This window comes from Acetobacter pasteurianus, assembly GCF_009914215.2.
Lineage (GTDB): Bacteria > Pseudomonadota > Alphaproteobacteria > Acetobacterales > Acetobacteraceae > Acetobacter > Acetobacter pasteurianus.
This window is the reverse complement of the sequence record NZ_CP039845.2, coordinates 115,344-173,014: the sequence shown is the minus strand read 5'-3', so window position 1 is coordinate 173,014 and position 57,671 is coordinate 115,344. Positions and strand designations below refer to the sequence as shown.

The following is a 57,671-nucleotide window of genomic DNA, read 5'->3' as shown; positions in this document are numbered from 1 at the left end:
ATTAACGGACTTTACAAAACCGAACTCATCTATCGGCAGGGGCCATGGAAAAACAGGGAAGCTGTTGAACTGGCAACACTTAAATGGGTCGACTGGTTCAATAATCGGCGGCTCCTGTCCTCCATTGGAAACATCCCGCCAGCAGAAGCTGAGGCACGCTTTTATGCACAACAGAAATCACATGCATTAGCCGCTTAAATCAGATAAAAAACGTCTCCACAAAACCCGGGGCAATTCATGATGGTCTTTGCATAACCATCCAATACATCATGGCGACCACTTCCCTCTGGGATAACCACAGGCACGGTTTCAGCAACCCGAAGAGCTGGTTGCTGCGCAAGCTCAGACGCACGCGCGGCGATAAATTCCCTATGCTTTTCCCGGAAGGTTGCTACGTCTGAAGGCGTATCCGATGTGCAAGAAAACTCATCTACCCAAAGGCACGTGACTCCTGGCCATTCATCTCCGCACCTCCCATGGTTTTCGTCGTAACACCGCCTCCCGGTTCGGTATGCCTCATACATGCCTTCGACCATTGCCGGAGGAAGAGTGGCCGATGACAGAAGCACTCGCGCGCCTAGAAGGCCAGCAAGATGCACCATGCGCGTCAGGGCGGGCATATCATTGAGATCGTAATCATCCAATTCATCGAGCACTATATCGGAGGTCATCAATCGAAAGCTGGGAACGATGTGGCGACCTCCACGAAGGGATTCCGTAGCAGGGGCTATATGATCAACTGTGCAGACTACCACAGGGGTCGCCAGAAGTTTCTCGCTCTTCTTATCTCCTACAAGTCGCCTGGTGACCGGATGAGAGCCTTCAACGCCTCCTTCCACGACATAACCCTCATCCATGATGGATTGCATCGATTCAGATCCTGAGGCCGCTGCCTGATCAGCGTAATGCTCGAACAATGTCCTACTGGCTAAACCACCAACGAGAATGGCGATATCATTCGAAGAAATGCCAATATCTCTGCGATAAGCTTCACCCGTCTGCAACGTGAGCGATCGCAAACCAAGGGCATAGGTCAACCTGAACCCGTCATGCTCATTGGAAAGGGCATTCATAATTTTGCCGTTTGCTAATGTTTTGCCACAGCCAGTAGAAGCCATAGAGACAATGAACGCCCCGCCCTTTTCTGATCGGTCACGAACAGCGCGCGCTTCGTCCACTGCCGCATCCTGCCATCGGAACTGATCATGAGGGGAGCGTCGCAGGAGGGCGCGATGACGCTTGATGCTCGGTAGTAACTGTTTGACGGACTGTAAGGCATAAGCCACTTGGCCTGCCGCGCGTGCAACACCAAGCAAATGATCTGTGAGCGGCTCTTTCAACCTCCCCTTACTGTCTGTATTTGCAAATAAGATGTCTTTTGATGCCTTTGCTACCTTTCCAGTAGAGGGCAGACTGGAGTGATGATGATCTGCCAGCATAAGACTAAGCCGTGCGAGATGCAGCACATAAGGATCCTGTGACAGAGACGCATCGCTTCCAAAGGCTGAGCTATCACGATCCAGCATCTCTATTGCTTTAAGAGCGAGGCGCCTCGCATATACGCTCCATTTTTTATCGCGAACCGGATGTGCTTCTGACTTCCCGGCCATGCGCCAGCACGATTGTATGTCCTCCGGGTTATCGTCATCGTAGGACTGACTGTTCCATTGTGCCGTAATTTCGGAAAGTGGTTTGGTAAGGATATCCAGTGGAAATGATGGAGATTCCTTCCCCAGCCATTCCTGCTTCCCATCCTTCATTACCGGAACCAAAGGCATTCTGTGATGTGAAACCACAAGCCATGCCACAGCGGCTGCAAGCGGTGGAAGGTTCTGAAACGGCATGGATCGTCCGCTTCCATTGTCAACACCATCGCGTACGAGCAAGTCTAGATCAGTCCATCGTCCCGCATGAGACTGTGAATCCGCAAGCCGTTCGAGCCATATCCTGTCATTGTCCGCATCTCCGACAAATGCAGAGAACATGCGAACAGAGACCCACTCATGACGATATGGGCTCCTCTTGGGGATATGGGATCGCAGTTTCTCCTGAAATTCCTCACTCCCCTTTCCCAGATCATGAAACAATGCAGCCATCTGCGCCAAAAGAAGGACTATGCCCCTCGATCGCCACGTGGTTTCATCATCCGCCCTAAGGATATCGCGGACTGTGGAGTTCGTCGGGACATTGCCAGCCTCATCGAAGCGACTGCGATCACCCACAAACCAAAGAACATCTGCGCCGCTGGCTCCTGTCAAATTATGACAGGCTATCGCAGTATTGCGCCTTGCTTTCCTTCGAAGAAGGTCGCGGAGGGTCTCCAGCCCCTGCTCGGTGATCCGTGTCTGCCACGTTCGAGCCCCTTTCCTTTGGGCGAACTGATCAAGGATGCGGCGTGTTTCGGATAATGCACGCTTGTCGCATTGAGAAATCAAAAGCACGTTCATGGAACTTGATGTTTAACCTTCATATCCATGGAGACATCCTTGATCACATCGATCATGAAGTCGAGAGCATTACCCCCTACCAAGACATCTGTACAGGCTGCGCGGAATGCAGTCTGATCATCTCCGCGCATGGCCGAGATGAATGCCTGAGGCATGACCATAGCGTCCTTTACGAGGTCAGCCACATCGAACACCAGTCCGCCTCGCCTTGTCTTTCCATGCAGGACGGCGAAGCCGTGTGGTATGCCAAGAACCCATAAAGACGTTGCGCCAAGTCCGTAGGCCAAATAATTTCCATGGTCGAGAAATCTGTTTGCCGGGTCACTCGCCTCGCCATTGCGAGATCTAGTAAACTTCCCGTAGCTCACTGCAGATGCTGCCATACGAAAAAGGGCTTTAGTTATTCGCGCCTCCTCTGTAAGCAAGGCCTGAGTGTCTGGCGCCCCCTGTATTGCACTTTGACTTTCACGCAGAAGGCAATCAAGGGCCTCGAAATCTGGCTTGAAGCCGTTTTTTTGAAAGCGAGGCGATCTCCATGTCATGGCTATTTTTTCGCTCCGCATGATCTGAAATGCTTTCGCCGCTTTCAGGCGGCGGGAATCATCAAACCAGAAGGACATCCATGCCTGAACATACTCTGTGGGACGGTATTCACTTTGGGCAGAAACCCAGTAAAAATCAGCTACTCCTGACGTACCTGCAAAAAGAGGCGTTCCGCCGCCGGCGCTAAACCCGATCATTACACCCGCCTTCCCAAGTTCTCGAACGGCGGCTTGCGTTATCGAAGTTCCTGGGCCGAGGAGTAACGTTGTGGTATTGGCAATCGGCACATTCCAATACAACCTCTTCTTGCCCGCATCCGTCACATACTCAACGCGCCCTCCATTCACGAGTAAGCGGCAATATTCCAAATAATAGATGTTGGCGCGTTTGGAGTACATAATGGTCTTGAGAGATGAAGGAGAAATTTCGTCCATAAGAAATATTTCCAAACAACATGCTCTTAACGTGAAAGCTCAATCCTAGCATTTTTCCACTTGATAAGACCCTTTTTTTTCGTTACCCAGAAATCTCTTAAAAACCAATGAGTTGTAAAATGCCTCAAAAAAAGGGGTAAAGGCTTATTGGATGATCTTTTGGCGGATTTCCGCCGCACATTGTGAATATTGTTCTACCAGACCGCCGCATAGGCGGTTTAGAAAGCTGGCGCGTAAAGATCGACACCAACACTCAGCCAGACCGCCGCATAGGCGGTTTAGAAATCTGTCAAAAATCCAAACGGACAGAGCGCAGTCCAGACCGCCGCATAGGCGGTTTAGAAAGCCTCAATGCCTTGATTTTCTGCGATTTTTGGCCAGACCGCCGCATAGGCGGTTTAGAAACAGATTTTCGGAAGAAAATTGCTGAATTTCATCCAGACCGCCGCATAGGCGGTTTAGAAACGGAGCCGGGCCGCCGGGTTCTGCGCTTCTTGCCAGACCGCCGCATAGGCGGTTTAGAAAAGCTCCAAACGCTCTGACGCTGCGCCCATTTTCCAGACCGCCGCATAGGCGGTTTAGAAATAGTTTATGCAAGCTGGCTTGTATTCCGACACCCAGACCGCCGCATAGGCGGTTTAGAAATCTTGTCACAATTCCCGTCACTGGGCTTGTCGCCAGACCGCCGCATAGGCGGTTTAGAAAGGTCTGACTGTCTTGTGTACCGCCAGAAACGCCCAGACCGCCGCATAGGCGGTTTAGAAAAGATTGCGCGGGTTTTGTGTCTAGCGTTCTCGCCAGACCGCCGCATAGGCGGTTTAGAAACTCGTCCATGTGCCTGGACGAACCCCCTTGCGCCACACCGCCGCATAGGCGGTTTAGAAAGGAACCTGATTGCCAAGACCGAACGGGGTATCCCACACCGCCGCATAGGCGGTTTAGAAAGGGCTTCGCCCTCTGATCCGCTCATTTTTCTCCACACCGCCGCATAGGCGGTTTAGAAAACAGCGAACACAGAGACCGCCGCTTCCGCCAGCCACACCGCCGCATAGGCGGTTTAGAAATTGTTACCCGTTCGGATTTATCTTTTTTCTGTCCACACCGCCGCATAGGCGGTTTAGAAAAGTCCTGCGCCTCTTCTAAAAGCCTCTTACGACCACACCGCCGCATAGGCGGTTTAGAAAGCTCTGCGCTCGCTCCCGCACTGAAAAAAATTCCAGACCGCCGCATAGGCGGTTTAGAAAATGATTGGGAACGCTGGCATTTACCTGCGCAACCAGACCGCCGCACAGGCGGTTTAGAAAACACGAGGACGCTAATTCCGATTCAAAAAATTCCACACCGCCGCACAGGCGGTTTAGAAAGTGCGCGGATCGGGAATACAACACCAGTGGAGGCCACACCGCCGCACAGGCGGTTTAGAAATTTGCCTGATTAGGTTTTGCAAAGTCCTGGCACCACACCGCCGCACAGGCGGTTTAGAAAAAGGGATCATTGGAAGGGGTGAAGGCCGACTACCACACCGCCGCATAGGCGGTTTAGAAAGCATTCAGGCTGCACGGATTGTCTTGGACTACCCACACCGCCGCATAGGCGGTTTAGAAAACACCGGCTTCTCTCTCTAACCGCCTCAGCAGCCACACCGCCGCATAGGCGGTTTAGAAAGCTACAGCACGGCGACCCCGCGCCTGCCACAGTCACACCGCCGCATAGGCGGTTTAGAAACAACTTTGCAATCCCGACACCTCATCGGCTGGCTCAGCTCTTCAAGATAGCAGCACGGAATTTGTAAGTGGACTTGATGTAATTGAGAATGAGCCAGAAGGCGATAGTTTTACGCCATAGTTCCAAGGAGGGGTGAAGGCCAACTAGACAGCCACATCACCCCTCCTCTGTTCTCACTTGGAAAATATGCCTTATTGCCTTTCCCATAAGTAGACGCACTTTCGAGTTTCTGAACGACCGTGAGCCTTCATCTGTTGAGAACTATTGCCTTTTCCTACAGGTAGAACCCATATCTTGAGACACTTGAAGCCAAGTTTTTCGGCCATGCTTGAGAGGATGCAATCCACTGGAATAGTAATTCCATTGTAACGGACGTTGTCATTTACCATATAAACTTTTCCGTGGCGCTTCATAACTAATGCTAATTGATAAATATGAACTGCCATTTCAAAGAAATAGCATTCAATCATCCCTATAACCGCATTGTTATTGAGGCGGTGTTCCTCCTTTTCTGCCCTCAAGAAGTTCAGAATAGCTGTTAGTGCTTTACTCTCACTAACCAGTTTTCTGATTTTTTCTAAACTCATAGGATCAATGATATTCTGAAAATCTTTGGGCCTATTCTCGACAGTGCAGGATAAAAGAGACTGCCTCATCTCCTTAATTTGCATGTCGGTGAGGTTAAGGTAGGCAAGTTCAAGGGCATATGTTCTTGTGTAATCGTATCTATTGCAATACGGAGGAGAGGTAACTACCAGATCTATTGATCTTTTTCTAATATTATTCAGATGAAAAAAATTACTTCCTTCATATAGGGTAAGCGGAGACTTGATTTTGTTATGTCTGCTATCAATCGATGTCAGTATTTGGTCATGGGCAAGGCTAGACAAATCACTTTCAATTATTCTGCATTTATCCAGAAGTGCATCAGAAAAAGTCGGTATATTCCCCTTAGAAAAACTACTTTTCCGAGATCCTTTTTGGGCACGATAGTCCCACCTTAAAAATTGTCCATCCTTCCTTGTGTAGCTAATATCTTCCAATATACCAAACGCAACAAATTTGCAGAATACTCGCATGTCATGAGGTAGGCTATCACTCCAAAATAGATAGTTCATTAGTTCCTTTTCTGAATTAAGTGGAAAAGCCCCTCTTGTAATATTTAAATGAGAGAATGTTTTATTTATTTCAGTAGGGATCTGCCATGGCTTCTTATCGTAAATATCATGCAACCATTCTTGAACTGTATTCATGCCAACTCTGTGCAGCAACTCCCGGACTCTAATAAAGTGGCATCCCACGGGGAGAAGTTCTACACCGATAGAGTATAGGCCTCGCTCATTTGCAGCAAAACATGTCGATCCCGACCCTGCAAATGGATCAAGCACCACACCTCCGGTTTTTATATTCGAATGTTCAAAGACATAATCTAGAAAAGGTTTCGAAAAACCTTCCTTGTACTTGAACCACCGGTAAATCGGCTTTTTTTTATTCGCCTGAAAGCTGACGAGAAGCCGATTAAGATCCCTATTGACCTCGGTTACACTTTGATACTGGCCCTCAATATCTGCGATAAGATGCTCAGCCCGTAACCGTGATTCAACATTGATCATGAGTATCAGTACTCGCAGCACGACATAAATTACAAAGATACTTTAATAAGGCTATTGAGCGAAAATAATGGATGCAAGGCTTATCGCCGCATGTCTTTCTAAGCTTTGTCATATGCATAAGCCTTCGTTAATGAAAGCTAGATCAGGGCGATGCGAGGATCACATCACTTTGGCATCGTTATAATTTGCGCCTAACACCGCCTTTGAACAAGATTTAAAGGTATTGAGGCATAAGAAAGGTATTGGATATGACCAGGCTTGCCGAAGGCTCCGAAAGACAATTTGTCCTCAATGAGGATCTTGTAGCTGGGATGGAGCATAAAGGGCGTTTGGATTTATCAAAAAGCTATCTGCTCACAGAAACGCCGGAAAATATGCGCGTTTCAGGTGCCCTCGTGATGAAAGATTGCGTTGGGCTCCAGAAAATGGGATCTGGCCTTCGTGTAAAAGGCGACATTATATTGGACGGATGCACAGGCCTTCGCGAATATCCTGAAAATGCAAAAGTAGGTGGAAAAGTGCATCTACAAGGTTGCACGGGACTTACCAAAATCCCATCAAACACCAAATTTAAATCTTTGTCTGTGGCTTTATGCTCTGCTCTAAACGAACTGCCGACCATGGACATTAAAGGCGATCTATTTGCGACCCAATGCTATGTCTTGAATAAAATAGGGCCGGGCTCAAAAATTGGTGGCGATCTTTACTTATTTGATTGCGTAAGCCTTCGTGAACTTCCTAACGATCTTGAATTCAGCGGCGCTTTAAATATCGGGGGATGCCGTTGGTTGAACGCTATCCCAGACAACATTCGTCATATAAAAAGTTTGGAGGCAACACAGTGCAAGAGCTTATCGAAACTTCCTGATAGCTTCACAGTTGATGGATTTTGCAACCTGTCAGATTGTGACTCTTTGGAAATCTTGCCTTCTGAGATGTTTGTTGGTGGTAGTTTAAGCTTGCAAGGTTGCAGCAATCTTAAAGAATTACCTAGAGATTTGAAGGTCAATAACACAATATCATTGCTTAGATGTAATGGTATTCGGATACCTCAGGAGGTGATAGACAATCATCCTGATCAAATTTATTTCCCTGCAGAATATGAGGTGATCCCTCCTGCTGCGGAAAATACGGCCAAACCATCTTGCGGCTAAGGCCAAGATGCAACCCAAAGTAAGGAAGGTATTCAAATGTCGGATTTTCCAGACAAATGGAAGGGATCTCTTCTACTTGCGGCTGACAGCATTGACAAGTTGAGGGCATCTGACGTTGAGAGGGTCTTGCTGGATGTACCAGAAAACGACCGAGAGGAACTCGGAAGGGATATATCAAGATGCCGTCCTGATCTCTCTGATGAGATCGCGGATATCCTGGAAGAGTCCTGCCCTTCCCCTTAAAACCTGACCTTGTGGAGTTATAGAAGATGGGATCCTTCGAGATCCCCCTCCCTTAGGCTTCGATAATCAGGTGTTCCCACCCCTGCGGCCTTTTGGCATCCGAGTTGCGTAGGATAGTATAAAAAATACGTTCGCTTTTATCGTTGTCGTTTGGAAATAAGGTGGTGGCGTGGGGAATAACGATCATCACGTCTGGATCAAGGTCGCAGAGGTATGCAATTCTCCAGCCATTTGATAACTGGATAATCAATGGATCAATTTCTATGGGATCGTCTGGATTGAGATGTTTCATCATATAAGAAATTCTGGAAACGAGGCGCATTTCTGCAGTTTCTGTGCCAGATTCCTTTGTGCTCACTTCACGAAAAGATGGATTATTGGAGTGAGAGCATAATCTAAACCTGGAGAGGATTTTTGATGGCATATGCTTCAGGGCTATCTCACCTGCCAGGTTCGGATTGCAGCGCGCCAACCTTAAAAAATCAATCTTTGCTAGTGACACTGAATGTCCCTTTTGCGACTATTTAATTGACCAAAAAAGAATAACAAATAGCAGGAAGAGCCCTACTAATCCGGCACGAACTGATCATCATTGATAGATCAGAATACATCTCTGCGTATAAGTATCGTATAAGTAAAATCAGCGTTTAAGGGGTATATGGAAGATATTCATACATCGCTTCCGCATGGGCCTCCTCTATCTATATGATGACGGGGCGTGCCTTACTTTGTAAGTAAAATGTTATGTGTCTGTGTGCAAAGGGATGTACTTAGCAAACCAAGAATCCAATCTTTCATCACTTGTAAGGGATAATCTGGCTTCATCCAATGCATCTTCACACGCCCTCAATTCATCCCAACGGATCGCATTTGCCCAAATCTGAGATAATTGAAATGTGGTGGCCAAACGTTCCGGCCCGCCATTTCCGCATGATAACTCCTTAAGACCCAACTTATACCAGCCCCACAAGTTTTGCGGAATAACAATACGCGCTTCCCCACAGCTTGAAAGCTGGTCATTCATTATAAGCCGAGAGACCCGACCATTCCCATCCATAAATGGGTGCACTTCAGTAATCAGGAATGAAAGGTAAATAGCCCTCGAAAATGGACTGGTGAGCGATACCCCTATTTCATACCCAATCCTCAATGTCTCACGAACCGCTTGTGGGGAAACGAATACATATTCTCCTGCCATATTTGGTCTAGATTTATATCTTCCAGGTTCTTTTTTTGTTCTGCGACTGAATACTTTCGCGTGTATATTTAAAAGCCTATTCTCGAAACTTCTGAAATTCGCCTTTGGCATTCCATCATTATCATCAAGAATCAATCGGAACGTGCCAAGAAAATCCGATTTATCATTATCCTGAAGATCATATTTCGTGTTTGCATAAGAAAAAGCTTCGGCCAGGCTTAAATGCACACCCTCCATTCTATTGGACAGCCAGGCTTCCACGAAAGCCTTATTCTTTACCGCTAAATAAGACATGGATTGTTGGGCAATAGAATGGTTGTATTCTGGAGTAGACTTAAGGATCGATGCGAGTTTATGAAATGCATCTACCCTATATGAATCGATGTGCACGGCAAATTGTCGACATTAAGTTTCAAAACAAGATTGATGTAGCATCTCTAGAGAAAGTTTCCACTCTTTATAGATCGACCATAGCAAATCTCAGTTAAATTTGTGGTTTGCATCACTTATCTATATTTTTTGCCAAGATAACCAAGAGTGCGATTTTGGGTAAACTTCTGGATTAATGCTCTAAAATCTGACGCTTCCAAGATGTTAATCACAGCGTTTTGGGTTTGCCTCCGCAAAGTTTATTATATTATTTCATAATAAACTTTGCGTTTTTAATTCTAGAAGAAGGTCTTGGTCGCAAAACTTATTGGTTAAAAACATAATAAACTTTGCGCTTTTGATGGCGGAGGGAAAGTGGTATGGCTAAAAGCGTAATGAGCGCGAATGATGCATTTAACTATCGACAAACCCTCCATGTTGCTACACTGGAAGCCTTGACCACATCACGTCGCTGGAAACCTAAAGACCTTATTTTCCAAGGCGGTACGAGCCTTCATCTGGCACATGGGTCTCCGAGATTCAGCGAAGATCTCGACTTTATGGTAGATGAAAACCTAAACCTTAATTCCATCGCCAATTCCGTGAAATCAAGACTTATTGTATCCAGCGCTTTCCCGCCTGATCTTGAATTGAAAATCAGCAAAATCAGAACCAATAAAAATCCTCTCTCGTTCGTAGTGAATCTTGGCCGTTCTGACGTGATGGGTTCAGTCCATGTGAAAGTGGAGATGTGGAGAACCCCTTCCCGCGCCTTACAGGAAATCAACGCTTTTGTAGCACCTGTTAGAATTGTAAATGGCCCTGCCGCAGGGATGAGTGCGCAGGTTGTTTCTTCAGGACTTGAAGAAATCTATGCAGACAAGGTTTTTGCCGTTGCCGCCAGAACTCATCTCAAGGCCAGAGATATCTTTGATCTCTATTGGATCAGGCGTCAGGGGTGTGCCGCGGATCTAACACAAGAGAACCTGCAAACTAGATTAGAAATTTATCCCGAAGCGGACCCCGAAGAATGGCTCGAAAACGCTCGTGAACGATTTGACAATATGCATACTGATGCTTCGGCCATTCATAAAGACCTAAAACGTTGGCTTCCCCATTATTGGCCTTTGAATGAACAGACAGTGGGCGACATGATCGTCGAGAGCAAATTAGCCTTGGAAGAAGGTATGGAAATCATGCAAAAAATTGCTCATGAAAGACGACATGAGCTTGGGCAAGAGCATGAGGCATATCCAGATACCGGATACGAACCATGACAACCACATCTTCCCCAACCAATAAAAGACGTAAAAATGTATCAGCGATTGAAAGGCTGCGCACACTGCCGGAGTTATTTCGTGGCGCGGATACAACAGTTCGTTTTGGTTGGGACACCAGACAAGCTTCGCAATATCTTCATGCGTGGAAGAAAAGAGGGCTGATATCCGCCTTAGGCGGACACAGCGATGTCTACGCAAACACGATGCTTTACCCACGTGTAGATTGGAGCCGCGGTGCGATGATGGCAATGCCTAGTGCGGTATGTATTGGAGTTGAACCATTGCGACTAGCTGGATGGGCTACTCAGATCCAGCAAAAACCAGACATTGGCGTACATCAACGCCAACCTTATTACAAAACCGATCATTTCAATGTTATTCCCTTGCCTGCCGAATGGAGAAAAAAAATCTCCGATGGTCTCCACGAAGTTAAGGAAAGAGGTTCCATGCCCGTGCTGCGTCCAGCTTGGGCGTTGGTGGACATGATTAAAAGAGAGGGCTGGGAAGGATGTGGCCTAGACCCTGATGATATTGATTGGGAATATCTGAACGCATCTGACTGGGCTGATCTCCAAGTGGCATGCGCAACACTAGATTTGGACATGGAACAGCATATCACGGCGCATTATGAGCCTGACTTCTCTTACTCCTCGTCCCCTTAACTCAAACCCTCATAGTGAAGGGTTTTCTGGTTTCACCCGTGAACATGTTTAAGGCAGAAAGATCTGTATTGGGGTGCGTCCGAAAAGTCGGATCATCCATCGGGATGTCTTTCTGGCAATCTTCACACCATATATGGCTGCGGTATTCCGACCATTGAGCTTCTGCGTCTGGATGGTTTGGACAGCGCAGGCCGAAGGCTGAAGGTTGCTGTCTGAACACCCATTCGCGCGGTGGTAAGATTGGGGCCAGCGGGAGTTCTGAAAGATCAGGTGGCTCATAAGCGATAGCGCCTTCACCCAGAGCTACTCCACGGGGCGGGAACATAGCGAAGTTGCATGGATGAGCGCCGAGATCGGGTTGGCGGAGATGCGCGGGTCCGCCCTCAAGGAAGACGGGATCGCCTGACTCAGTAACCAGAAAATCAAGCGTACAGTGGATATCTCTCAGATCGATCTTGTGTTCATGATAGACGTATTTCGGGACATGTGGGAACAGCCTGTGGCCACGCATAGTCGCGAGTATTTTGCGAGCCATTTCGATGCAAGCGTTGAGGCTGTAGGTTGTCCGTGCTTGTTCGATCGTAATGGGCGCATGAGGATAGTAAAGCGAGGCGCCTTCAATACGGCCGTTCATGACGTAAATGCGCCATTCTACTGGTGATGTGTTGCCATCTTTTTTCTCAATCCTCATGGCTGGGATCCACGTGCGCGCCCAGACGGGCGTTTCCTCCTGACAATAGGTCATGGTTGCTTCGGCAACGCGCTCATCGTGTTTGATCATATGCGGATGATAAATGAGAGGCATCATTCCGCCACCAGGCTTTACGCAGACACCCCGTCTAAGAGTGATATCGTCTTCTCCGGCTTGCATCATGGCTTTCAGGCATGCAGCACTGGCGCTGTCGTAACGCAGAATTTCATCGTCTTTCAAGGCTTCAAGAGCCTTGTCGAGTTTGTCCTGTGCAGACTTATGTTCTGGCGAGATTGAATTACCATAGCGGCTGATGATCGAATTAGTAGGGACTACCGAGATGATGCGGGATGGAATTGTCGGAACCCTTGCTATCTCTGCAAGGATAAGCCAGTTGCCCAGCGAGAAGGCATTGAAGGGTCTTAACGAATCAGATGCACCAATGGGATTGTTAATGATGTGACGGCCAGTGACGAACTCTGGAACGAAGCGCGTGATGTGATTGAAACGTTGATCGAGAAGCGGAGCTACTTCCTGTTCGAACTGTATAGCCTTCATTTCGGAGGTAAAGTTTGATGTCCTCTGTCGAAAATCATCGATTGTTTTAATAAAAAATGGATCATCAAAATACATCATCTTCCCCTATCTTTACCTGATACCATTATGTGTAATAGGAATTTGTTCGGATATACTCTGAGAGAATATGGCAAGAACCGCGATTGCCATATGCGCATGGCAATTTATCTCGGAAGTTTACTGCTAATATCATAAAAGGGACAGGTAGTTGCCTGTCCCTTTGGGCGTTTGGAGTGTTTAATCAGATCGATTGCTGTTTGAACTCCCAAGTTCACTGCCCTGAAACTCTCCAAAGTCTAAGCAGCAGACCAGCCTGGTGTTGATCAATGGCTAAGCATAGGCGCTACAAACCACCTGATAAAAGAGGAACCCATCAGGGTGATGGAGCCTCATCTTCGGTCAGTTCATTTTTTACCTCAAGGCACGGAGGTTCTTCTGAATGCCTATCGAGGTCGATAACAAAGTAAGGCTCTCTTCTCGACTTGGCGCTATATTCCTCAGACGGGACATAAAAATGCTTCGCCTCATGGTGCCTGTTCATTTCACCGGTCATCTTGCCCCGCACCGCGGTAACCTCCACAAAGTCAGGGTAATCCTTACTTGTGATCGCAGAAACAACCAGATAGTCATCAGCATGTTTTGCGAGAAAAGTCCGGTTGTCTTTCTCTTGTGACATTCCTGGAGCCAACTCTTGCCCAAAGTATTTTTCCCACACATCTGGTTCGTAATTAGCGAGAGTGCGCTGTGCTGTGTATAATTCGAGAGGTGTAAACAATTCAGGAAAAGACAGTGCAACGCGAGACCAGCCACAATCTTCTTCATAACACCGGCCTGAACGAAGGGGGCTAGGCATCTCCTTGGTAGCATCCTCTGACAAAATATATCCGCCATGGCCAGCAGTGGATACCGTTACTATATCTGGGCGTCCATGTTGATCAAAACGTAATGCCCGTGCGTTCTGGATTTTACCCCATGGGCCGCGCGATAAATGTTCGAGAGATTGCGGTGAAACGCTTCGTCCAACGTACATTGGATTGCCGGCCATGATTTCCACATTTTTAACTGATCTGCCGATTTGGGTATCAAGATCAGCCATATTAAAACCGTAGATGCCGAAAGAAGATCTCACTCTCATTTTATCAGAGTCAAATTCTTCGAAGCACAAAATTTTCTCGCAGCGATAAAAGAACCTGTCCTTTCCGCGGGGCTCAGCAGAAATTATAGCAACCTGACGTTCTTCACCTCCGTTAATAGAGGCAAAGGCCTGAAACTCACGAACACCTGTCGCTTCGTTTGTTGATCCTTCTTCCCAGCGCAATGCAGAACGTGGGGGCTCATTCAGGGAAGCCAGACAGGCTTGCGGTACAATATGACGTGGCTTTCTTTTGGCTTTTGCTGGCGCTTTAACTGAAGTGCTCATACTACAACTTGCCCTCTTTTTAGGCGAACCATGAAAATATCATGACTGCACAAATTCACACCAAGGATGAGAAGCCAGAAAGGGCCGATTAAGATCGGGATAAATGGTCAGCTAAATCTCATCCATTTCTGGTGATGATAGGCTTCTTGTTTGCAAGGCACACCCAAAGGGAGGGCTTAAAACGAAACCTAAGATATCTTCATAAGGCCAGATTCATTTTTAACCATTATGATCTGTCACAATGATTAACGACATACCTCTACTTTGGCTTCTGGAAACTTATGTGCCGCACGAAGATATTCTTGCGTTACAGAGAAGAGCAGATCGTAAGAACCCCAGCCATTGCTCGGATTGTAAGGCTTCATACGCTCTTTCTCGATGACTAGAGTAATTAAACCCTTCTCCAAGTGGGGAATAATGTCACTGGCTGTTATGATCCCATTTTCCTCTGGATGCCACATCACCCCGTAAAGTCCAGCTTCCCTAGCCATCAACCCTAGGTTATGCGTCAAGCTTGTACTAAAAACTTCGCCTCGATCTTTTCCTTCGATGAATACAGTAGGCTCTACACCTGGATAACGAATATCCCATTCAGAGCGGCTAATCTGTTTTGTCTGTCCGCCTTCTCGAATGAAAATACCGCCCTGATCTGATTTTGAGAGATTTTCTTGATCAGGGGAAATAAGATAAATATCCAAACCCATTTTCAAATCCTTATGATTATTACATAAAGGTTTTTCTTAATCACTGAAACTGCCATGCTTAATGGCTTTGTTGTCAGGAAGAAATAGTGCTCAACAAATCTTCCCCCCGCACGGCGGCGGAGAGAAGATTGGAGTCAAATTAGTGGTTAAGCGGCCCCTCCTAGCTTGAGGAAAGACGGTAGGCACTTCAACCGGTTCAAATTGACCTTGGTCATGCAGAATCTGACTCTCTGTTAGCATCATTGCTTGGACTCTTGCAGGAATAACCTTCAGAGTGGATCTGACATTAGATCTGGCCTTAAGGCCTTTCAAGATCATTTCCATATCCATTCCCAACAAATCTTCATAAGCCTTGGGCTTTTGAAGTTGCATCACGGGTTAGGATCAAAAAATATCTAAGTCATATTTTGTAAAAGTAGCGAAAACGTATTTTCTCAAACAAAGATAGACGATTTTTCTTCGGCTGTGGATTTGTTTTATATCTATCTAACATATCTCTAACAGCGTAAAAAAATTTATCTTGCGCAAGATTCATTGACCAATCAATTGGCGCTATTCTAGTTCTACCCGATGCCATTTGATACGCACGATAAAAAACACCATTATAAAGATAATATTCATCTACAATCATATTTCCATTCACATCAGGAATATTGCCCCAATAATCCAATGGTATCCCATCAATATTGAAAATTTTATTTCTTATGATTCTTATATTTTTTTCGCATTGAGCAGCGATACTTCCGTATCCATACTGATTATTTATTATAATTCCAGATTTTAAAATCGCTAGAATGTATTCTATTGGAGAATTCTCTGATAAATATGTACAGATGTCATCATGCGACGAACCTGCAAGATTAGGGAGAAAACTTGTAATTTGCCGCGCCAGATCCTCGCTGTAGGCACGGAAATCTTCTTCTTCGGGCTCATGACCATCATCACTCAAAAGGCCGATAAGGGTAGGTCGGGATAGAAGTGATAAACGCTTGATTTCAAAATCAACATCATAAACGTTTGACCCTGGTGTTCTGTATATATCATCCAAACCCACTTTATGACCTTTCCAAGCTTTAAACCTCTTCTCTTGGAGAGGTTATCCCATCCAAAAGCTTAATTTTAAATTAGCCCAGCCAATTATTCTTTATCAAGGTATAATCAAAAGGAGAGTGATTTTAGGTAAATGAATTATTCTGAAGAGCGTCTTTAAAAATGGGTCAGAAATAAGATTTTGTTCTTCCTTGCAAGTCTTTCTGGTGAGATTGATTAAGGACAGTCCCCTCTCTCTGTCCATTATGCTTTCTCATGACAGAGGTTACGATAGATGACGGTAATTATTACGAGTTGCTCAAAGACCAAACGTTATTTTGTGCCTCATAATATGTCTATCGCATCATGCAAAAAGGGGTCTTTGGCCGAAGTCTCGAATGAATGGGTGGACCGCCTGAAAAATTATTCAGGTGAGACCTACCTCGCTTCCGAATTTTATGGAGGCAGAGGCTTTGTCTACGCCAAAGATACGGCTCAAAAACTCAATGCAAATCTGGCTGTCGTTTCTTCAGGACTTGGCATCATTAAAGGGGATACAAAAATCCCACCTTATGGCTGCACAGTCGTTCCCGGATCCGACGACAGCGTAAAACCGATGATCAGCGATAACTCGTTTTCGCCGCAAGGGTGGATGAGGGCAATGCAATATGCCTCTCCGGTCTCGAAAAGCCTCACCGATATAATCAAGGGCGATAATGGCTTAATTCTGGTATCTCTTTCAGCCGGCTACCTCCGAATGATCGGACAAGACTTAGCCACCCTCCCCACCGAGGTCAAAGAACGCTTACGAATACTGACCAGGGCGCCCCTTAAAGATATTCGCCCAGATTTGCACCGTTTCGTAATGCCTTACGACAAGAGGTTGGACAGCCCGCTAAGCTCTTACCGCGGCACAATGAGCGATTTCGCTTCACGTGCCCTTCAGCACTTTGCTTCTGAAATCATGCCATTAGAGGGTGAGAATAAGGCACTCCAAACCAGACAAATCAACCAAAGCTTGGATCGCCTGATTGAAAAGCCATACAAGCCTCAAGAGCCGGCACTCCTGGAGCAGAGTTATGATGATGAGCTTCCGCTTCTCAATGGGTTGCGGGACAATGATCACTCAGGCCCTTGTCTGTGAGTTACACCTATCATGAAGTTTATATACTCAGACAGTCTGGATGGGGTTGATCCCACTTTCAATTTTCTAAAGGAGAGCGGTTCACCCGAACGCCAGCCCTACTGGGATGACTTGCTGCCTCATGAGCTCCTTGGTTATGCCCCTTACGATGGGGTGCTAGTTTCCAAAGCTACAGTTGGGGATCATAGGATAAAAGGCTCATACACAATCGGCCAGGCAAGACGATTTGAACTTGTAGGTGCTCGTAAATTTTTAAGGTTGGATGAGCCGGAATTTAAGAATATTGAAATTTTCGGCGACTGTGGTGCCTTTAGCTACGTCAAAGAGGATGAACCCCCATTTACCCCAGAAGAAATGGCCGAATTCTACGCAGAATGCAAATTCACGCATGGGTGTTCAGTTGATCATATCATCTTTGATTTCGATGATAAGCTGAGCGGAATGTCTGGGGGAACTGCTGAAGCCAAGAGAAGGTTCGAGATTACTCTTGAAAATGCGGATATCTTCCTGCGAGCTAACAGGGCGATAGGTTCTAGTGTTGTTCCCATGGGAGCCATCCAAGGTTGGTCACCTGACAGCATGGCTGAAGCAGCTCGCTGCCTCGTTGGTCAAGGATATAAATATCTCGCACTTGGCGGCATGGCGCCTCTAAATTCTTCACAAATACAAAAAAGCCTAGAAGCAGTTAGATCTAAGATACCCTCCTGGATTAAATTGCATGTATTGGGTTTTGCTAAGGCAGATGAAATCCAGTATTTCAAAGGTTATGGAATTGAAAGTTTTGACACTACGTCCCCTCTTCTCCGGTCATTTAAAGATGCAACCAAAAATTACTATCTACCCACAGGTGACGGCAAACTAGAATACTATACAGCGATCAGAATACCTCAGGCTCTCGAAAATCCGAGACTAAAAAAATTTGTGAAGATGGGAGTGTTTAAGGCAGAAGACCTTGTCAAACTTGAAGCTGACGCACTTTCTTCTCTCCGCCAATATGACGCTGGAATCAGGCCACTTAGTTCAACCTTAGAACCTATAATCGCGTACAATGCCGCTTTCGTGGATGGTGAGCTTTATAATGGCGGAACACTGAGTCCCAAGATGCAGGACTTGAAGGACAAGTACATAAAAACTTTATCCCATAGGCCCTGGGACAGGTGCTCGTGTAAAGCATGCACGGGAGCTGGCGTTGAAGTTATGATGTTCAGAGGAAATACGCGCAATAAAAGCCGCGGATTTCATAATATCGGCGTTTACGCACAACATCTCAATGATCTAGAACTCAGACCAAAAGCGATACCAGTTGCCGACACCACACCACCTGCAACAGCGAAAGAGAGACAGCAGTCTTTTGATTTCACGCCTTTCTAATACATTCCCCCCCCTGAAGAGATTAATGATCTCATCTGAAGGGACATTGACCTTATATGAATGAGATTGTAGCAATCTAAAATATCGAACAGAGCAAATGCCCAGAGAGAGGAGGAAATGATGTAGGTACGCCAGGAAATCAATCCTTGCGTCATGGAGATGAATCATCCCATGTCTCGCACCTATCATCACAGCCGAAAGTTTGGCAAAAATCACCGTCTTGTTGACCGTCCTGACCACAAGCATTTCGGTGGGAAGAATTCACCAGAATGTCCAAATTGGTATAGTCATGAATATGATATCAGACCAGGGCGCCATCGTGATAAAAGAGTGGCCAAATCAATAGTCCGCGGTGAAGTATCACCTGAGGACGCTGTTTTCCCATATACTGGGACTAAAAGGCCTCATGAATATTACTGGTGATCTGATAAAGCCCAGTGCCTTGCCTCAATAATGCGGCATAGGAGCGTCATCTTACTGCTGTCAAGTTGAAAGCATCTCAGCGAAGATGACGCGGAGGGGTTTGTTCTAAGGAATATAACCCCTCAATCGATCAATCAATTCCGCATTACGATCTGCAAAATGTTAGGGGTTCAAAAAAGATGGAATTAGACCCAAACTCAGTGGAAGCCCGCGAGTTATGTGAGAAGGTTATCTTGCGCGCATATACATTCTCTCGGATGTCAGGCATGTCCCCATCGGACGTGGTAAAGGCAACGATGGATAGTCTTGCACATTCGTCAGATCCTGCCCGCGTATCAAGTCGGGAAGAGCAACTTGAATCCCTTTCCAAGTCCATCAGACGCATGTGGAAGAGCACTGACACATCGGCAACTTCACTCGCTGAGCAGCATTTGGTCCAGGCCGAGGAAAGAGTAATAAAGGAATTTTCCAGCTCAATCAGAAGTATCAAAAGCTTTATGGCGGCCTTAGGCACAGTCCCCGGGAGAGTCGCAACCGAAGTGGCTGAACTTCCTGACAGGAATTCTCCAGAAGAGAACCCTGACATGTTGATGGTTACATCAGAAGAACTCACTTCAATTGTTCAAAGAGCAATCGAAAAAATCATCAATGAAGCAGACTTACTCCAGAAAATCGATAGAGATAGATTAAAGGAAGAAATCTATCAGAAAATGCAAGGCTATTATGACCCTATTTGGCTGGAAAAGGCTAAACGTAAGGATTGAATCTTTCTAAGCAACTTTTCCTTTGTCACATTTGCGACAAGGGGCATTATTGAAGCGGCCCACCAAGTTGCAGATCTGATCTTGTAGGTCAATGATTTTTAATCACCTACACTTTCGGTAGACTGTGAAAAAAGGTAAAGGAAAGCAGGATAAATTTCACTCATCTGCGATTAAACTGATAATCATTTTACTACAAAGCTTTTCAATAACATCATCTCTAATGTGTGTTGTAACCACTTCTCTTTTGATGATTTTGCAAATTGTATAATGCCATGGGCCACCTTCTGCACAGATCATAGCTTGAAGATGCTTCTGTGAGAGAGCCCCTGCGTGACATAAGACCTGCCTGATAACATCATTAAGCTTCTCATCAGAGGGAAGATCCAGGTCATATTGTGCGCCTGTCGCTAGAGAAATTCCACGCGCCCGATAAGTGTAGATATGCCCAATAGTATTTGAAAAAGACTTGGCAACCGATGGTTGGATAGGTCCTTGTGGTGTAGCTTCAAAAGACCCTTTTAATGGCGAATGCCCCTTATACAAAGTAAGGTGTCTCGCGTTAACCAAAAATAACAAAGACTGCAGTTTGGCCTTATCAATTGGAGAGTCCGCATGATAGTGCATAAACATTTCAAGGATTAAATTGGCAACTGCGCGAGGGTCATATCGAAGTCTAGAAGAAGACATGGTTTTAAAGGCCATTTAAGAAAAAATATTAGACGTAAGGCTTAAATCTTTGTAATAGACCTTTGGTCCTATCTGCAATAAGGCTATTTCAATTGCGCCGAATTTACCCCCTCCTTTGTGGCCTCACCATTTGTGCTTCACTGAATACAAATTCAGCAGAAGCCGGAGAGACATCCTCCCCCTTTCTAATCTCTGCAAGAGCGGGAACACTCGGCGTTGGCCCTGAGATTGAATACCATAGACAAAATAGTCATTGGGGCGTTCGTGGCGATTTTGACTATTACAATATTTCACTAAGCGATGTGAAACATGAGCAGGCATCCTTCAGCGCTTCAGGGGCTAATTATGCTGAACACGGCATCGTAAGTGCCACTTATGGCGGCCGAGCACGCCTTATCAATGGCAGTATCTTAGGTGATTACTATCCCTGGAGAAAGTCCGCATTTAGACTTACGAGCGGAGTGATATTTTCAGGAAGTTCAATTTCTGGAAAAGGTGTTGGACACGCGCAAGGGTCTACAACGATTGGAGGCAGGTTTACTTCGCCTTTTGATATACCTAATGCTGGATATGTTGGGGTCAAAGCCCATTATGCCATAGCAGCTCCTTATGTGGGATTGGGATTCAATACTCCAGTATGGGGTGGTTTCCATATAAATATGGATGCAGGCGTCATGTTCCATGATGATGCCGATATCCACACGTCCCCAGGCGGCATGATGAATGATTTTCCAAAAGCCTATTCAAAGCTTAAAACCATAGCTGATAGAAAAATCCATAATTATATGGACAGGAAGCTGCCTGTTTATCCTGTACTGATGATAGGTGTAGGATATAGGTTTTAAAATATAGGTTAGTTATTTATCAAAACCCCAATGAAAACCGGCCATCAGGTCTGGAAGAATGTGTCATAATATATCCAACTACACTTAACCGAGTTTATTCATCATGAAAATTAGCGATTTACCTCCCTTTCCTCCTGACATTGCAGAAGTTTATGTGGCTTTTGGCGATATAACTTTCCTTCCTGATTGGGAAGAAATTCCACAGAATTACAAAGATGGGATAGCACGAGGCGCCAAAATTGCAGAAGTGTTATGCGCCGGTGGATGGGATTTCGCTGCAAAAATTTTCCCAGATCTTCATAACACATCTGCTGATCTCGCAGTTCCCCCCTCCGACCACGTATATGCAGTTGGCGAGGAGCGTGATCCTGTGATAAGATTCAAGAAAGTCATAGATGCAATCAGTGTGAGCTTTCAACCCAAGCACCAGCATAAAGTTGCTGGAATTGGCTACCTGATTGATTTGTGGGCACCTGAAAAAACTTTTTAAACGGTAAAATTATGAAAAGACTTACAAAAAGAACCCTTAAAAATTGCTGTATCATCGAAAAAAAAGGGCGTAAAAATACAAGACAATGGTCAAACGCACTAGCCCGAAACATTGATCCTGACGATGCCCTTGCAGCAATGATCGACCTTGTTCGAAGCAGAGCGCCTTTCCCGATTGCTCTTTATAAGGTCGCAAAGAGAAGCGCCCGCCGCCCCGAAAAATTCTTTGAAAATCTTAATTCGTGTGGATATTATATTCCTTTCTACGTTGGTCAGGATAATAATTATGTATTCGGGATTAACCCTGATCCAGATGGCCCCACAAACATCGCCACAACAGAGCAGATCATGGATAGTTCCAACACTACACCGCCTCTAGGCTTATACTACCATCTTGCATGACACCCCCAAGCCTGAAGAATGGGGCTTTACGATTCACCTAATAAAAACAGCGGGGAAAGACATCCTCATTTTTAACCTTCTCTCCCCGCACTCTGCACCTCCAGACGATGTTTTCGGCACCTTGTAAAAGCCCCCACCTTCTCCGTAATGGCAAACGAACAAGCAAGTTGGGTTAGGTTAATTAGCCCAATCACTCTCCCGTAGGAGGAGACATCAAAGATAAAGCGTAAATTGCGTCTTCTCGCTTACCGCCTGAAGCATCAGTCTTGTCGGCGCTCATCCACTTCCCATAATATCCATTCATTCCACTGGGATGGGTTACGTGTACCCACATAGCTCCAGCAGCCAAATAGGCGACATCATTCACCTCCTTAAACGATCTCGGATGGAGAGAGCGGATCAGTTTTTTGCAGTCTTTGATGTATCCGGCAGTGGTCCCTAGCAAAATAATCACCCGTAAGTTTGCCGGTAAAGCGGATAGATATGTTTGCGCGCAACAGCGGACAACAGTTGAAACAGGTTCAGAAAATGCCTTTGTCATCACCTGTCCGGTACATTCGTAACGGCCTGTTTTACTGTTCATTCTAGAAAGGCTGCACCTCACAAGGGATCCAAAGGCGAAATCCCTTTCAGTGGCCTCAAAGCGCCTATTGAACTCTTCATCTGTTTCGGCCTGATCTAATAACCCTAACCGGCAAAGAATAGATCTGAGCCGTCCTCGCGCCTTTTTAAATGGCACATCTTCAAACTTCCCCGACTTGAATGCATTTGCCTGGGTAAATCCCTTTGAAAACCCCAAAACCAATACCTTGGGGTTCGATGCTCCCCAAGCGCCCGGATCATTTACTACGTGCCATGCTCCGATATCGCGCTCATCACACTCAATGTTGGTGAAGCACCTTCTACATGAAAGCGGGCCATGGTGCGGGAACGACGGCGTAATATTTGCTGGAGAATTCATCGTGGAATATCCGAATTGGCTGAGAATCCTATAGCTTCTACATCTTTCGTCTCAACCAACCAATCTTCACAGCGTTTACCTGCATCAACGAGGCTGAATGCGTTCCATTAAACAAGATATGTTAAAAAAACTGCCAATTTTTAACATATCTATTGGATTGGTTAACTTAATTAGAAAAAGATAACTTCACGCTTTTCACCAAACACAAGAGAGGCATATGAAAAGGCATAGTTTGGATGACATTCCCCTTTTGCCTTCAACGCTAACGCATGCGGAAAATCTTCTTGAGCCCGGAGAAAAAGAGAAGATATGATCGTTTTAGCAACCTGTGGAATTCATTATCCCTACCAGGATAATCATCACTATCAAAGCACAAACCACATACCTCATTGTTTTGAAATGACATGCTAGAAGGCTATTTAAGGTTTATTTATTAAGGCCTTTTTGGATTAAAGGCCAATCCTAAAAAGGCAGAAGTCTTTCCAATAGGCTATTTGAATGATACAATTTGATCCAGATCAACTTAAACCTAGTCCTAACCGACACCTTTTGAAATATCTTTCAAATCATAATGGGTTCCCGATGCTTAATAAGAAATCAACAGCACCTAAAAAGTATATTGTAGAACTGCCAATACCTTCGAATATCCTACAAAATGCCTATAAGGTCATATGCAGTGGGGGAGACTCTACTGTACCAAAAGCGGCTATGTGGGATTTCATACAAATTATACGTGAAATAGGCACTCCCATTATAGACACCAATGACACTTCTGACTGCGCTGATGATCTAAAGAAATGCCGGAATTATATTGGTCAACTGCACTCTCAACTTACTAAGGCTGTTTGCGATAAAATCAAAACGGCCAAGGAGCTGCGAGAAGCAAAAAAAGAAATTTCAGACCTAAAAGCTGAGTTGAAGAAAAAGAGGAATTTCTAGCCCTGGTTAACACACGCCAGTCATAGATGAATTGTCAGCACCCTTTTCCTCTCCACATAGAAGTGCCAGCCCCATGCAAGCGGATGGGGTTCCTAAGGATTGTCATTTGACGCAATGACCAACATTTTTACGCCATTTCAAGGGCTGCTGCCCTTTTTGTCCCGGCCAGAGCCAGACAAGCCAATCAGCGGAGATCTCCTTGATTTGGAAAACTGGGGAACGAACGTTGCAATTCACCGTCGAATAGATATGCATCCCGATCTTATCCAAATTCTAGATGATGCTTTAAAAGGAACACCTCAACCCTTCAGCAAGATGAAACCATTTATGCCTGGCACTAATCATTATGGGGCGCCAGACCATCCTTCACCTTGGAATGGTACGATCAATGGTTACAAAATATGCATCACTGAAGAAATCCTCTGGTTGACTCTCCGGGACTGGTATGGATGGTCAGTCCCATGCTTAGAAACGGTCAGAGCACTGAAAGAGCATCTGGGCCTTACAAATTTAATCGAGTTCGGTCAGGGAACAGGTTACTTTGCGTCTGTTCTGGAAGCATCAGGGATCAGCATGATTACGTCTGAATGCTTCAATCAAGGGTATGATGGTATAGGGATATGGCGCAAACCTGACTTCAACGATAGCAAGCAAATGTTTTCACAGCATCCAGATCAGTCTGTGCTTTTATCTTGGCCAGACCCAAGGGCTGAAAAATTGATTCTTGACCTCTTATCACCCGGTCAGGAGATCATCATAACTGGTGATCGAGACTGCTGTGCCCTGCCTTCTAAAACACTACAGAAGAACGGCTTCACTCATATCCCTGAAAAATCTACAAAACGATCAATTGCATCAGCTATAGGTGAGCTCTTTGATCTGGAGGTCTGGAAAGCGCCTGAATGAGGAAAATGACCTAGGATTTGTGCCCACTGAATTACATGAAAAAGGGTTTGGGAGGAGGCAAATCAGTTCAAAATCCAGCCCCAGGAAAGGGGCTGGCTGATCTATAAATCCTCGTAAACGGCTTAAGACGTGAATTTAATAACGTTAAATAACACACTGTTTATAAAGTATAATTAACACATGTCCCGTATAAAATGAGAGATTGCTCCACGCTATCAATGCGGCTCTGGTGCAGAGGCATCCAATGTGGGTAACACTTCATAGGACGGAGGGAAGACGATTTTACCTTCGTGCCTATCAAGAACCTCCTGTGGGATCTTAATACCGTCCTGACTCCTTAGATCCATGAGCCAGCCGACGTTCAAATCTCGGGGCAACTCCCTGACAGAAGTTCCTCGCAAATCCAGTTTTCTGGCGATATTCATTCCGCCTGGCAATGTCACAAGACTTGAACATCCATTCAGTAGAAGTGAACCAACGGTCAGTCCATCAGGAAGCATTTCAAGTTTCTTGCAATCCTTGGCACTTAACTCTTCTGTGGAAATTTTCCCGGATATCTCCACAAGATTAGTACACCCTTCAAAAGTTATTAAAGGCGCAGAGATATTAGATTTTATTTCTTTCAAGGAAGTGCATCCTGAAAGGTCAACGCGACCTGCAGATGTGTTCCTCACCTTGATATCTGTTGGAAGCCTTTTAAGCCCGGTGCATCCCTGTAAATTGAGAAGCGTCCAATCTCCAGCACTAGGCATTTCCTCAAGTTTTGGACAGTTTTCGATAATAACATAATCAGCAACATTTTTCCCAAGATCAATCGGCAAGGAAGTTAAATTGGAACACTGTGCCATATGAAGGCTTTTTGCTTTCAGGCCCTCAGGTATCTTTTGAAGGTCATCACAACTAGAGACTGTGAAATTCCCCTCTATCTCGACACCATGGGGAATTTGAGAAAAAGAAGGGCAATCCTTTATTAAGAGATTGCCTTTAAACTGCGTCCCAGATCCTAGGGCCTTAAAGCTATCGCAGTGAATGATATTCATATAGGCAGCATCAAATGAAATAGCCGGCAAATTTTCTAATGCAGGACAGTTCTCGATTTCATACTGTCTAAATGGATTTATAGATGAAGGCAGATCGCGAACGTTCCTGCAATTTACTATAAAGCAGCTATCATCCGCTTTAGTGCCCTCTGGTACTGTTTGTAATTTCTCCATACCTTCAATTAACAATACCCCCCCTTGAAAAGTGCGATAGCCATAAGGTGACACGCCTATCAATTTGGCCTTGGCGTGTAAGCCATCTGGCAATTCTTTCTCATCTTCTAGACTGATCAGACTGGGTTCGCTCCACATAGCTGACAGCTTTATATCCCCTTCACGCTTGAATGACTTGGCGTATTTTTTTTTGAAATCCTGTAATTTCATAACATTTGCCTCCAGGCCGGTGGGATATAGAAAGCACACTCAGGGATTACCTCATCCCGATGAAGCTGAATTTTAAGACTTTTCGATGCAAAACACGCATTCGCGTTACCCTGATCATGACAGGCCTTAATATACTTATGTGCATTTTTATTGTGCCTTGCGTACCTGAGGCAGAACATCCTCGGAACACTGATTTTCCAACATTAAGCAGAGCGTGAAAAAAATGGCCACGAATGATGATAAAAATGAATTCGTAGTTGGCGCGTTGGCATGCAACGATGAAATTGTGGGTGTATGGACAGAAACAACTCATGACGACAAAAGGCAGCCTCGGCTTTTTTCGTCACGAGAAGATGCCCAGAACGCTATCGATAAGTTCGCTGCTGAGTCAGAAGAAGCCTTCAAGAGGGGCGATGTGCGATCGATCATGACCAGTGATGATTTCGCCGTCTTTGAGGCTTCCGATCCGGCAATACGTGATCTGATAATTGAGAGCTTTCCTGAATACGAACCCGACCAGTCTGTAGATGATTTACCGGATCCGAACGCCCCTTCGGCCTAAAAGGCAGTCATCGTCCACACTGCTCAAACATCTAACAACTGCGCAACAGAGAAGGTTCCTCACAAATGCCCGAAACAGAATTCTACGATCCTTTCGACAACATTCCTTTCACTGAAATATCGCTGAAAGATGCAATGGATCAGAAGAATCTCACCCAAGAAGATGTCGATTTGATTTCGGCTGCTCCAGAGATATTTGACAATGAAATTGTCTATTGGCTCTTAAAGTGCCCTGATACTGGGAGGACAACGTGCCATGGTGTTACGTTTGATGAAACAACTGCCAGAGATCAAGCCCAAGACTTCTCTGAAGTCGGTGAAATAATCTCCACCAAAACGATGACAATCAGGGAATATCTGAGAGATATTATGGGCTTAGAAGTGCCAGACCGTAGTCATTCAAATGACCTGCCCCAGGATCAGCCTTCCCCTTGATGATTTAAGGCCGATTATTCACCATCATCATTCTCTGTCCCGTTAACTGTTCTTTGTCGCACTCGGCAGGTCGCAAAGAACAGGGACTGAAAATTGTTTTCCTGATTGATTTATGTCGTGATATATAATGCATAATGTATTCTGTGCATCATAATTTATCTAAGAGGAGGGCATTATCGATGACTTCACCATCAGTATTTTCCAGTTTTCGAAATGCACGCCTTGATGACCCACAAGGCCGTTATTGGCTTAAAGCCGCTCTTAAAACTGTAAATGCCCCTCATCCGATTGAAACAACCCTAGAAGAATTCGTTAATCACCTTGTTCAGATTGTCTATTCTGACAATTTTGACCTGAACGCTGCACTGAAAGTGGCCTCTTTCATAGAGGAAGTTCCGTCACGTACCATAGCGAATATTGTCTCCAGAACTGTGTTCAGCTATCGGGAGCTCAATGATGCACAATATAAAATCCGACACGTATTGGGTAACGATCTAACAAGGACAGCAAACGGTGAGTGGATCGAAGAGATGGCCGGGTTCGAGATGGCACGAGCTTCTGCCTGATGCTATCAGCATACTTGATGCAGCAGGTCATACAGAGTGGACTTTCGGAGGTGGCACAGCCCTCGCACTTTGGTTAGATCACCGCATTAGCTATGACATCGACATCTTTACTCGTGGAGCATTAAAAAGCCTTACGAGGAGTTTCTGCGCGGAAACCAGACGTGTTTTGGGGGAAACTGGATCATCTCAATTCCCAGGTTACTACCTGAAGCTTGAGTTGGAAGGCGGAGAGATTGATTTTCTTACCCCTCATAACCTAATTGACAACCCGACTCAGAAGGTTTCACTCGCTACAATATTAACGCATACAGGCCCAATTGGCTCTGCACCAAATAATGGTGGGAGGATGATAGACGTAGAAGTGCCGTGCGAGATCCTCACACGCAAAATCATGTTAAGAGGAGAGAATTTTAAGTATCGAGATGCTTTCGATCTCGCTGCTGGTTTTTCATATGACCCAAACGTTCTTAATGCTGCTCTCGATATATTTAATGGGCAGCCTGATACTATTGATCAACTCATACAACGTTTGGAACTCATGAAAGAATCCTATGTTTCCAATGCTCCGGGGATCATCACCCCAACGCCTGGGTTTGAGCACCTTCTCGGAAATGAGGGCATAGACATTTGCCTGAATGGTGTCGGGGAACTGAGAAGCCGCATGACCCCACCTCAGAACAATTTCGGCTCCCCTGCCCTTTGATTTAACCTCAGAGTAAGGTTTGAACTAAATTTAAAATATGACTAGCAATCCTTATGCTTACCTGATTCAGTATTATCTCCCCACTTCACTGAACAATCAGAAAATGAATAGGAGATAGATTTAGCTTTTCTTATTTGTATCTCTTTACTCTTTAACTCCAATACAGGGTTATCCCAGTAAATTTTTTCCTTGGCCTGGGGGAAAGGGTCAATCTTAATTGTGTCAGTTTCTTCTTCATTCCATGCGGCACAATATTCGACTTCAGGAGCCAAAAAATTCTTATCGTCTAGTTTAATTTGAGAAGCTCTTTTGAAAATTACGACATTTTTCCCACCCTTTCGCATTGCGGAGTGACAAATAAATCCGTCAATTTTTTTTTCGAATGAGTTAGATAAGTAATCAGCGACACATTGTGTTGGTAAATAATCGATAGATTCAGATTGAGGGTTTACCGGCTTTGAAAGCCAGTGTGAAAATTGTTCTGCAAAGTATTTTCTATCCAATGTTTTTTGCATATCTGGGTCAAAGGGCGATGGTTCAATTTCATAATCACCTAAATTGGTGAGGTCTAATAATCTCAGGCTACGCAGAGGAGAGAAACTGGCAATAATTACCATTGCGTCAAGATGTGGCCGAACCTCAGCACATGCCGTTTCTGAATCAAGGGATGTATAAAGCACAGGTATGCCGATCGGATTCATCCGTCCTCCAAAAATACGGCTCAAAGGAGGAGGACCAAACTGCTCTTCAGGATTTTTAAGTATTTCTTTTACATGAGTCTCGCCACTTGCGACCCTAGCTCTATAAAGCCTTACTGAGTCATTAGCCGCAAATTCTTTAACTGCTGTTTCTGGTATGCCCTCAAAAATATCATCAAGTAACGACTTAAACTCATCATTGAAAAATCTAGAATTTGATTTCAGGTCTTCACAGGCCATATTCCATTTTAATTCCATTTCACTAAAAAACGTTGGCTCAATCGTATAACTGCAGTCTCCATCAAAACAATCGTATCCCCAATACTGAATATAGTCTTCTTGGTGATCTTTCTTCATAGCTTGAATCACACTTTGGGCAACATTGTTGCCGGCGTTAAGCAATTCTGAAATTACAGCCTCAAGACTATTACCATCTTCCACATTATTCTGTTGTTTTACATAATCGTTGAAAACAGGGAAAACCAATCTCGATAAATTTTCCACAGTAACTGCTTTATTCTCATGACCACAGAAAGAACATTTGTGAATGATCCCTTTTTTATCTATTACCGCTTTAAGATATTTCTCACCAATACATGAAGAACAAATCCATTTATCGCATGCATTCACAGAAACATTCTCTTCTCTATTTAAACCTTTATCATCAACCATTTGAATTATAACCCCTATACAATACATTCATGAAATAGCGCGTTTAACGTTGAGCCTCTTATCTATAAAAAATGCAATATGCAATTGGCAGGCAAATATTTTTTGCGTTTAGGTTTTATGCAGATATAGAAATAATATTCCACAAGATCGCCCATATGGCTTATTAAATGTTATGCCCTGAACTTTTCAGGAAATATCCTCTGAAGTGCGGAGTGAAGATCTGCCTTCTCCTCTTTAGACCATGGTGTAAACATGGAATCACAAGGAGAAACCGGCACGCATTCTCCTGAGTGTAAGCGGTTAACCACCGCTCTCACATTGGCATCACGTGCCGCGGCTTCTTTTACTGGCAAAATCAAGGGGGCAATTTTTTGATCCATGCGCTCCTCGCGACAATCATGTTTTATTTTCGGGTTACCATTGCACCCTGACGTGACCATTGATGGCATTATCACGGTATTTTTGACCAAATTGGCCTGTATATGAAAGGCCTACATCAATGTTCTTGCCGACCTTGTAAGAGACCCCTGCTTCAACAACCGCACTGTTGGCTGCTAGTGGTGTCCCAGCAACATCCATATCCGTTCCTCCAGCATACACCTGTCTGGCGGTTGGAGTGAGCCCTCCGAAAGCATGCCTATAGCTGGCAGAGCCAAAGGCATTCAGATCAATACCCTTCAAGCGGAAAGTATGACTGGCACGTGCACCGAATGTAGCAAACGTTACACCGGTATCAGCTCCATGCGTCTTCAGGGCTGCGCTGCCACCATGTTCACGAGATCCCATAAAGTCCTGATTGACGTACGCGATCTGGCCAAAAGGCTCTACTGCATAGTCCCCAACATCAAAACGATAACCGAGTTCAGCGAATGCCTGAGCAGTTCCTCCGAGACTATGGCCACTGTCACGCTCATGAATAGAGCCAACTGACACATTGCGATTGGTATTAACCATATTCCAAGTGTACGTGGCGCCAGCCCGAAGCATCAGACGTTCCCAGTGTGTGCTGGCATACCCTCCGACTGTCAGATTGTTTGCGCTCCCAGATGAGGATCGGCCGTCTTTAACACTGAAACGGTCATGGCTATAGCTAACCAAGCCACCTACTCTGATATTCGTATTATTGATCGGAGCATCCAGTCCCATAATAAAACCGGCGGCCGAATGCTTCATGTCAGCGGAGCCGCCACTCCCTCCATTATGGCCATGGTCACCAAATCCTTCTCCCCACAAAACCATACCCGTGTCACAGGCACCACCCTGCATTTTCTGTCCACTCTTCGGATCCGCCGTGCTGATATTGCCAACTGACATGTCGCACTCAGCCGATGCCATACGGTTAAATGCTGCATTCCTGATGAGTTGCGTATCCTGGATGAGATCCGTTTTGACAGATGCTCTGATTTCACCTGAAAGCGAATCATAAGACTGTCTGGCCTGAGGAGCACTCTGCTGCTCAATCTGCTGAACGATGGAATTATTCAGGCTCGTTTCATCAAGTGATGCCGCAACAGCCTTCTGGTTGCGCGTCTGTGCGAAACTTGAAAATGGAACTTCGGTATCCCGGACAAGAGATACATTAACGTCATTAGATGTATAGGTTAATCCTGGGGTTAGGAACGGATAAGCACTTTCAAGATTTGTAGTGAAAGAGCCAAATCGGCCTGTCACGCCTCCATTAGCATGCAGAATTGTAAACGTCTGGCCATATGGAAGATTTTTGTTCTGAGAGGAATTGGTGAACATCTCTGCAACCCCAGATACAATAGCATTCCCTTTAACATCCACCAGATCTGTTGCTTTTCCGTCTGTTGTGCTGACCATCTCCGAACCATTTTCAAGAACAAGATTTCCTGCGACATGAAGGGTGCCGATGGAATTACCTGCCGGAGAAAGTGTGGCGCCATTCTGGATTGTCGTGTCTCCTACAGAACCTTGACCTGCAAGAGTAGATCCAGAAACTGTTGTGACGTCACTATTGGAAGCATTGGTTTCAACATTTAATGTTCCTCCCAAAACCTTGGTAGTGCCTGTCATGCCAGAGGTGTCGCCAGTGATATCGAGCGTTCCAGATCCTTCTTTGACAAGACTTCCAGATCCAGTGATCTGGCTTGCCAATGTGGCACTTGAACTTTGATTGATAACGAGTTTGGCATTGTTCACAACATTACCGCCTGCCAGGTTACTCGCATCTGTCACCAAGGTACCACCCGTAACAATAGTGCCACCAGTATGCGTGTCCTTGCCACTCATGATGACAGTCCCTGTATCACTCTTTTCTATGACACCAGCGCCGCTGATATCATTACTCATTACAGGATCATCTTTTTGGTCGATATTAACTTTTGCACCCTCTGCAACAATGATCTTCCCAGTTCCGAAACTCGTTATCGTTCCAGTTAATGTGCCCGCGATTACGTCAGTACCACCAGTATAGGTGTTAGTGTCCTGGAGTGTGACGTCACCGATGCCTTCTTTGATCACTGTGCCAGCCCCGCTAATCTGGCCAGAAAGTGTGCCGTCATAATCCTGCTTCAGGTCGAGTGTAGCATTATTGGTGATATCACCTGTGCCAAGGTTTTGCGTGCCGGCTGTTAATGTCCCGGCTTCAATATCAGTTCCACCAGAATAAGTGTTGGTGCCCGTGAGGGTCAGATCGCCCGCCCCGTCTTTCACAAGTTCACCTGACCCACTGATATTATTAGCCATAGAGGAATTGGACGTCTGGTCTATTTCCAGAGTTCCATTATCCACGATTTGGCCAGATCCGAATGATCCTGCATCCCCTTTTACCGTCCCACCTTGAATATCTGTCCCACCTGAATAGCTGTTGATTGATGTGACATTTAGAGTGTCATCACCTGTGATGTTGTATTCCACATCGCCTGAGCCAGACACAGTGTTGGAGAATGTGGAATCACCATTTGCGGTGACCTCTAAAGAAGCATCATCCTCAATAGATCCCGAACCAAATGATGATGTGTTACCAGACAGCGTTCCGCTCTGAATATCAGTGCCACCCGTCCATGTGTTTTGAGACGCAAGAGTTAAAGTATTTGATCCTGCTTTAACCACTTTTCCCTTACCAGAGATGACGTTCTTCAGTTCACCATCCTTAGATTGGCTCAAGGTTAGCGTGGCATTATCCAAGACCTTGCCTGTGCCTAGGTTATTGACGCCTGTGGTAATATCTCCGGCTTCAATATCAATTCCACCAGTAAAGGAGTTATTACCCGCGAGCGTAACACTCCCCGCGCCTTCTTTAACAATTCCACCAGAACCTGAAATTGCATTCCCAAGGATACCATCATCAGCCTGATTCAAGGCCAAGGTCGCCTGATCCTCTATCTCCGCCTGCCCTGAGGATTTTGTGTCAAGTTCAAGAGTTCCAGACTGAATATCAATTTCACCAGAGAGAGAATTCGATCCAGTAAGTTGCAGAACACCATCACCTGATTTGATCAGTGTGCCGTTGCCAGACAATTCATTGGAAAGAACGCCAGTCACATTCTGATCAACGTTAAGAGTAGCGTCATCTACAATTTCGCCAGATCCCATTGACCCAACTGAAGCCGTCAGAACACCTGATTTAATGACAGTAGAACCAGAATAACTGTTTACACCGGATAGTGTGAGATCTCCGGCTCCATCCTTGATTACATCACCAGTGCCTGAGATCTTGTTGGCCAACGAAGCATCAGAAGATTGGTCAATATCGAGAGTAGCATTATCCATGATTGCACCACTGCCGAAGTTCCCAACGGATCCTTTCAGGGTGCCAGCTTCGATATCGGTTCCTCCAGAATAATTATTCTCACCAGAAAGGACGACCGTATTTGAGCCACTCTTTCTAACTGTGCCGGCCCCGGTAATATCGTTCCCGATCTGTCCATCACCCGCAAGATCAATATTCAGCGCAGCGTTATCCGTAATGGCGCCTTTACCGGTGCTTTTGGCATTCGTGATATCGAGACTTCCGCCCTCAATATCAATGCCATCGGTTAAAGTGTTATCACCGCCCAGAACCAATGTCCCAAGACCATCCTTCACAAGTTTAGAGCCACCGACCACATTCGCATCGCTGATGGAACTGTCTATTTCTGCGGTAATAGATGAACCAGATGTTGCGCCGTCTCCCACATTCACCTTCAGAGATTGCCCTGCAGCATAGAGAGTATCTCCACTAATTATGTAGGACTGCCCGTCCGAGTTGGCGAAATCCATCGCCCCGACGCTTACATTCCCTGATTTGTCATCGATGGAGACACGTCCTGCTTGAGCTTCAAAAATCGCAGTACTTCCAGGGTTCCAAACACCAGAAACATCGGCATCGATATTTGTCCAGTTAGTAACGCCACCCTTCCACACGCCATCCCCACCCGTGAGGGTTCCTGATGGAGTGGTATCAATAGAACCATTCCAGATTTCAGTAGACATGTTGGCCACTACCAGATTGACCTGACCATTTACAGAAGTCTGAAGGGCTGCAGCATCTCCCGCGGCGATAGGAAGAGAACCATTTATACTTGCCTCTCCGCTGAGGGTGCCGGCGTAGTCAAAGAGACGGTATACGCCTTCTGAGAGTGTAGTGCCGGAGGTGGGATCGGCGTTGACATCGATCGTCCCGCCGAGTGTCAAATCCCCTCCGACCTTAATCAGATCGTTCTGAGCACCGCCTTCTGTGCCGGCCTGGCCAAGGTCAAAGTCCGTGGTTGAGCCACTTTCCAGCGTCAAACCACCATCAATCGTGAGTGTGCCGACCTGGCCGGCATCCCCGGCCGCCAGCGTTGCTCCTCCAGCAATATCAACACTACCACCTATCGTGCCAGTACCGCCCAAGCCCGCGCCACTGTCTACACTAACCTGACCGGTAGATGCGCTGCTATCTCCATCTACATTCAATGTACCAGCGGCAACTTCCGTGCCACCTGAATGACTATCAGTGCCGCTTAACGTGAGGGTGCCAGATCCTGTTTTTTGGACAACTCCAGAGCCTGAAATATTATCCGAAATCTGACCATCTTGATCCTGAGATAATTCGATATCGCTATCATCTGTTATATTCCCAGATCCCAGACTTTCTGAAGATGCAGTCAAGGTTCCTGCGGCGACATTCAGTCCGCCGCTGAAGTCATTCTGGCCTGAAAGCGTGAGGTCAGCATCTCCTGTTTTGGTAACTGAACCAGTTCCTGTGATGGAATTGTCCATCACCCCGTCTTCGTTTTGAGAGACGGTTAATTGGCTATCATCCTCGATGGCGCCAGAACCGAATGACCCTGCAGAGCCAATAAGCGAACCGCTTTTAATCTCGGTACCACCTGAATAATCATTCTCTCCAGTGAGGGTCACATTCCCTACACCGCTTTTAACAACCTTACCCTCGCCTGAAATTGTATTGGTCAGGCCATTATCAGTGCTCTGATCAATATTCAGAAGAGAGTCAGCGTCTAGTTCAACACTTCCTTTTCCAAGATTTGAAGTTGAAGCTTCAAGTGTCGCATCTGAAACTTTCACCCCGCCAGTAAAGCCATTCTGACCGGTCAGAACTGTCTCTCCGCCAACAACATTGATTGCTCCAGAACCATTTATAGCGGCCTTGATCGTAGTTACATGGCCCGGCTCTTTGTTCTCAACTGTCAGGCTACCATCGTCCTGAATGGTATTGGCAGATGGCAATGTCGCGGAATGTGTTGAACCGTCCGCAATCGTCAGTGATGCTTCTTTCCCGATATCTATCTCACCGGTTACAGCATTGTTGCCTCCTAGTGTTTCTGAAGCGCCATCATCCAGTTTTACGACCCCAGATCCTTCAATGGCTCCAGAAAACACCCCTCCTTTCCCATCAATCTCCAGCTCACTATTTTGCCCAGTCAGACTTACGGAACCAGTGCCGTTCAGCGTACCCAGAGTGGTATTTCCTGCAACAGAAATTATGCCACCGTTATCGAGGATACTGCCCACTGTGGACCCATTGCCCGTATCAACGCTTGCTGCGTTTTCAATTTGCACCGTAGCCTGATTTGCTTGCACGCCAATCAGGCCTTCAGACCCTGATAGAACATCCAGAGAACCGTTACCGGTTATTTGACCACTGAACTGTCCAGAAGCGTCCGAAAGAGTAAGTGATTTCGCTCCGAGATTAACTGTGCCGGCGCCGGAGATGCTTTTTGTTCCTACATCACCAATGGACGTATCAAGGGAAGCCCCTGACGAAATATTCACATCGCTGTCTATGGGAGAGGCATTCACGCCTATTGCAAGCGTGCCTTCCTGAACATTGATGCCACCTGACAGAGTATCTTTTCCGCTCAGGACAATGTCACCAGAGCCAGTCTTGGTAAGTGATCCACTGCCAGAGATATCGTTAGCAAGCTCACTCTTCCCAGTAACATCAACCAGAAGAGATGTTTGATCATCAACAGCCCCAGTGCCCAGCGCTGCTGAGTTGGTGATCTCTAGAACACCACTTTCGATCTGCGTTCCTCCACTATATGTGTTGGAACCATCCATTACCAGCGTGCCCTGACCTGACTTGATCAGGCCTGCAGGGCCTTTTGCCCCATCAGTAATGGAAGCCGCAATCTCAGCTTTAATGTCTGCTCCAGAAGAAGATCCATCACCTACATCCACATTGAGGGAAGACCCAGAAGCTGAAATCGCATCTCCCGTTACATCATACGTTCCGCCATCTGTATTCGCGAATTGCATAGAGCCAACAGAGATATTTCCTTCACTATCATCAACAACAATATTTCCAGCCTGGCCTTCGAATATGGCTGATCGCCCGTCAATCCAATTTGTTTGGGCATTTGCGGCAGAATCAGTCCATGGATTACTGGTTTCATTCCAGGTTCCACTTCCACCACTCAGGACACCGTTACCTTTGCCGCTTCCATTCCAGAACAATTGAGATCCGTTGAAGACAACCAGATTTACTTGGCCATCTATGGACGTCTGCAATGATGCCTCGTCACCTGCATTGATAGGCAAGGTGGAAGATAGAGCTGTAGATCCGCTAAGGCTGCCTGCGTAATCAAAAAGACGGTACACGCCCTCTGAGAGTGTGGTGCCGGAGGTGGGATCGGCGTTGACATCGATCGTCCCGCCGAGTGTCAAATCCCCTCCGACCTTAATCAGATCGTTCTGGGCGCCACCTTCTGTTCCGGCCTTACCAAGGTCAAAGTCAGTGGTTGAGCCACTTTCCAGCGTCAAACCACCATCAATCGTCAGAGTACCGGCCTGACCAGCATCCCCGGCCGCCAGCGTTGCTCCTCCAGCAATATCAACACTACCACCTATCGTGCCAGTACCGCCCAAGGCCGCACCACTGTCTACACTAACCTGACCGGTAACTCCGCTGCTATCTCCATCTACATTCAATGTACCAGCGGCAACTTCCGTAGTACCGCTATAAGCATTAGATCCTGTCAGAGTGAGCGTGCCAGCACCTGTTTTTTGAACAGAGCCAGAGCCTGAAATGGTGTTCGAAAGTGATGCATTAGCGTCCTGCGAAATATCAAGAGAGCCATTATCAGAAATAGATCCGCTTCCAAGACCTGTTACAGAGGATTTCACAGAACCATCCTGAATATTCAGGCCTCCTGAGAAATCATTTTCTCCTGCTAGTGTCAGTTCAGAATTGCCGGATTTAGTCAGGGAACCTGTGCCCGATACTGTGTTGGACAGAACGCTATCATCATCATCGGAAACAATGAGAGAACTATTATCAGTGATGCTGCCACTACCGAATGATGAAGCAGAACCAATCAGAGATCCGCCATCAATCTCAGTGCCACCGGCATAAGAATTCGCCGCGGCCAATGTGACATTCCCATCACCTGTTTTCTCGACACTTCCATCCCCTGAAACAACTGGAGAAAGTATCCCGTCTGTATTCTGGGAAATATCAAGAATAGCCCCGTTCTCAAGAGCAATAGATCCGGTACCAACGCTTGCTGTGTTCGCTACAACATCTGCATTGGAAACAGTCAGGCCTCCGCTATATCCGTTATCCCCTTCAAGTGAGGCTTCACCACCATCAATTTCCAAAGCCCCCTTGCCGTCAATATTTCCTGTAATTGAAGTAGAGTGCCCAGAAGAGTTCTTGATAATCAGCGAACCTTCATCGTCAATATTCCCGGTCTCTGGCAGGTTTGCTGCGTGATCTGTAGTGTCAGCAACAGTGAGCGCTGCTTCATCCCCAATCTCTATTCCGCCCGACCAGACATTTTCTCCTGAAAGGGTCTGTGAAGCCCCAGAAAGAAGATTCAGTGTCCCCTCTCCAGTTATCGTGCCTGAAAACTGACCTGAAAGTCCGCAGATATAAAGAGTATCAGTTTGACTGTCATCAAATGTGACTGAGCCATACCCATTCAGAGCTCCAGTCAGGATGACATTTCCTGCCAAATTTACGCTTCCGCCGTCATCGGTTACTGAACCTACAGCAGCACCATCCGTCAGGGATATTGCCCCTAAAGAACCGACTTCGACATTCGTCTGATTAGCATCTGTCCCATCCAAAACTTCTTGACCAGATTCGATACTCAGGGTGCCGCCTGATATTTCACCTTCACCTGAAATAAGACCTGAAGCATCAGTCAGGGTAAGAGTTTTGTCTCCGAGATATACGGAACCCTCACCTGTAATGCTTTTGGTAGAAACGTCAGTTCCAGAAACATCTAGTTGAGTGCCGTTACCAATCTCGATACTGGCGTCTGTTGGAGAAGCATTGTCTGCAATCGTTAGTTTGCCACCTTGAACATCAATGCTGCCTGTAAGTGTGTCACTACCAGATAGGATCAGAGTTCCGGCACCTTCCTTGGTGAAACTGCCAGTTCCATTTAAATTATTAGAAATTTCTGAGATTGCGTGAACACCAACATTCGCAACCACGGAAGCATTATCTAAGACGGATCCAGATCCAAGTGCTGACGATGACGTTAACTCAAGAGTGCCCGCCTCAATATCAGTGCCGCCGGTATATCCATTATTACCGCCAAGGATTAAGGTCCCCAGGCCCTCTTTAACGACTTTTGAAGTGCCTGTTGCTCCATCTTCAATTGCAGAGTCAATTTCTGCTGTAATCGTTGATCCCGATGGAACTCCATCCCCCACATTAACAGAGATAGAGTTTCCTGAAGCATCAATTTCATCGCCAGTTATACGATATATGCCCCCGTCTGTATTGGAAAACTGAATTGCCGAGACAGAAATATTGCCTTGGCTATCATCTACAACGACATTGCCTGATTGGCCTTCAAATATTGCGGCTCGACCTGATGACCATTCAGCGTTGACATCAGCATTGGCATCAGTCCAGTTCGGATTTGTTGAATTCCAGGTACCGTCCCCCCCTGTCAGAATTCCGTTGTCTTTTCCGCTACCGTTCCAGAAAGCCTGAGCAGTGCTGTAAACAACCAGATTCACTTCCCCATCAATCGCAGTTTGCAAGCCAACCGCGTCACCTGCATTGATAGGCAAGGTGGAAGATAGAGCTGTAGACCCACTGAGGGCGCCGGAGTAGTCAAAGAGACGATATACGCCTTCTGAGAGTGTAGTGCCGGAGGTGGGATCAGCGGTAACATCAATCGTTCCGCCGAGTGTCAGATCCCCTCCGACCTTAATCAGATCGTTCTGAGCACCGCCTTCTGTGCCAGCCTGACCAAGCTCAAAGTCCGTGGTTGAGCCACTTTCCAGCGTCAAACCACCATCAATCGTCAGTGTGCCTACTTGGCCGGCATCCCCGGCCGCAAGAGTTGCTCCTCCAGCAATATCAACATTACCGCCTATCGTGCCAGTACCGCCAAGGGTTGCCCCATTCCCTACGTTGACCTGACCGGTAGCCCCGCTGCTATCTCCATCTACAAGCAGATCTCCAGAAGTGACATCCGTGCTACCTGTATAAGTGTTGGTACCACTCAACGTGAGGGCTCCTGCGCCATCCTTTATAAGAGAACCATCCCCACTTTGGCCTAAACTACTGCTTTGATCACCAATATTTCTAGAAATAGTGGCGTTTTCGTTCTGTTTCAGATCAAGTGTGGCACCATCAAGAACAATGTTGCCTGTGCCCAGGCTTTTGGTATCACCTGTTACGACCCCATTTTCAGCGACCAAAGATGTGCCTAAGGGCACGCCTGTATTGGGTTTTGAACCATCCAGCGTATTGATTGTTGCAGTAAGATCGATATTCCCAGAAGTCTCAAGTGTGCCTGTACCCGAGATCTGCGCAGCAAGTGTTTCCTGACCATCTTTTGAAGCATTCACAACTTCCAGCAGGCCATTATCTTCTATGGACATGCCGGATGGAATATCAGCAACTCCGCCCGTGGGATTGTCTACAATGAGAGATGCTTCAGGATTGATGTCGATGCTGCCAGACCAGTCATTTGCAACTTCATCGTTTCCAGCCGTCAGGGTTTGACTCCCTACGCCTACACCATCCCCTATGACCAATTCACCTGAACCAGTAATCTGGCCAGAGAAAGTCTCATCATTCTTGCCTAGAAGATTAAGCGTGCTTGCATTATCCAGTTGGACTTCGCCACTTCCTGACAATCCTGCAAACTGATCGGTGCTGGCCACAGTAACCTGTGCACCACCTTCAGTTTCTAGGTTCGCATTCGCAAGAGTTGATGAATCAATGTTAAGTTTGGCACTCGAACCCACTTCGAGTGATGAAATATCACCAGAAACATTCTGCAGGGTCTCTTCACCAGCCGCTATAGCGAGATCCCCATCCCCGACAAAATTACCGGAAAAAACACCAGAAGCTGAAGTTAGAGTAAGTTTGTGACCTGTGCTCTCGACTTCACCCTCACCTGATAGGCTTTTTATGGAGAAATCGTTTCCAGAAGTGTCGAGTGATGCCCCGGAGGCAACATCTACATCACTTGACTCCTCAAGCCCGGCTCCAGAACCAAGGAGAAGTGTGCCACTCTTGATGGAAGTTTGCCCAGTGATGGTCTCATCACCACTGATTGTTGTAACCCCTTGTCCAGCAAAAGTGAGATCACCACCGCCAGACAGGATGTTTGAAATGGCCCCACCTCCAGAAAGAACTACCGAGAGGTGGCTACCGGATTCAATATTAGCTCCGCCTGTGCCAAGACCATCCTGATCACTTAGAATAATCGTGCCATTCTGAATGTCAGTGCCCCCAGAGAAAGAATTATCCCCTCCAAGGGTAAGTGTTCCTCCTCCTGTTTTCACTAGAGTAGAAGGGGTGCCAGAAGCTTCAGTTATGACAGAATCAATCTCTGCGGAATTATCATCCGAGACACCAACTGACAGGCTGCTGCCCGCCACCTGAAGTTTGTCGCCTTGTATGACATACTGAGCCCCATCACTGTTCTCGAAATCCATACTAGCAACAGAAATCTGCGCTAAACTATCATCAACTGTTACACTCCCGGCTGATCCTGAGAAAACCGCGTTTTCACCCTGATCCCAAGAATGGTCAGACTGCAGTGCCACGTCAGCCCAGTTGGTATTCGATGCGTTCCATATGCCGCTACCACCATTTAGAACACCCTGTGGAGCAGTTGTCGTGCTTCCATTCCAGAGATTGTCTGCTGTTTCATAGACAACCAGATTCACTTGCCCGCTAATGGAAGTCTGTATCTGTGATGCATCGCCTACATTGATAGGCAAAGTGGAAGATAGAGCTGTAGATCCGCTGAGGGTGCCGGCGTAGTCAAAGAGACGATATACGCCTTCTGAGAGTGTAGAGCCGGAGGTGGGATCGGCGTTGACATCGATCGTCCCGCCGAGTGTCAAATCCCCTCCGACCTTAATCAGATCGTTCTGAGCGCCGCCTTCTGTGCCGGCCTGGCCAAGGTCAAAAAGCGTGGTTGAGCCATTTTCCAGCGTCAAACCACCATCAATCGTCAGAGTGCCGACCTGACCAGCATCGCCGGCCGCCAGAGTTGCTCCTTCAGCAATATCAACACTACCACCTATCGTGCCAGTACCGCCCAAGCCCGCGCCACTGTCTACACTAACCTGACCGGTAGATGCGCTGGCATCCCCATCTACATCCAATGTGCCTGCAAAAACTTCCGTAGTGCCGGTGTACGTGTTGTTGCCTTTAAGATTAAGGGTGCCAGATCCCGTTTTAACAAGATCACCCGCTTCGGATCCGTTTGAGATAACACCACTTTCGGTATCGGTATTCCCGCTTTGGACATCGAATGTCGGATCACCGCTAAGAGTAATATTGTTGGAAAGGTTGGTACCGTCAGACAGGAAAGAAAGCGATGTGCCTTCGTCCATTTCAACGGAACCCGTTCCAAGAGATGAAGGGCCATTGATAGCAATGGATCCTGAAGCAATATCAGTTCCGCCTGTATAGGTATTGGCTCCAAGTAATGAAAGTGTGCCTGCCCCTATTTTAATAAGCGTTCCTGATGAAGACCCATCACCAATAACACCTGTTAAGATGTCGCTCTGGTCAGATTGCACATTTATTGAGGATTTACCATTTAACTGGAAAATATTACTTAAGCTCAATCCATCAGAGGCATACGATAATTCCGTGCCATCTGCCATGGTGATCGCACCAGACCCAAAAGCAGAGTTATTACCAGCGGTCAAACCTCCTTCATTTATTGTGGTTCCACCGCCATAGGTATTATGGCCATTCAAAGTGACATTGCCTGTGCCATCTTTTGATACAGACCCATCCTTGGACCCGGAATCAAATATTGTATTGCTTATTAAAGCGTCATAATTTTGTGAAATATCTAGATTAGAATTAGAAAAAAGAGCAACATTCCCCTGCCCCAATCCATTAGATGAAGTTATAATTGAAGAACCGGATGCGACAATTGAACTACCTTCAAAATTGCCGTCTAAACCAACAGAAATTTCTAATAGAGATTCATTATAATTTGTGCCCGTTAATGTATTTTTGCCTTTGATAGAAAGCGTCTCACCGATCGCAACAAGATCACCATCGCCTGATATAGGTGCGGATAGTGTTTGAACATCGTTTATATCCGGTGATGAGATAAAACATAATACGCCATTATCTATTATTTTTGATGAGGCCATATTACCTGAAACTTGTGCGTCCCTGTCATATATTGCTAAAAATCCATTTGAATCAATTGTTGTTAATCCAGTATAATTTCTTTCGCCTGTTAGAAATACAAACCCGTGTTCACCTGATGCTCCAGAAATATTTAATTCACCGGAACCTTTAACCTCGCCATCCACAAATAATGCACTGGCATTACCTATTCCTTGGATATTCAGTGCACCATCAAGTACCAAACTACCTTCAATCAAATCTTCCTGATTGGGAATTATATCCTGCTCCCCGTTTGCCGAAATTACTATATCGGCATTACTGGAACTTTCTAATCCATCGACAGTTCCACCGCCAAATATTTCAGTACCTGATGCAATAGAAATTTCAGTAGATGCGTTGCCAGAATAATTTCCGCTTGCATCTTCCAAACCAACATAAACACCGGGATTATTTGCGTTTGTCGTAATCGCGCCTGAACCGTCTAAACTTTTAACATTAACCCCGATTACTGGATCTGAAGTTCGGTATAATACTGACAAAGTCCCTGATTTATCTATATCTACATCGCTACTTTCATACAGTGCGTCACTACCCAGATAAACATATAACACACCATCTTGGACTTCAGTTTTACCAGTATATGTATTAAGTCCAGTTGATGTTAATGTTAAAGATCCATCACCTGTTTTAGGGCCTGTTAGATCTTGAATTTCTTCCCATATTGTAGGGATGGAAGAAGGAGACAGAACAGGCACCTTTACGGACGAGACATGGGCGATCTGGGAACCTCTGATTGAGGAGGTTCGCCCGAGGGGCAAGACGCCGCCACATGATCTGCGGCGGACGATAGCAGCGATTTTCTGGCGTCATGAGAATGGCGCGAAATGGCGGAGTATCCCCGCTGAACTGGGTCCGTGGTGGCGGGCTGCGCAGCTTTTCATCCGCTGGGCGAAGCTCGGCGTATGGGAGCGGCTGCTCGCACTGGTTCAGGAACAACAGGGAGTGGCATTCGGAATGACTTTTCTGGATGGCACAAACATCAGGGCTCACCACAAAGCGGCGGGAGCCCAAAAAAAGGGGCCTCTTTCGAAGAGCGAGACCATCGTGAAGCACTTGGCCGCTCTCGCGGTGGCTATGGCACAAAAGTCTGCGTGATCGCTGATGGACATGGAAAAGCCTTCGGTTTTGCGCTGGCCCCTGGACAGGCTCATGAACTGCCTCTGGCACCAGCCATGCTCGACAGCCTTCCCGCCACTCCCCTGTGGGTAGTAGCGGACAAGGGCTACGCGTCGAACGCCATGCGTGAACGGATATGGGACATGGGAGCACGGCCAGCCATTCCTGCGAAACGACGCGATGGCCCGGTCGCCTGCCCCAAATGGGCCTATCGGTGTCGGCATCTCGTTGAGAACCTCTGGGCTCGCCTCAAGGAGTGGCGCGCTGTCGCAACCAGATATGAAAAAACAGCAACGTCGTTCCTCGCGGTCATCCACATCGCTGCCGCAGCAGACTGGATCAAGCCCTAACAGGCCCTAACTAAATCGGTGCTTTGACCAGATGCGTCTTGTATGACGGAATCAATTTCCGCTTTACCGGAAGAACCAACATTAACTGCCAATGTTGATCCAGATGCCTGTAAAGCCCCCCCCGTAATTGTATAAGTATTCCCATCCGTATTTTCAAAATCCATGCTTCCGACAGTGACCTGACCGGAACTATCGTCAACTGTTACGGTGCCTGAGGTGCCTTCAAATATGGCTTCTTCACCCGCATTCCATGCGTGATCCACCTGAACGCCCAAGTCTGTCCAGTTGCTGTTGCTTATATTCCATGTACCAGACCCCGCAGTTAAATTGCCTGCCGGATCTTGAGTGGCCGAGCCATTCCATATGTTAGTTTGGGTGCCATAAACAACGAGATTTACTTTCCCAGGTATTACAGTCTGAATTGCGGCAGCATCACCAGTTGCCAAAGGAACTTTCCCAAGTTTCTGAGAGCCGGACAGTTTGCCCGAATAATCATAAAGACTGTAAACCCCTTCGGGAAGTTGAGATCCCGATGCAGGGTCTGCATTAACATTTAATGTCCCGCCGAGTGCCAGATCCCCAGATAATTTGATAAGATCGTTATATGCACCGCCTTCGACACCCGGCTCACCAAGGTCAAAACTCACAATTGATTGACCAAGTAATCTTAATGATCCAAGAGAAAAAGTTCCTGCACCATCGTCCCCTGGAGATATTTCTCCATTAATACTAACTACAGAATTATCTTCTAAATTGCCTATTCCGCCAATTACGCCTTGAGACTCAACATAAATAGGTTGTTGTGAATCTGAAAGAGTTCCATCGATTAGGGTTTCTCCATAAAAAATATTGACTGCGCCAGCAAATGTATCATCACCACTTAAAATCACCTTCCCGCCGGGAGAGAGCATTATAATACCCCCCGATCCAGAAATATTCCCTGTAATTCTGATTTTATCGTAATCGCGATCGAACTCTAATTCGCCATTATCCTCAATATTGCCAGAAATGGTTACCTGATTCGAAGCGCTATTCAAGAAAATAACGGAGTTAGAAGAAATATCTATTTGTGAATTTAAATCATTATCTAAAACAAAAACTGCCGATGACGATGACCCCGTAATAGAAATCAAACTATTTGCAGCACTTTCAGGATCCAGTGTCACATAATTATAAGCCCCTTGAACAGAACCTGTAATATTTAATTTGGAACCAGCATCCATCTTTAAGTTGTAAAAATTTGAATCATCACCTCCAGTGATACTTCCCACGTCAACTGCGCCGTCAATCGTGACTGTATTTCCACCTGTTACATTAACACCTTCTGAAATGTTGGAGTTGTTAAGATCTGTATTTATTCCTGTCCCATCAATTTCAATACCCCCTTGAATATTGGAGTTAGAGAACATTTTGGATGTATTCGTTCCTTCGAGTTCAATACCACCAGTTCCTGGATCTGTTGCGACAACAGAACCTGAAAATGAACCTGAAGGATTCGTGAGAACAACGTATCCGTTTGAACTGTTAATGATTTCGCCAGAACCCTCTATATTGTTTATCTGAGTTCCACTATATGATTTATTAGTTGACGGATCTACAAATGACGCATTCGTCAAGTCCAGAACTGAACCAGATTCCAAAGTAACGTCACTTGTTTCAGCAATACTTCCGCCACCTGACAATTCAAGCGTTCCAGCCTGAACATCAGTAGTCCCTGAGTAAGTATTTGCCGCGGTCAGGTCTAAAATGCCATTGCCTGTCTTAACAAGGTCTCCAGGGGAAGATCCATCCCCTATAACACCACTGATTGTGTCAGTATCACCATCAGCAACAGAAATAGTCGGGTCACCATCAAGACTGATAGGATTTGATAAAGTCAATTCGTCTTCATCAAAGTCGATCTCAGTCCCAGCGGCCATTTCAATAGATCCGGTGCCAAAAGCTGAATTGGCTTCGTACCCCATTATGCCGGCATTGATCTTCATGCCGCCTGAGAAAGTATTCGATCCTGACAGGATAAGCTTCCCAGAACCTATCTTTGTTAGACTCCCAACCGTTGATCCATCCGAGATCACACCTGTAATTGTATCAGTTTGACCTGTGTCTACATTAATTGAAGGACTTCCTGCCAAGGTAATAGCATTTGATAAAGATAATCCAGTAAGTGAAAATGAGAGTTCAGTGCCATCTGCCATGGTCACGGCACCTGTTCCAAAAGCCGAGTTATCACCCGCAGACAGGCCTCCACCGTTTATGATAGTCCCTCCCGAATATGTATTTTGTCCACTTAAAGTGACTATACCAGAGCCATTTTTAGTCAGTTGAGATGGATAATCTCCACAAAAACTACAGTAGCTCTCTTCTATACTTTGAGATAAATTGCCATTGAAGTTCTGACTTATATTTAGAGAAGATGATTCTAGACTTATGTTCCCCAGTCCAATAGTATTTGTGTTTCCATAGATGTTTGCCAAATTAGCACCCAAAACACCATTGAAAGTACTTGCGCCTTCTAAAGAAATGCCAACATTATTTATTATAAAAATTCCGCTCCCGTCGATTTGGGCACTTATTGTCATCTCTTCTTGAGATGAAACATTCATATTAGTATTATTTTCTATAATAATAGACCCGTTATCATGAATAAATGATGTGCCAGTTATATTCGGAGGATGAGGTGTGCCATTTGAATTAGGATTATCTAGCGTTAAATCACCTCCTGATTGTACTGTAGTGACACCTGTCCAGACATTAGAACCAACAAGAGAGATCCCTCCGCCCGATGAAATGGTAATATTCCCTAGACCCTCTATTGTTCCTTTGTAACTGTCATCTTCTTGCCCATTTATATCTAATGTCGAATCTGCCTGAAGATTAATAACTCCAAAACCGCTCACACTTCCGGCTGTTACATTGCCATCTATATTCAAAAGCCCCTTATCATCGATTTCTACTGCCAAATCTACATTTGCATTCTCCAATGTCTCACCCGCACTGGATGGACCTATTTCAATGGAAACATTCGACATCCCTGATGCTGGATCAGTAGCAGATATTGTCCCTGAAAATGTCCCAGATGGCGCAGTCAACTGAAGTTCATTTGATCCAACATTTACTGTGCCTGAACCTGATAATGACGTAACTTTTGAGCCTGAAGTTAACCCAGAAATGTCGAAAGTTGCTCCACTTTCCACGTCCAAATTAGAGCTGCTAGAAATACTGCTTGTACCAGTTAAAGCCAGTTTACCATTCTGGATAACAGTGGTTCCGGTATATGTCTCTTGACTCGAAAGGTCTAATTCTCCAGAACCGGTTTTAACAAGGTCACCTGGTTCTGATCCATCTCCAATAACACCACTAATGGTGTCAACTTGTGAGCCATCCACCTCAAAGGTTGGGTCCCCAGTTAATGAAATGCCATTTGATAAAGATATCGCCCCAGATCCAAAAATAATCTCTGTTCCGGCATCCATCTCAATGGCCCCAGTTCCCAATGCGCTGGCATTGCCAATAGAGATATCGCCCTCAGCGATCTCACTCCCACCAGAATAGGTATTTGAGCCAAGAAGATTAAGTGTACCTGAACCTGTTTTTTCCAATTTTCCCTTAGTTGCGCCATCACTAATGACACCTGACAGGGTTTCTCCTAGACCATTTGAAACATTAACTATCGGAGAACCGTTTAATATCAAATCGTTCGAAAGTGACAGGGCATCATTAGAGAATGACAATTCAGTGCCATCACCCAAAGTGATCGAGCCAGTTCCAAATGCCGAGTTATTAGCTGCAGAAAGCCCACCTGCATTGATTGTTGTGCCACCAGCATATGTATTTTCGCCAGAAAGGGTGACGACCCCAGCCCCATCTTTATACAGTCTTCCCGAGTAGTCACTCCCGTAAGTAGAAGAAGCATCAGCAATTTTATTTGACAACTCTTTATTAGAATCTTCATTTACGTCGAGAATGCCGTCTACAATTTCAATACTTCCATTCCCCAAATTGTCGACACCGCCCTTTAACTCACCAAACTCGACAAAAAGAGAAATGTCAGAAATTCCGTAGGTACTAAATGTTTGTGTAGAATTTATACCTGTAAGGTTATTTATCCCCGTAACATCAACAGTTCTAAACCCAACAACAAGCGTACCATCGCCATTTAATGCTCCTACAATTGTAATTTCTGGACTTGGCGACACCGATACATCTGAGGTAGGTGCGACTGCAAAAATTCCATCATCCTGAATTGAGGCAGATTCAAATGATCCAGAACTATCTGACCCTAAAACGAACTCCCCCCCTTTCTCTATGACTATTTCACCCGTATAATCGCAATTAGATAATTCTGAATTTGGTGTATTTCTAAAGTCCAAAAAAACTTCTGCATCATTTTCCACTTCAATTTTTCCGCTACCAGAAAAAAAATCTGGAACAACAGTGCTCCTGGTGGGGTTACTATCATCAGAACCTGCCATAAACTCTAATGTAGAGCCATCATCAATAGCGAGAGATGAGAGAGGAGCAGAGGTAGAAGTATCGATATCGTTTATTTCTAACTGTTTAACTAAAGTATTGCCATTCCCTATTTCAAGCGAGGAATTCAAAGCCTCAGTCAAATTCAAGATATCATTTTGAAGAATTAGTTTCGAACCAGATATAGCTCTTGCTTGTATATGCCCATCTCCGCTCCAATCTACGTTCTCAAGCCTTTCTACCCCACCATCAATATAGAATACATCTGCTGTATCTCCACTTCCAACTGGCGTAGGGTCAGTTGTTGAAACATTTCCAGAATACAACCCATTGGGATTCATCAAGTATAGAGCATCATTTTCACCGAGAATTATCGACCCTTGTCCATTTAGAGTTCCGATCGACACACTATTTGATGTCCCGCCTCTTCCTGAAAGATCCAGTGTACCACCTGATGAAATATTAACAGGCACCCCATTCTGGTTTAATACAATTCCCGTGCCACCTAACGATATTGTCCCTTGCTCAATATCCAAACCGCCAGAAAACGTATTCGCGCCGGTCAATGCCAATGTTCCAGCCCCAGTCTTAGTTAAAAGACCTGGCGAACCTCCATCAGAGATCACTCCACTAATCGTGTCAGTTTGTGAATTGGGGACATCTACGTTGGCTGTCCCTGAAACATCTAAAGAGTTAGATAGAGTGAGTGAATCAATAGAAAAAGAAAGAGTAGAACCATCCTCTAGTGATATTAAACCTGTTCCAAATGCAGATGAATTTCCATCAATAATGGTACCAGACTCTAAATCCGTTCCACCTGAGTATGTATTAGATGCGTCTAACTCTAAAGATCCATCACCTGTTTTTACAAGACGGCCTGTGGATGAGCCGTCAGATATCACTACTCCTAAAGATGCCGCTGAATCAGTTTCAATATTTGACGATCCAGATAAAGTGATACCTCCTCCGGTAATACAATCATCACAGTTGCCTGATAAATCTAAAACACCGCCTTCTATATTCAAAAGCATTGGATAAGGATTATTAGCAGACCCAGCATAAACCATACCAAGGCTGGAACCTGAATCCATTTCAAGTTCACCAGATAATAAATCTATCTCTCCTCCCATATCGCCTTGTTTCTGATATACATATTCTTCTGTAACACGAATATCGCCGCCTAAAATCAATCTGCCTCCATTTATGGTGAGATCACCCCCCTCTAAATTGACTTCATCGTTTAGATCAACACTTCCATTTCCTTCTTTTATCAGTCCACCAATCACAACAAAGATAGTATCTGTGGTGGAGCCATCGTCGTCTTGATCTATAATCAAATCCTGACCAACGTAAATGTCCTGTCCTTTATCAAGATCGCCTGTTGTCACTGTGGCAGCAAAGGTTTGGCTCTGTGGCGTCACCATAGAGACTGCTGCTACTGAAGTAAAAAAAGTAAACAACTCAAGACGACGACGAAAGCTCATATTCTCAACCAAGCTCCAGTTGTAAGGAATACCGCAATAAATAACGGTAGTGGTGGTATGAAATTTATGGCTTAGCCTTATTATTGAAATATGCTCAAAAAAGCTTTCTCAATGATTAACGTATACCCATTACAATTAGAAAAATCCATCTCATAAGGCCATGTAATAAACTAAAATTTAGCCCTCTATAAAATCCTTTTTTATCAGGGTATTACATTACAACCGGAAGGTGATAGGATTTTCTTGACACATCAATTCAAGGCCAATTTGACAGCCAATGATCAATTAGGCCTTGCCAAATCATGCCATTTTCTGCGGTGAAGACCAAATATGGATAGTGCGTTCTTAAATTCAACGCCTACTCTAAAGTTCACATATGCACTCTATGGTGCTGATCTAGTGCGAATGATCATCAATTGGTTTTTGATTACAAACAAGATAGCAGTCAAATTAAATCAGGGAAAAATTTCATCATCTTGAAGATGCAGAATACGCTGGACTCAAACCATCGAAAGATGGACCACACATATTGGCTTGAGCTCTTACACCTACGACACCATCCATAGACAAGATAATTTCATTAAAAGCTGAGCCAATTTTAAATTCACCGAATTCAGAGGCCCCTTTTCGCACTATCTGCTTGATGTGACAAATAGCTTCCTCTCCCGAATTGAACCAATACACGCCTGCTACAAAATATTTACTAATAATCTTTGACGAAACCTCACCAACAATACATGTTCCATTAGAAAAATATAATCTTTCTTTATCAGTATACATCTCATTTGAGATAGTGGAATATATAATGCCCCCTTTTATTTTAACACCTTGAGCCTCTTCATGATGGGATCGGGATGCGGCTTTTCTAAATACCTTCAACGCCTCAATAATACTGCATTCTTCAAAGTCTTCTGCATCTACAATCAACAACTCTCCAGGGTTTTGGAGAATCCAGTCATTCATAAGTAAAGTGGCACAAGCGGTTCCCGCCGTAACCGATCTTGAATGGACATGATCAATGCTGCAGTTTGTATCTAGTATTTCATAGTCTGATTCACCTGAAGTAATGCACACTATCCTGCCATTCTCATTCAATGGTAAGAGTGAGATTATTAGTGACAAGGTGGCTTCAAGATCCGGCTTTAGAGCCAGTATTATAATATTCATTGGAATTTCTGACATCCATTATTGAGATTGATTATTTTATTTACATTTCTAAGGCCATTATATTTTTGGCGTCCCCCTTGATCGATGGATGTGATCATCTCTAGCACGTTCGGCCAGCTTACATCGCTAGGATCATTTACCGCCATGACATGAGCACCTGAAGCAAGTGCCGCCTTAATCCCATTCTCGTTATCTTCGATAATGAGGGTATTCTGAGGCTGAACCCCCAACATCCTCATCGCCAGCATATATATATCTGGTGCGGGTTTAGGATTGCTCACATCTTCATTGGATAACATAACATCGAGGAACCCAGACAATCCTGCGAGGTTCATCATAGTTTCTACCGTATTGCGGATAGAGTTTGATGCTACAGCCATTTTGTATCCTGAGGCATGCAGCTTAGCCAGCAAGTACTCTTGCTTGAATACGGGTCTACATTTTGTATGAACAATTTCAGCAGTATATCGCTGCTTCATTTCAGCAATAAAAGGATAAAGACCTCTTGGAACTAATGAGGCAATTCCTTCGTCCTCACTGAGTATCTCCAGCTTTCTTTTCGTAGGAAGCCCATCGTATCGCGCCAAATGATCAGCCATACTAATTTTTACGCCGAATAATCCAAGAGCCCTGTTCATTGCTTGATAATGCCAATCTCTGGCATCTATGAGCACACCGTCCATATCAAACACAACTGCCTCAATCGACATGCTCTGCCTCATCAACACCTGAATGCGTCTTTGCCCAAAATTAGGAAACTATCTCATAAATTGACGGCATTTCTCCGGCCAATCTGTGCAGATCATCAATCGTGAATGTCGAAACAATCCACTATCATGAATAGATCGCCAAACAGATTCCACTTTTTCAGCCGAGTGACCATGCAGTTCAGGCGAGACAACGCAAACATACTTCCCATATGCCAGATGCTCTTTGATGTCCTTATTGTCATACCATACTGGCCAACTAAATGAATCAAGCCACACTCCATGAGCCTGGTCGTATAACACAGGGAACTTTTCTATATCGCTATGCCGGGTAAATACCGGGATACTTAATTTAATATACGAAACCATTTCAGGCACTGACATATCGAATGCGAACCAAGGGAATTTTCCGATATCAATGTTCTCCAGCGCCTTAATAATCATGGAGCCGATACCATCACTTTTAATATTTATTGCCAATGGAATTTTCAAATTAGGTTTTTTTGCCCATTCCGCCTGATCACCTATTAAGGCATGAGAAATTGCCTTTCTCAGCACCCACTCAACCTCAACGGGAGAAGATGCATGCTTCATTTTGACACCATAATCAGATGGTGATGGATCATGCGAGATAACGACATCACCTTGATGATCACGCACATCTGTTTCTAAACCATATCCATGACTAAAGGCACGCGAGATCGCAGCCAAAGAGTTTTTATCTTCTAAGGCTTTCCACATGCCTCGGTGGGCCAATATCATCATTAGATTACACCCCTTACGAGGCCATTTTGGCATAATTTTTTTTGAATCTCTGGATGATTTTGAAAGAAAGCAAGATCTTCTGGTATTCCCAGGCCGAACATTCCTTGCCCTTCCATGCCTATATTATAGGTTCCTACCCTTTTACCTTCTGAAATGAGATAATTATAAACAGGCGCAACGTAAAATTCACCATTTGACTTATCATCTAGTGAAATCATCATATCGGCGCAGGAGACAAAATCTTTTCCTGACTTGAAATTGTACACTCCGACTGTCGCTTGATGCGAAATAACCTGCTTTTCGGCTACTCGTTTAACCAGTTCTTTCTCATCTAGAGCGACATAAGACCATTTGGGGTCACATGCTATCATCGTCATAATAAGCCCATCTACATGCTCAGATGCACATAGGTAATCGTCCACATCAAAGTCGATGTATTGATCACTGTTAACGATCATAAGAGGGTTATTAGAATCAATCAGATCTCGCGCTTTTAGGACAGTGCAAGCAGCTCCTTCTGTGATGCCATCTATGAAAACCACCTCACATCCAGGTGCCCACTCTTTTAACTTTCGATTTAGATCGTAAACTGTGTCATGCTCACGCTGGCATACGAAAATAAATCTATGAGATGAAGTGGGGCGCATATTGTCGATGACCAGTTTGATCATCGGAACCCCTTCAAAGACAGGGATCAGTGGCTTGGGGATTGTATAACCGGCCTTTTGAAAGCGGCTGCCTCTCCCCGCCATGGGCACAACAATATTGAGCATATTATCCTAGCCTTGAATGTTTATTCACCCTCAAGGCTAAGGATCACGATAAAAAGGTTCAAATAGATAATTCGTATTTCCCTAAAGACCTATGAGTTCCCTCATTCTACTAAGGTGGTCCTGGCGCAATTTTTTTAAGCTATCTAGATATTTATCCTGCAATCTATTTATTTTTCGCTCCATTTGATCTACCTGCTTCCGGTCTAATGAGGCGAGAATGACAGACGGGAAGCCAATTTCTCTAGGATTTATTGTAGATGATCTATTGGGCTTCAGAATAACATGTGTCTTGGTTATCTCAATCACACGCCTGACGATAAATTTCTGCAGAATTAGGCTTTCGAATAAAACGTAACCTCCGATGGCCAGACCTTTTGGTTTAGGAGGAGGCGGAGGTGATTTTTTTCTAGGTTTGGACACCTTTCCAGCCATGGCTAATTTTGCCAAAATTTCCATATCATCAATCTTTACGCAATGTTCGGCCTTAGCCTTAGCGCCAGTCTCAATCTCTGACATCACTAATAATCCTATTAAACATCATGATTTTTGTCGTCTCGTGAACTTAAAAGAGAACTACGATATCAGATGTCCTGTTCCGTGAATATTAAAAGCGGAGAAACTTAAGCCCACACTTTATCTCATTAAATTTTATTATTCATATCGGTTCACATAGAACATCTGATTTACAATCTCACAGTCTATATCTTCTATCGCGGCCACTAACGATATTAAGACCTGTTGGAGCCAAATAAAGCATTGTACCCTCAGGATTGGACCAAATCCTGGCTTTTAGATCGAGTACATCTTGATAAGGGCATCCTGCTTTATTGATGACATAAGCATTTGTCTTGATATCAACGTCTCCATCCATGGATGATGGTATTCTGCCAATTTTAACGCCAAGCGCGATCTGGTTTTCTCTTTCCAAAATAACCTTAGGACACTTGTAAATGGAACCACGCGGAGGCAGGTTCTGGGCGATCAAATCAGAAGGAGACGATATTCTTACTCCAATATTTTCTTCTTCAGCCCTCAAAAGATAAACGGCAGCACCGTTGATAATGGCATCCAGTTTATTTTGACGGCTTTCGCCTGGCGACACCTTTACCGTCATAACTTTTATAGGATATTTCAGGGGCTGCTTGCCATCCCCATTTCGATTTTCTCCAATCATATCTTTCTGGTTGTAACCGCCGTTATAGTATTGAGGCGCTGCCCCCACTACCTTATCCATCGCCACAGCTTGCCCAACTAAAAGCATGGTGCTGGCGAGCCCCAATCCTATATTTTTTTTCAACCCATATCTCACTGGGAAGACCTCATATCTTCATCTAATGTGCGCCCAGGCTCTTCGTCTGGAAGAGCAGATGCACCACCTATGGCTTTAGCACTGTGTGCTGCCTCGAACTCTTTGTTACGGACTTCGTTATACTCTCTTGTCCATTGTGGCCCCGGGGTAATGGTTATTTCAGTCATGAGGGAACTGGAGCCACTAATCGTCTGCCCTGGACCTGGAGACCACATAAATGAGCCGCTACCTTTCCCAGTTTGAACATCAATGGATATCCGTCCGCTGGCATTCCATGATTGTGGCGAGAATGGCGTACCTTTATCTGGCTGCACCTCATAAGGGGCCATAGTAACGACCCAGTCTACAAAAGGCCTGTCATGCTCATAGTGATACAGTGATTGCATGACTGCACCGTGGCATACTGCCTCATGCACCAAAGGGTTATCCCCCTTCCTGTCAAGCGCACCTGTAACTGTAAGCCCATGGCCAACAGGGAATGCTGCGGTCAGAATACGATGCTTGCCTGAAAGAAGGCCTCCTTCTAAGGCGTAAACATCCATTTTCGCCACAAAGGACAGCTCTCCATCCCACTGCTGGGGATCACTATGCCCATCACAAAGTTCTTGGAGGACAGCCCCATCATTTTTAAGAAGAGGGATAGCACCAGATGCCATATGAACGGTTTTCTGAACTGGAGGAGCATGGCAGGCGCCTAATATGGCCAATGATGAAACGAACGAAAGATACCGCAAAGGCCTTAGAAATCGAGAGACCATCATCCTTCATCTTCCTCATCTTCTTCTATTTCGGCTTTAACCCAATCCACGAACTCGTTGAAATTGCGTGTTTGAGTTTCCCCATCGCTCAGCGTGATAAAGACATCCCCGCCATCTTCAGGAGGAAGCTTGGCATATGCGACAACTTCATTTGATGAGGGGGTGAGAAGCAGAGAGATATTGTCCCCTTTTTTATAAATAGATGCTTCCTCGATAACAGCCATCAGAGCATCTTCCCTTTCAGGCTTTGTAATTGGGTCAATTTCTTTGTCTTTGTTAAGAACAGCCACATGCACAAGCAACCCATCGACAGCCACACCCACAGCGAGACCAACCAAATACATCTCTTCTGAGAGACCAGTACGAGTTGTAGGATCCCTTTGCATTTGGAGTATACAGATGGCTTCCTTTGGTACCATTGCGACTTCTTCGGGCCTTAAGGGGGCTGATGAAGCAATACGCTCCCTTAAATCGTCACTCAATATCTCAATCATAATCTCTCTATCCTTACGGTTAATGCTGAAGATATTCACCTCCAGACTAAACCCGGCTTAAAAAACCTGCGCTCATAAGCGAAACTAGGACTGCTCGATTGTATGGCTGACAGCGGAGGGAATAAAAAAATATCCTTCCCTTCACACTCTTGAGCAATCGATGGTTCAGGTGTTCGAACCTTCTCATTGACACCCGACCTTATTTTCCTTGTGTTTTTGGAGTACATGCCCAGGACAGCCCCCAAAAAAAATGGGAGTTCGGTCAGCATAATGGCCTCTTGCTCTGCGCCTGGAACACCATCAGATCCGTAGATATCAAAAGCTTTGTCATGTGTAATTTTGATTGCGCCACAGATGAAATTCGTCACGTCGCCATAAGCGGCAATCTGCACACCTGAGATATCTAGATGCTCCTTGAGCTTAGTCAGATCCAGATGCACTGCTCTCGTAGATATAAATCCAGATTTTATATCTCCCCATGCGAAAAGCATAACCCCCACATTCACATTTGATGGATCTATAAAGGTGAGCACAGATACCCATTCATCACCTTTATCTTTTGCATCTGCAGGATTGGGGGAGCCGCCATCAGAAGATAAATGATAAGGTTTATCTTTGTCATCTTGAGAATATTTTGACTTTCTGGGCCGAATTGGCAAAACCATAATTTTAGGGTGTGATCTAAAATAGCCTTCAAAAAATTTGATGTAATTGGGGTTTAGAAGGCTTTCTGGATTGCGTGCACAGGTATCATTCACAAGACTGGTATAAGAATCAGTTAGAACATAGCGATCAGAGACTGTAAGCCCCCAAAGGAATGCGATGTGGAGTCCGCTTTGAGCGATTGACCCATCTTCAGATAAGGTGAGCAGCCTCTTAAAGGCATTTTCAGAGAGAAGGGAGCTTTGTGCGATCTCTCGATCTATAGTGCTCGTACAGACCTTCTCACTTGATGTCATAACTTTCTACCATTCGGCGGATATAATGAATTCTCACAAGGCTATTCTAGTCTTGCCCCCCTTAAATAGGCAAGGCCACTTTGCCGCAAATGGTCAAAATAGCCTTGTATTAATTTCTAAGGCCATATAAATGATTTTTATGCCGTTG

General features: G+C 45.3%; 43 protein-coding genes, 1 tRNA gene and 1 CRISPR repeat array (2 of these 45 cut by a window edge). Of the genes, 19 read left to right on the top strand and 25 right to left on the bottom strand.

From position 1 onward, the window contains the following. Window positions 1-198, top strand: a protein-coding gene (locus FCN51_RS00730) for an IS3 family transposase (RefSeq protein ID WP_096884248.1); it begins 1,013 nt to the left of the window's first position. Within the gene, window positions 1-198 belong to an annotated coding region that runs on past the window's edge; the region does not span the whole gene. On the opposite strand, the gene cas3f is transcribed toward FCN51_RS00730, so the two are convergent. The 3 genes from cas3f to FCN51_RS00715 all read right to left on the bottom strand — a co-directional run bounded on the left by cas3f (window position 195) and on the right by FCN51_RS00715 (window position 6,762). Further along, entirely contained in the window at window positions 195-2,447 is a 2,253-nt protein-coding gene (gene cas3f, locus FCN51_RS00725; RefSeq protein ID WP_160256040.1) for a type I-F CRISPR-associated helicase Cas3f, read from the bottom strand. The two genes, FCN51_RS00730 and cas3f, sit on opposite strands and share 4 nt — an antisense overlap. Next, a complete protein-coding gene (cas1f, locus tag FCN51_RS00720) occupies window positions 2,444-3,424 on the bottom strand; it encodes a type I-F CRISPR-associated endonuclease Cas1f (RefSeq protein WP_160256039.1) in 981 nt (326 codons plus the stop codon). The genes cas3f and cas1f overlap by 4 nt, the downstream gene beginning before the upstream one ends. Window positions 3,425-3,621: 197 nt before the next feature. Next, window positions 3,622-5,149: a CRISPR direct-repeat array (repeat unit 28 nt; unit sequence CCAGACCGCCGCATAGGCGGTTTAGAAA). 191 nt (window positions 5,150-5,340) lie between these two features. Then, a complete protein-coding gene (locus FCN51_RS00715; RefSeq protein WP_160256038.1) occupies window positions 5,341-6,762 on the bottom strand; it encodes a DNA methyltransferase in 1,422 nt (473 codons plus the stop codon). A gap of 248 nt (window positions 6,763-7,010) precedes the next feature. Here FCN51_RS00715 and FCN51_RS00710 point away from each other — a divergent pair, with 248 nt between their 5' ends. Both FCN51_RS00710 and FCN51_RS00705 read left to right on the top strand, forming a co-directional pair. Next, on the top strand, window positions 7,011-7,916 hold the full coding sequence (locus FCN51_RS00710; protein WP_160256037.1) for a hypothetical protein: 906 nt from the start codon (window positions 7,011-7,013) through the stop codon (window positions 7,914-7,916). Window positions 7,917-7,952: 36 nt separating this feature from the next. Further along, on the top strand, window positions 7,953-8,159 hold the full coding sequence (locus FCN51_RS00705; RefSeq protein WP_099541347.1) for a hypothetical protein: 207 nt from the start codon (window positions 7,953-7,955) through the stop codon (window positions 8,157-8,159). Between the two features lie 52 nt (window positions 8,160-8,211). Here FCN51_RS00705 and FCN51_RS00700 read toward each other — a convergent pair whose 3' ends face one another. Both FCN51_RS00700 and FCN51_RS00695 read right to left on the bottom strand, forming a co-directional pair. Further along, a complete protein-coding gene (locus FCN51_RS00700) occupies window positions 8,212-8,661 on the bottom strand; it encodes a hypothetical protein (protein ID WP_124297864.1) in 450 nt (149 codons plus the stop codon). A 240-nt stretch (window positions 8,662-8,901) separates the two neighbouring features. Continuing rightward, window positions 8,902-9,618, bottom strand: a complete 717-nt coding sequence (locus FCN51_RS00695) for a Fic family protein (protein ID WP_160256036.1) — start codon at window positions 9,616-9,618, stop codon at window positions 8,902-8,904. A gap of 488 nt (window positions 9,619-10,106) precedes the next feature. Between FCN51_RS00695 and FCN51_RS00690 the strand changes: the two genes are divergently transcribed. Both FCN51_RS00690 and FCN51_RS00685 read left to right on the top strand, forming a co-directional pair. Next, entirely contained in the window at window positions 10,107-11,003 is an 897-nt protein-coding gene (locus FCN51_RS00690; RefSeq protein WP_124297862.1) for a nucleotidyl transferase AbiEii/AbiGii toxin family protein, read from the top strand. Beyond that, the gene (locus tag FCN51_RS00685) at window positions 11,000-11,668 is read left to right on the top strand and encodes a hypothetical protein (RefSeq protein ID WP_124296677.1); all 669 of its coding nucleotides are present in this window, start codon (window positions 11,000-11,002) and stop codon (window positions 11,666-11,668) included. Before FCN51_RS00690 ends, FCN51_RS00685 begins: the two co-directional genes overlap by 4 nt. Window position 11,669: 1 nt before the next feature. Here FCN51_RS00685 and FCN51_RS00680 read toward each other — a convergent pair whose 3' ends face one another. The 4 genes from FCN51_RS00680 to FCN51_RS00665 form a co-directional block, all read right to left on the bottom strand. Beyond that, a complete protein-coding gene (locus FCN51_RS00680) occupies window positions 11,670-12,995 on the bottom strand; it encodes a hypothetical protein (protein WP_160256035.1) in 1,326 nt (441 codons plus the stop codon). Window positions 12,996-13,308: 313 nt separating this feature from the next. Continuing rightward, window positions 13,309-14,355 (bottom strand): DUF7007 domain-containing protein, encoded by a 1,047-nt coding sequence (locus tag FCN51_RS00675; RefSeq protein WP_124297860.1) that lies wholly within the window; start codon window positions 14,353-14,355, stop codon window positions 13,309-13,311. 245 nt (window positions 14,356-14,600) lie between these two features. Then, window positions 14,601-15,059, bottom strand: a complete 459-nt coding sequence (locus FCN51_RS00670) for a hypothetical protein (RefSeq protein WP_160256034.1) — start codon at window positions 15,057-15,059, stop codon at window positions 14,601-14,603. 400 nt (window positions 15,060-15,459) lie between these two features. Beyond that, complete coding sequence (locus FCN51_RS00665) at window positions 15,460-16,113, bottom strand: hypothetical protein (RefSeq protein WP_160256033.1); 654 nt, start codon at window positions 16,111-16,113, stop codon at window positions 15,460-15,462. Window positions 16,114-16,383: 270 nt separating this feature from the next. On the opposite strand from FCN51_RS00665, the gene FCN51_RS00660 reads away from it, so the two are divergent. From FCN51_RS00660 to FCN51_RS00650, 3 genes are all read left to right on the top strand, one after another. Further along, the gene (locus FCN51_RS00660) at window positions 16,384-17,232 is read left to right on the top strand and encodes a hypothetical protein (RefSeq protein WP_160256032.1); all 849 of its coding nucleotides are present in this window, start codon (window positions 16,384-16,386) and stop codon (window positions 17,230-17,232) included. Between the two features lie 12 nt (window positions 17,233-17,244). After that, complete coding sequence (dpdA, locus tag FCN51_RS00655) at window positions 17,245-18,603, top strand: tRNA-guanine transglycosylase DpdA (protein WP_160256031.1); 1,359 nt, start codon at window positions 17,245-17,247, stop codon at window positions 18,601-18,603. Between the two features lie 719 nt (window positions 18,604-19,322). Continuing rightward, window positions 19,323-19,790 carry a hypothetical protein gene (locus FCN51_RS00650; RefSeq protein ID WP_236661109.1) on the top strand — a complete coding sequence of 156 codons (468 nt, stop codon included), beginning with the start codon at window positions 19,323-19,325 and terminating at the stop codon, window positions 19,788-19,790. A 156-nt stretch (window positions 19,791-19,946) separates the two neighbouring features. Here FCN51_RS00650 and FCN51_RS00645 read toward each other — a convergent pair whose 3' ends face one another. Then, on the bottom strand, window positions 19,947-20,477 hold the full coding sequence (locus FCN51_RS00645) for a type II toxin-antitoxin system antitoxin SocA domain-containing protein (RefSeq protein WP_160256030.1): 531 nt from the start codon (window positions 20,475-20,477) through the stop codon (window positions 19,947-19,949). Between the two features lie 92 nt (window positions 20,478-20,569). On the opposite strand from FCN51_RS00645, the gene FCN51_RS00640 reads away from it, so the two are divergent. From FCN51_RS00640 to FCN51_RS00630, 3 genes are all read left to right on the top strand, one after another. Next, window positions 20,570-21,322: a hypothetical protein gene (locus FCN51_RS00640; RefSeq protein ID WP_160256029.1), complete on the top strand. Its 753-nt coding sequence runs from the start codon at window positions 20,570-20,572 to the stop codon at window positions 21,320-21,322. Between the two features lie 103 nt (window positions 21,323-21,425). Beyond that, on the top strand, window positions 21,426-21,812 hold the full coding sequence (locus FCN51_RS00635) for a hypothetical protein (protein WP_160256028.1): 387 nt from the start codon (window positions 21,426-21,428) through the stop codon (window positions 21,810-21,812). Between the two features lie 11 nt (window positions 21,813-21,823). Continuing rightward, window positions 21,824-22,213, top strand: coding sequence for a hypothetical protein (locus FCN51_RS00630; protein WP_160256027.1), 390 nt, complete (start codon window positions 21,824-21,826; stop codon window positions 22,211-22,213). Between the two features lie 190 nt (window positions 22,214-22,403). Here FCN51_RS00630 and FCN51_RS00625 read toward each other — a convergent pair whose 3' ends face one another. Next, window positions 22,404-23,174, bottom strand: a complete 771-nt coding sequence (locus tag FCN51_RS00625) for a hypothetical protein (RefSeq protein WP_160256026.1) — start codon at window positions 23,172-23,174, stop codon at window positions 22,404-22,406. Window positions 23,175-23,672: 498 nt separating this feature from the next. On the opposite strand from FCN51_RS00625, the gene FCN51_RS00620 reads away from it, so the two are divergent. Beyond that, entirely contained in the window at window positions 23,673-24,113 is a 441-nt protein-coding gene (locus FCN51_RS00620) for a hypothetical protein (protein WP_160256025.1), read from the top strand. Window positions 24,114-24,227: 114 nt separating this feature from the next. Next, window positions 24,228-25,019, top strand: coding sequence for a class I SAM-dependent methyltransferase (locus tag FCN51_RS00615; protein WP_124296655.1), 792 nt, complete (start codon window positions 24,228-24,230; stop codon window positions 25,017-25,019). Between the two features lie 215 nt (window positions 25,020-25,234). Here FCN51_RS00615 and FCN51_RS00610 read toward each other — a convergent pair whose 3' ends face one another. Next, the gene (locus FCN51_RS00610) at window positions 25,235-26,443 is read right to left on the bottom strand and encodes a hypothetical protein (RefSeq protein ID WP_160256024.1); all 1,209 of its coding nucleotides are present in this window, start codon (window positions 26,441-26,443) and stop codon (window positions 25,235-25,237) included. A gap of 223 nt (window positions 26,444-26,666) precedes the next feature. Between FCN51_RS00610 and FCN51_RS00605 the strand changes: the two genes are divergently transcribed. From FCN51_RS00605 to FCN51_RS00590, 4 genes are all read left to right on the top strand, one after another. Then, entirely contained in the window at window positions 26,667-27,005 is a 339-nt protein-coding gene (locus tag FCN51_RS00605; protein WP_124296657.1) for a hypothetical protein, read from the top strand. A gap of 65 nt (window positions 27,006-27,070) precedes the next feature. Then, complete coding sequence (locus FCN51_RS00600) at window positions 27,071-27,439, top strand: hypothetical protein (RefSeq protein WP_160256023.1); 369 nt, start codon at window positions 27,071-27,073, stop codon at window positions 27,437-27,439. A gap of 179 nt (window positions 27,440-27,618) precedes the next feature. After that, window positions 27,619-28,005 (top strand): hypothetical protein, encoded by a 387-nt coding sequence (locus FCN51_RS00595; RefSeq protein ID WP_099541890.1) that lies wholly within the window; start codon window positions 27,619-27,621, stop codon window positions 28,003-28,005. After that, window positions 27,953-28,708 (top strand): nucleotidyl transferase AbiEii/AbiGii toxin family protein, encoded by a 756-nt coding sequence (locus tag FCN51_RS00590; RefSeq protein ID WP_160256022.1) that lies wholly within the window; start codon window positions 27,953-27,955, stop codon window positions 28,706-28,708. The genes FCN51_RS00595 and FCN51_RS00590 overlap by 53 nt, the downstream gene beginning before the upstream one ends. 41 nt (window positions 28,709-28,749) lie before the next feature. Here FCN51_RS00590 and FCN51_RS00585 read toward each other — a convergent pair whose 3' ends face one another. The 3 genes from FCN51_RS00585 to FCN51_RS00575 form a co-directional block, all read right to left on the bottom strand. Further along, window positions 28,750-30,078: an RES family NAD+ phosphorylase gene (locus FCN51_RS00585; RefSeq protein ID WP_160256021.1), complete on the bottom strand. Its 1,329-nt coding sequence runs from the start codon at window positions 30,076-30,078 to the stop codon at window positions 28,750-28,752. A gap of 170 nt (window positions 30,079-30,248) precedes the next feature. Further along, entirely contained in the window at window positions 30,249-30,458 is a 210-nt protein-coding gene (locus FCN51_RS00580; protein WP_124297688.1) for a hypothetical protein, read from the bottom strand. Between the two features lie 34 nt (window positions 30,459-30,492). Continuing rightward, window positions 30,493-43,866: an autotransporter-associated beta strand repeat-containing protein gene (locus FCN51_RS00575; RefSeq protein WP_160256020.1), complete on the bottom strand. Its 13,374-nt coding sequence runs from the start codon at window positions 43,864-43,866 to the stop codon at window positions 30,493-30,495. On the opposite strand from FCN51_RS00575, the gene FCN51_RS00570 reads away from it, so the two are divergent. Further along, window positions 43,841-44,637, top strand: a protein-coding gene (locus FCN51_RS00570) for an IS5 family transposase (RefSeq protein WP_082779839.1) whose coding sequence is annotated in 2 segments (ribosomal slippage) — window positions 43,841-44,180 and window positions 44,180-44,637 — 798 coding nt in all. Because the reading frame shifts where the segments join, the coding sequence is not laid out codon by codon here. The two genes, FCN51_RS00575 and FCN51_RS00570, sit on opposite strands and share 26 nt — an antisense overlap. On the opposite strand, the gene FCN51_RS00565 is transcribed toward FCN51_RS00570, so the two are convergent. The 10 genes from FCN51_RS00565 to FCN51_RS00520 form a co-directional block, all read right to left on the bottom strand. Continuing rightward, complete coding sequence (locus FCN51_RS00565; RefSeq protein ID WP_160256019.1) at window positions 44,634-50,591, bottom strand: autotransporter-associated beta strand repeat-containing protein; 5,958 nt, start codon at window positions 50,589-50,591, stop codon at window positions 44,634-44,636. The two genes, FCN51_RS00570 and FCN51_RS00565, sit on opposite strands and share 4 nt — an antisense overlap. Before the next feature lie 471 nt (window positions 50,592-51,062). Further along, window positions 51,063-51,758, bottom strand: a complete 696-nt coding sequence (locus tag FCN51_RS00560; RefSeq protein ID WP_160256018.1) for a glycosyltransferase family protein — start codon at window positions 51,756-51,758, stop codon at window positions 51,063-51,065. Beyond that, the gene (locus FCN51_RS00555; protein WP_160256017.1) at window positions 51,755-52,468 is read right to left on the bottom strand and encodes an HAD family hydrolase; all 714 of its coding nucleotides are present in this window, start codon (window positions 52,466-52,468) and stop codon (window positions 51,755-51,757) included. Before FCN51_RS00555 ends, FCN51_RS00560 begins: the two co-directional genes overlap by 4 nt. A 48-nt stretch (window positions 52,469-52,516) precedes the next feature. After that, window positions 52,517-53,230 carry a PI-PLC domain-containing protein gene (locus FCN51_RS00550; protein ID WP_160256016.1) on the bottom strand — a complete coding sequence of 238 codons (714 nt, stop codon included), beginning with the start codon at window positions 53,228-53,230 and terminating at the stop codon, window positions 52,517-52,519. Continuing rightward, complete coding sequence (locus FCN51_RS00545) at window positions 53,230-54,003, bottom strand: glycosyltransferase family 2 protein (RefSeq protein WP_160256015.1); 774 nt, start codon at window positions 54,001-54,003, stop codon at window positions 53,230-53,232. The genes FCN51_RS00550 and FCN51_RS00545 overlap by 1 nt, the downstream gene beginning before the upstream one ends. 81 nt (window positions 54,004-54,084) lie before the next feature. Beyond that, a complete protein-coding gene (locus FCN51_RS00540) occupies window positions 54,085-54,519 on the bottom strand; it encodes a hypothetical protein (protein WP_160256014.1) in 435 nt (144 codons plus the stop codon). A 175-nt stretch (window positions 54,520-54,694) separates the two neighbouring features. Then, window positions 54,695-55,300, bottom strand: a complete 606-nt coding sequence (locus FCN51_RS00535; RefSeq protein ID WP_236661107.1) for a hypothetical protein — start codon at window positions 55,298-55,300, stop codon at window positions 54,695-54,697. An 8-nt stretch (window positions 55,301-55,308) separates the two neighbouring features. Then, complete coding sequence (locus FCN51_RS00530) at window positions 55,309-56,073, bottom strand: hypothetical protein (protein ID WP_160256012.1); 765 nt, start codon at window positions 56,071-56,073, stop codon at window positions 55,309-55,311. Next, on the bottom strand, window positions 56,070-56,564 hold the full coding sequence (locus tag FCN51_RS00525; RefSeq protein WP_124296577.1) for a hypothetical protein: 495 nt from the start codon (window positions 56,562-56,564) through the stop codon (window positions 56,070-56,072). Before FCN51_RS00525 ends, FCN51_RS00530 begins: the two co-directional genes overlap by 4 nt. A gap of 35 nt (window positions 56,565-56,599) precedes the next feature. After that, the gene (locus FCN51_RS00520; protein ID WP_160256011.1) at window positions 56,600-57,523 is read right to left on the bottom strand and encodes a hypothetical protein; all 924 of its coding nucleotides are present in this window, start codon (window positions 57,521-57,523) and stop codon (window positions 56,600-56,602) included. A gap of 141 nt (window positions 57,524-57,664) precedes the next feature. Between FCN51_RS00520 and FCN51_RS00515 the strand changes: the two genes are divergently transcribed. Further along, window positions 57,665-57,671, top strand: a tRNA-Thr gene (locus tag FCN51_RS00515); it runs 68 nt beyond the window's last position.

What these genes read in the sequence shown, in the direction of transcription:
- FCN51_RS00675 (WP_124297860.1), bottom strand. Translation starts at nt 14,355, where the DNA reads ATGAGCACTTCAGTTAAAGCGCCAGCAAAAGCCAAAAGAAAGCCACGT.
- FCN51_RS00555 (WP_160256017.1), bottom strand. Translation starts at nt 52,468, where the DNA reads ATGTCGATTGAGGCAGTTGTGTTTGATATGGACGGTGTGCTCATAGAT.
- dpdA (WP_160256031.1), top strand. Translation starts at nt 17,245, where the DNA reads ATGAAGTTTATATACTCAGACAGTCTGGATGGGGTTGATCCCACTTTC.
- FCN51_RS00610 (WP_160256024.1), bottom strand. Translation starts at nt 26,443, where the DNA reads ATGAAATTACAGGATTTCAAAAAAAAATACGCCAAGTCATTCAAGCGT.
- FCN51_RS00630 (WP_160256027.1), top strand. Translation starts at nt 21,824, where the DNA reads ATGAAAAGACTTACAAAAAGAACCCTTAAAAATTGCTGTATCATCGAA.
- cas1f (WP_160256039.1), bottom strand. Translation starts at nt 3,424, where the DNA reads ATGGACGAAATTTCTCCTTCATCTCTCAAGACCATTATGTACTCCAAA.
- FCN51_RS00580 (WP_124297688.1), bottom strand. Translation starts at nt 30,458, where the DNA reads ATGGATCAAAAAATTGCCCCCTTGATTTTGCCAGTAAAAGAAGCCGCG.
- FCN51_RS00635 (WP_160256028.1), top strand. Translation starts at nt 21,426, where the DNA reads ATGAAAATTAGCGATTTACCTCCCTTTCCTCCTGACATTGCAGAAGTT.
- FCN51_RS00645 (WP_160256030.1), bottom strand. Translation starts at nt 20,477, where the DNA reads ATGTCTTCTTCTAGACTTCGATATGACCCTCGCGCAGTTGCCAATTTA.
- FCN51_RS00620 (WP_160256025.1), top strand. Translation starts at nt 23,673, where the DNA reads ATGATACAATTTGATCCAGATCAACTTAAACCTAGTCCTAACCGACAC.
- FCN51_RS00715 (WP_160256038.1), bottom strand. Translation starts at nt 6,762, where the DNA reads ATGATCAATGTTGAATCACGGTTACGGGCTGAGCATCTTATCGCAGAT.
- FCN51_RS00595 (WP_099541890.1), top strand. Translation starts at nt 27,619, where the DNA reads ATGACTTCACCATCAGTATTTTCCAGTTTTCGAAATGCACGCCTTGAT.
- FCN51_RS00585 (WP_160256021.1), bottom strand. Translation starts at nt 30,078, where the DNA reads ATGGTTGATGATAAAGGTTTAAATAGAGAAGAGAATGTTTCTGTGAAT.
- FCN51_RS00560 (WP_160256018.1), bottom strand. Translation starts at nt 51,758, where the DNA reads ATGAATATTATAATACTGGCTCTAAAGCCGGATCTTGAAGCCACCTTG.
- FCN51_RS00710 (WP_160256037.1), top strand. Translation starts at nt 7,011, where the DNA reads ATGACCAGGCTTGCCGAAGGCTCCGAAAGACAATTTGTCCTCAATGAG.
- FCN51_RS00690 (WP_124297862.1), top strand. Translation starts at nt 10,107, where the DNA reads ATGGCTAAAAGCGTAATGAGCGCGAATGATGCATTTAACTATCGACAA.
- FCN51_RS00520 (WP_160256011.1), bottom strand. Translation starts at nt 57,523, where the DNA reads ATGACATCAAGTGAGAAGGTCTGTACGAGCACTATAGATCGAGAGATC.
- FCN51_RS00625 (WP_160256026.1), bottom strand. Translation starts at nt 23,174, where the DNA reads ATGAATTCTCCAGCAAATATTACGCCGTCGTTCCCGCACCATGGCCCG.
- FCN51_RS00545 (WP_160256015.1), bottom strand. Translation starts at nt 54,003, where the DNA reads ATGCTCAATATTGTTGTGCCCATGGCGGGGAGAGGCAGCCGCTTTCAA.
- FCN51_RS00705 (WP_099541347.1), top strand. Translation starts at nt 7,953, where the DNA reads ATGTCGGATTTTCCAGACAAATGGAAGGGATCTCTTCTACTTGCGGCT.
- FCN51_RS00615 (WP_124296655.1), top strand. Translation starts at nt 24,228, where the DNA reads ATGACCAACATTTTTACGCCATTTCAAGGGCTGCTGCCCTTTTTGTCC.
- FCN51_RS00530 (WP_160256012.1), bottom strand. Translation starts at nt 56,073, where the DNA reads ATGATGGTCTCTCGATTTCTAAGGCCTTTGCGGTATCTTTCGTTCGTT.
- FCN51_RS00525 (WP_124296577.1), bottom strand. Translation starts at nt 56,564, where the DNA reads ATGATTGAGATATTGAGTGACGATTTAAGGGAGCGTATTGCTTCATCA.
- FCN51_RS00565 (WP_160256019.1), bottom strand. Translation starts at nt 50,591, where the DNA reads ATGAGCTTTCGTCGTCGTCTTGAGTTGTTTACTTTTTTTACTTCAGTA.
- FCN51_RS00680 (WP_160256035.1), bottom strand. Translation starts at nt 12,995, where the DNA reads ATGATGTATTTTGATGATCCATTTTTTATTAAAACAATCGATGATTTT.
- FCN51_RS00685 (WP_124296677.1), top strand. Translation starts at nt 11,000, where the DNA reads ATGACAACCACATCTTCCCCAACCAATAAAAGACGTAAAAATGTATCA.
- FCN51_RS00600 (WP_160256023.1), top strand. Translation starts at nt 27,071, where the DNA reads ATGCCCGAAACAGAATTCTACGATCCTTTCGACAACATTCCTTTCACT.
- FCN51_RS00540 (WP_160256014.1), bottom strand. Translation starts at nt 54,519, where the DNA reads ATGTCAGAGATTGAGACTGGCGCTAAGGCTAAGGCCGAACATTGCGTA.
- cas3f (WP_160256040.1), bottom strand. Translation starts at nt 2,447, where the DNA reads ATGAACGTGCTTTTGATTTCTCAATGCGACAAGCGTGCATTATCCGAA.
- FCN51_RS00670 (WP_160256034.1), bottom strand. Translation starts at nt 15,059, where the DNA reads ATGGGTTTGGATATTTATCTTATTTCCCCTGATCAAGAAAATCTCTCA.
- FCN51_RS00650 (WP_236661109.1), top strand. Translation starts at nt 19,323, where the DNA reads ATGGATAGTCTTGCACATTCGTCAGATCCTGCCCGCGTATCAAGTCGG.
- FCN51_RS00660 (WP_160256032.1), top strand. Translation starts at nt 16,384, where the DNA reads ATGACGGTAATTATTACGAGTTGCTCAAAGACCAAACGTTATTTTGTG.
- FCN51_RS00605 (WP_124296657.1), top strand. Translation starts at nt 26,667, where the DNA reads ATGGCCACGAATGATGATAAAAATGAATTCGTAGTTGGCGCGTTGGCA.
- FCN51_RS00550 (WP_160256016.1), bottom strand. Translation starts at nt 53,230, where the DNA reads ATGATGATATTGGCCCACCGAGGCATGTGGAAAGCCTTAGAAGATAAA.